The organism is Bacteroides muris (ex Fokt et al. 2023) (assembly GCF_024704895.1).
Taxonomy (GTDB): domain Bacteria; phylum Bacteroidota; class Bacteroidia; order Bacteroidales; family Bacteroidaceae; genus Bacteroides; species Bacteroides muris.
On the sequence record NZ_JAMZEE010000001.1, the window covers coordinates 173,015 to 230,685 of the forward strand.

Here is a 57,671-nt window from a genome sequence, read left to right on the forward strand (position 1 = left end):
TGGAGGAAGAAAAGGACAGACTGAAAGAGGTACAAACCGCAATGCAGCAACAAAATGCCAAACTTGAAGAAGAGCAACGGCAGAAAGAAAACAGAATCGCATATTTAGAAAGAGAGTTGGAACAACTGCATTATGATGCAGCGCAGAAAAAGCAATTGCGTAATGAGCTGGAAGCCCTGAACCACGAACGAGTTCTGCTCTTGACAAGCACACAAAAATATTCGGATGTAAAAACCAAGATGAAGCAAATCATCCAAGACTACAAAGACCATGACAGCTCGGAGCTGCACATGGAAAAGGAGGACTGGTTGCAACTGATTGCCGAAACAGACCGACGTTGGAACCAAATCACCTTAAGGCTATGTGCGGATTGCAAACTGCTGCAAGAAGAAATTCACCTCTGCTGTCTATACCTGACCGATTTGCCGGTCAGCTATTTCGGATGTCTGTTGGGCTGCAAACGAGACACCGTCTACAAAAAAGCGAATCGCATTGTTGAGAAGCGGATGGGCTTTCCTCACGGTTCAACTTCTCTGCAAAAGGTGTTGAAGGAACTGTGCGTTAAGACAAATTAACTATTTATACATATATAAGCACCGTTATACATCACTTTATACATCACTTTATACATCACTTTATACATCACTTTATACATGTTTTATACATATCCATAAGCTAAAATAGTCCTATATTTGTGACAACGAAAACAAATAAAACGTATAAATATGAGAAGACTATTATTTATCCTGCTAACAATTTTCTCTCTTGGCAATATAGCAGTACATGCGGAGAAAGTGAATGATTGTATAAAGATTGTTCTCCAACAAACAGTTCCTGGCGACTATATACCACCTATTAATAAAGAAGGAGGTCCTGTAGTCCGTAGCATATATATGCCGATAGTAGATGCTTACCTATATAATAATGTGGTAAATGTCAGCTTCAATGAAAACATTGCAGTTGTCAATGTCACTATCACCAACGAAACTACCGGTGAAACGGTCTATTCAGAGACATGTAGTAATCCTGTTACTCTTAATATAGACCTTAACGGTGAGAAGAGCGGAGAATACTCCATTGAAATAGAAACAGATGACATATTCTTGGAAGGCTACTTCAATTTATGATATTTTGTGCACTAAATATAAGCGGAATCGAAAAGCTTTAATAGAGTAGAACTAAATTAATCTTGAACACTATGAATTTTAATGACTTAAAAGCGAAAGCCCTCAATAAAAAACAAATGAGAGCTATCAAAGGTGGTTCTGGTACTTGTGGCTACAAATCTCCAAGTGGTAGAGTAGAGTGCGGTGTAACCAAAGCTCAAGCTATGCACATGGCTACCGCCGAGGGAAATTGGTGCTGTGATAGCTGCGCTTCAAGTAGCTACTGCGGATAATCCGCAGGTTACAGAATAGGAAAATTGTTATTCAAACTAATAATTTTCCTATTCATTATTTAATATCATCATAAATTAAAAGCCTATACTTATGAAGTATATATGTATCATCTTTTTTCTGGTAATAAGCATTTCATCTTGCCGGCAACAAGCCATCAATGAGAAATGTGGAAAGAATATTGTAGTATGTTTCAATCATTACCATCCTAAGCCCCACAGGACACCGGGAGGAGTGAGACACGTGCCGATGCCTAAAGTCCTCTATACCGACAGTATAGGAACTCTTATGGAATACATGCCGGACAAAGATTTCGATACCATAACCCTCTATTCCACTGAACATTTCAAGGAGCTGGGGCTCAACTATGGGGATTTTGAGTTCAACTACTACCCTTTAATGCAAGGGGATACCATTACTATTTCAATGGATAGCCTGAACTACCCCATTTTAAGCAGCAAGCATCACCCGGAACGCAACAGAATCTATAATATGAACTATGAATTGCGTAAAGGGAGGACACACTCCGGCTTAGAAGCAAAAACATGCTTGGGAAGCGATTGGGTACGGATTGCCCAAAGCATTAACATGATACGAGCCAACAATTGGACTTCATTAATAATAGATTATTGTCCTTTGGATTCATTACAATCCATGTTCGACAGTTACAAAAAGAACTACACAGATACTATCAATTCTTTTAAAGAACAGCAACTTATCTCAAGCGAGATACACGACCGTTATCAATACCTGCTCAAGCTGAAAGACTATGAATCCCGGAGAATGCTGAATGAAGACACCGCCTTCTACCGCCAAATGGAGCCCGAAATAGCCGACAAATATATCCGTTATCCCTCCTACCGTGAATTTCTGGACTACTACCTCTGGTTTTTGAATCAGCACATCCCGACGATACGCAAATCGCAGGGAGGAAGCAAAGACTGGCGTCAAACCTTCGATGAGCTATCTCCGAAAACATTTCAGCCAAAATCAAAACAAATCCTGCTTGAACGCTGCATCAAAGAAATCGGCGAAAACTTTTCGGCACAAGACGTAAACAGCTATCTTGACAAATATATCCATATCACCCAAGACACACTGCTGCCCAACAAGATAAGAGACCAATATAACTTGTCTGCCGATGCCAACCAGTTATTGCTGAAGGACATCCACGGAAAGCCTACCAACTTGAACATATTGTTGAAAAAAAACAGGGGAAAGGTCATTTATGTGGACTTTTGGGCAAGCTGGTGTGTACCCTGCCGGGAAGAAATGCCTCCATCGGCAAAGCTAAGAGAGCTGTACAAGGGAAAAGATGTGGTATTCGTCTATCTCGCCTTCAAGGACCAGGAAAGCAGCTGGAAAAAGGCAGTAGAGCAGGAAGGCTTGTCGGAAGTACCCGACAATTTCCTCATCACAAACCCAAAGAACAGTAAAATACTGGAAAAGCTAAAGCTGGAATTAATTCCCCGATACATCATTTTCGACAAACAGGGCAATATTGTTGAAGTGAATGCTCCAAGACCAAGTGACCAACAAGCGGCAACAACGATAGACAAATATTTAAAACAGTAAAGCAACAGAATGAATGCACATCAAAAAATAATAAAAGACAATGCAAGAACCATTTTGAAGATTATCACAAAATATTATGGCTGCAAATATTCTGCTGCATTATATGTAATATTGAAGGAACATCCGGATTTTCCCAGTTTCCTATCTTTCCAGTATATATTACATAGGATGGGCAAAGATAGTTTTGCCATACATACCAGTTATGAAGAACTGACAAATATACCCTCTCCTTTCATTGCTCATGTTATTACAAATGTGGATTTGTTCCTGTTTATAACAAAAGTTACTGCCGAATCTATTCAGACTATTGATGAGAAAGGAAAGATAGAAAGTATATCGAGAAAGGATTTTGAAGATATGTGGGACGGTAACATCCTTATTATGGATAACCGACCAGGTAAAATCAGTATTCCACTAAAAATGAAATTCAGCACAATCATTAAGCAAATAAAATATCCTATGCTTATATTGTGTGTAGCCATATTATTCGCATATTTACTTATTTTAAAGCACGAAGGAGGCATTCTTTTTTATCTATATCTTACAGGCGTTTTAGGAGGACTGACTGCATCCATACTTTTGTTTGTAGACCAAATAGACAAGTACAATGTACACATTAAAAAATTATGTTCAGCCACCGGAAATAAGAATAATATAGATTGTTCTTCTATCTTGGATTTCAAAGACGCATATTTCCTCGGACTTGTTTCTTGGAGCGATATAGGTTTTGTGTATTTTTTATCTCTTTTAATTGTATTACTATTCCTACCATTTGGTACAGCACAGGCACTTATAAACTTCCTGTCTGTTTGCAGTATCGGATATGTATGCTATTCTCTTTTTTATCAGAAATTCATAGCAAGAAAATGGTGTACCCTTTGCCTTTCTGTACAAGTGGTATTCGTTTTTCTGTTTATGCTAAGTATATGTACTTTAAAGATGAATTATATATACGAATTGCTACATTTGAAATCAATAATAGAAATAACGACGATCTTCGTTACTGTTACATCTATCTATATAGTCATCAAGCCGATAATTGCCACTCAAAAAGAACACACCACCTTGAAAAGAAAATACAACGAATTAATATATGACGAAAACATTTCCCAATATCTTTTTCAACAAGAACTTTGTCTTACAGATGTTGACAAAGTGAATAAAATATCAATAGGAAATCCAGATGCCGAAATATGCCTTACTCTTATTTTCAGTCCTATTTGTGTTTCATGCATAAAAGAGCTACAAAAACTAATGCCCATCCTTCAAAGAAAAGCCAATACCAAATTGGATTTAATATTTTTGTTAGACCAAAAGAAACATCCAGAATCGATAGTAATAGCTTCCCATATTCTCTCTGGCTATCAAAAGAATCCCCAATTATTTGCCATGATACTAAAAAAATATGTTGATAACTATCCTATCAGTAAAAATAAAATCCTACATAACATTAAGTTCTTGGATGAAATCCCTAAATACGAGCCTTTCATCAATGCACAAGAAAAATGGTGTATAACACATAAGTTTTACACTACACCCATTCTATTTATTAATGGGAGGAAATTTCCAAGCTATTATAACATCAAAGATATTGACTTTTTATATAGTTAATCAAATGAAATCTTTCCCCCACTACTCCCAGCACGACGTGATGGACTGCGGCCCCACCTGCCTGCGCATGGTCTCCGCTTTCTATGGCAAGCGCTATTCATTGGAAGGGTTGAGGGAGAAATCATTCATCACCCGCGAAGGGGTTTCCATGCTGGGCATCAGCGAAGCCGCAGAAAAGATTGGATTTCGGAGCATCTGTGTACAAGTGAGCTACGAGATGCTGACGGAAGCTCCTCTGCCTTGCATCGTCCACTGGAACCAGCAGCATTTTGTCGTAGTTTATAAGCTGGACAACAAGCATGTTTGGGTGGCAGACCCCGGAGCGGGAAAGCTGAAGTACACTCGTGAGGAGTTCTGCCGTTGCTGGCTCAGTGCAAAGAAGGACGGAGAAGATACGGGAGTGGCACTGTTGCTGGAACCTACACCGGAATTCTATGCACAAGAGGATGAGGGGGAAAAGACAGACTATAAAGGCTTCGGTTTCCTCTATTCTTACTTGCGCCCCTACAAGCAACTGGTGGGGCAGCTGCTGCTGGGGTTGCTATTAGGCAGCATGATACAACTGATGCTCCCCTTCCTCACGCAGAGCATCGTGGATTTCGGCATCAACAACCGGAACCCCGGATTCATCTACTTAGTGCTCATCGCCCAACTGATGCTGACCGTTAGCAGCAGCGCCGTGGAATTTATCCGCGGATGGATATTGCTGCATCTGGGCACACGCATCAACATCGCCTTGATTTCGGACTTCCTCGTCAAGCTGATGAAACTCCCCATGGGCTACTTCGACACCAAGATGACGGGCGACATCCTGCAACGCATCAACGACCACACGCGCATACAGAACTTCCTGACCGGAAGCAGCCTCAGTGTAGTGTTCTCCATGTTCAACCTGCTTATTTTCAGCACTGTGCTGTTGCTGTACAACGCCATGATATTCCTTATCTTCATGGGAGGAAGTGCCCTTTACGTGGCTTACGTCTGGCTCTTCATGAAGAAGCGGGCGGAACTGGACCACAAACGCTTTGCCCAGCAGAGTGCCAACCAAAGCTCGGTGGTGCAACTGGTGAACGGCATGCAGGAAATAAAGCTGAGTGCCTGCGAACAGCAGAAACGGTGGGAATGGGAACGTATACAGGCAAGGCTGTTCAAAGTAAACATCAAGAGCCTTGCGCTGCGGCAGTACCAGGACTCGGGAGCGGTGCTGATAAACCAGACCAAGAACATCGTAATCACGGGGCTGGTGGCATCGCTCGTGGTGAAAGGGGAAATGACGCTGGGAATGATGCTCTCCGTGCAGTACATCATCGGGCAACTGAACAGCCCCGTAAACGACCTCATCGCCTTTGCCCGCGACATGCAGGACGCACGCCTCAGCATGAACCGCCTGGGCGAAGTGCGCGACAAACCCGACGAGGAAAACCCCGCCGGAGAACTGATAAGGGAGATACCCGCAGGGAAAGACCTGCGGATAGAAAAACTGAACTTCAAATACGACCCGCTCAGCGAAACGCCTACCTTGGATGGCATCAGTCTGGAAATAGCGTCGGGCAAGCAGACTGCCATCGTAGGCATGAGCGGAAGCGGGAAAACCACGCTGGTGAAGCTGCTATTGGGATTCTATCCGCCTGCAAGCGGACAAATATTTTTAGGAGACACCCCGCTGGACAACTTCAGCATCCGCGAGTGGAGGAAGAAGTGCGGCGTGGTGATGCAGGACGGGTTCATCTTCTCGGACAGCATTGCGGGAAACATCGCTCCCGGCGTGGAACACATCGACAAGGAACGCCTGCGCCATGCGGCGGAAGTGGCGAACATACACGGATTCATCGAAGGACTGCCGCTGGGATACAACACTCGGATAGGGCAGGAGGGGCACGGGCTGAGCCAGGGGCAGAAGCAACGCATCCTCATCGCCCGCGCCGTGTACAAGAATCCGGAGTTCATCTTCTTCGACGAAGCCACCAACGCACTGGATGCCAACAACGAGCGCATCATCATGGAGAACCTGCAACGCTTCTTCGAGGGCAGGACTTCGGTGGTGGTGGCACACCGCCTGAGCACCGTGCGCAATGCCGACCGGATAGTGGTGATAGAGCAGGGACGGATTGCCGAAACGGGCACGCACGAGGAACTGACGGCACGGGAAGGAAGGTACTACAGGCTGGTGAAGAATCAACTGGAGCTTTGAGAATGGAAAATGGAAAATTGAAAGCGGAAAATTGGGAATGAAGGATTCGGAAAGGGAGATAGAGTTGCGGAGCGAGGAGGTGCAGGAGATTCTGGCACGACCGCCGCATGCACTGGTGCGGTGGGGCATCACGGTGTTCTTCGTTGTGCTGGCGTTCTTCTTCATAGGAGGGTGTTTCTTTAAATATCCCGACGTGGTAAGCGCACCCGTCACCATCACTACCGAGCACCCGCCGATATGGATGGTGGCGCGGGGAAGCGGGAAGATAAAGGAGGTGTACCGCAAAGACCGGGATTCCGTGTGGGCGGGGAACATCATCGCCGTGCTGGAGAATCCCGCCGTGACGGAAGACGTGCTGCGCCTGAAAAGGCAGCTGGCATCCTTCAACCCGGCAGACAGCGGCGCCTGCACCGGGCTGTTCCCGGAAAAGCTGTCACTGGGCAGCATACAGAACGCCTACGCCTCTTTCCTGAAAAGCCTGACGGACTGCCGCAACTTCCTCTCGCTGAACCTGTACGAACAGAAGATGGAAGCCACCCGCCGAGAGTTGCAGGAATACCGCAACTACATCGCCCACCTGAACAGACAAGCGGAACTGGATGAGGAACAGGTGCGGATAGCATCTACCGTGCACAACCGCGAGAAGAAGCTATTCGACGAGGGGCTGACCGCCCAGTCGGAATACGAGGAAGCCAAACAGGCATTCTTGAACAAGCAGCAGGGGCGGGAACAGCTGATGACCTCGCTCTCGTCGGCCCGGATACAGGAAGCGCAGTTGCAACAGAGTATCATCGAAACGCAGATGGAGCGAAGCCGGGAGTGCAACAACCTGAACATAGCCCTGAAAACCGCCTACAACGAATTGCTGGTAAGCATCAATGATTGGGAGTTGACTTGTCTCTTCGTCAGTCCGGCAAGCGGCATACTCTCGTACAACCACGTCTGGCAGAAGAACCAGGACGTGGGCAGCGGAGACAGGGTGTTCTCCGTGGTGGCCAAAGACCCGGGAAGCATCATCGGGAAAATAAGGCTCCCTGCCGGAGGTTCGGGAAAGGTGACGCCCGGACAGCGGGTAAACATCAGCGTGACCGGCTATCCGTACATGGAATTCGGTTTCCTGACAGGGGAAGTGACGTCCGTCTCGCTGCTGGCGGACGAGGAGAGCACTTATACCGTCACCGTGGGTTTACCCCAGGACTTGTGCACATCCTACGGAAAAAAACTGGAATTCAAAGGGGAACTGACAGGAACGGCGGAGGTGATGACAGACCAAAGGAGTGTGACAGGAAGGTTGATGAGCCCGCTGAGGTATTTGTGGGAGAAGTATTTGTAGGGGAATACGAAAGAGGCACGAACTACGCGAACTCACGAGAAGGAATCTGTTTATTCGTGATTGTCTGCGTGATTCGTGCCCGAAGAAAAGTCTCACTTCACAATTCCTTTGGAATTTCTGATGAAGTTGATAATGTTGTGTATCTCGTCACTCATCGGAACCTGGTCCTCAATCTTCTGCAAGGCATCCTGCACGCTGAAGTTTCCCTGGTATACCAGACGGTAGGCATTTACGATATGGCGCAACACACGTTCGGTCGCCTGGTGCTTGTGTTGAAGCACGGCGGCGTTGATGCCGTGGTACTCTGCCGGGTTGCCGTTCATGATGACGTAGGGCGGCACATCCTTGGCGATGCGGCAGCCTGCCTGAATCAGCACCCAACTTCCTATGTGGCAGCATTGGTGCAGAATAACGTTGCTGCTTAGGATTGTATTGTCGTCTATCCGGCATTCTCCGGCTACGGTAGTCTTGATGCCCAGTACGCAATGGTTGCCGATTTGTACGTCGTGGCAGAGGTGCACACCGTCCATCAGGTAGTTTTCATTACCGATGCGGGTGGCGCTTTCTGCATGGGTGGCACGGCTGATGACCACGTTCTCGCGGATATCGTTGTGCTCGCCGATAACCAGCAGGCTTTCTTCTCCCGTATAGTGGAAGTCTTGTGGTTCGGCACCCAGGATGGCATTATGATGTACCTTGTTCCCTTTTCCCATGCGGGTACCGTGCAGAATTTTTGCACCCGACATGATTATACAGTCATCACCTATTTCCACGTTCCCTTCGATAAATGCAAAGGGCTGGATAGTTACATTCTTGCCGATTTTTGCGGCTGAATCTACATAAGCTAACGGACTTATCATAGTTATCAGTAATTAGTTATGAATTTATTCTCTTCCTCCTCCAAGTGCCTGGTACAGGCTGATGATTGCCTGCATGCGGCTGAAGGTGTCGGACACTTCCGAAAGCTGTGAGCTGAGGTAGGATTGCTCGGCAGACAAGACTTCCAGATAGGTTGACGTGCCTAAGTTAAACAATTCTTTGGTATCTGCCGCAGCTTTTCGGGCTGAATTTACCTGAGTGTTGCGTGAAACAGCCTTGTCTGTCTCCGCTTGGTACTGGTAAAGCGCATTGCTTACTTCGTTACCGGCATTCAGCAGGGCGGTTTGGAACTGAATCTTAGCCTGCTCCTCTTGTGCCTTGGCTTGTTTCAGACGGGCAATGTTGGCACCGCGATAGAACAAGGGTTGCGTCAGCGAACCGATGGCGGAAGCCAGTAGTTTGCCCGGGTTGACGATTGCCGATCCTGCGCTGTTGGTCCATCCTGCCGAACCGCTCAACGTAATTTGCGGATAGAAAGCCGCACGTGCGCTATTGGTGTTGTAATAGCTGGCTGCCAGCGACATTTCAGCAGCCTTTACATCCGGACGGTTTGACAGCAGTTGCAAAGGAATGCCGGCAGAGAACTCCGAGGGAAGCTGTTGTTCTTCCAGCACGCTGCGTGCGATGTGCTGTCCCGGTTGGTTCAGTATCAGGCACAAGGCATTCTCTGTTTCGCGGATGCCCTGGCGTATGTCTGGCAGTGATGCCATGACTTGTGCATAAGCATTGCGGCTCTGTTCTACGGCGGCAGAAGTGGTTCCGTACATGCCGGCATCCTTCAAGGCCTGCACGGTTTCCAGATTCTTTTTCAGGATGTCGGCGGTACCTTCCGTTATTTGCAGTTGGCGGTCGAGCATCAACAGTGTGTAGTACATGTTGGCTACGTTGGCAATGACCTGCGTCTGTACGGCCTGCTTATAGAACTGTGTCTGTTTCAGAGACACTTGAGCCTGCCGTTTCGGGTTCAGCAGTTGCCCGAAGAGGTCTATCTGCCAGCTTGCCGTAACCGGCAATGAGTAGGTTTGCGTGGCTTTTCCTTTGTCCCAACTGCTCACGGTTCCTTGCGGAGACAAGGCGAGCATCGGAGCATAGGACAACCGCGCGGACATCAGTGCGGCTTGTGCCTGCTTTACGTTCAGGGCTGCGCTACGCAGGTCGGCATTGTTGGTGAGTGCTTGCTCGATAAGTGCTTGCAGCTGCGGGTCTGTGAACACTTCTCTCCAGGGCAGGTTACCGAAGTTGGCTGTATCTGCGGACAGCGTATCGTTGACGGATGCCGTATCGCGATACAGTCCGGCAGTTGTGATATCTTCGGGTCTGTCGTATGATTTATAGATGTGGCAACCGCTCAGTAAAGCAGTTGCGCACATCAGGCATATTATCTTTTTCATATCTTTCAAGTTTCCTATTTTGTATATTGTTCGATTTCCGGTTCTGCATCCGAGTTGTCCACGTCTTCCCATTCCATCGGCTTGAATTTCTCCTGCAGGTACTGGAATGCCACGAACAGTGCGGGCACGATGAAGATTTGCAGAATCATACCGATTAACATACCGCCGATGGCAGACGTACCCAGCGTACGGTTACCGTTGGCACCCGCGCCTGAAGCAAACATCAACGGAAGCAGGCCGACAATCATTGCCAACGATGTCATCAGGATAGGACGCAGACGGGCACCTGCACCCAGCACGGCAGCCCACGTGATGCTCATGCCCATCTTGCGGCGGTCGAGGGCGAACTCTACAATCAAGATGGCGTTTTTGGCCAACAGACCCATCAGCATAATAAGGGCAATCTGCATATAGATGTCGTTGGACATGGTGCCCAGAATCATTTTCAGTGCAGGAATGTTGCCCAATGAACCGATGCCGCTGACAAACAAGAAGCTGCCTAGCAAACCGAACGGCACGGAGAGCAATACGGAGAGCGGAAGGATGTAGCTCTCATATTGCGCGCTTAGCAACAGGTAGACGAACACGAAGCAGAGCACAAAAATCAATCCCGTGGTACTGCCGCTTGTTTCGGCTTCTTCGCGTGCCATACCGCCAAGTTCGTAGGCAAAGCCTGCAGGCAGGTTCTCCTTGGCTACTTCTGCAATGGCTGTCAGTGCCTGGCCGGATGTATAACCGTTGGCGGGAGCTACCATTACCTTCATGGATGTATAAAGGTTGAAACGGCTGATGATATCAGGACCGTATACCTTCTTGATAGATACAAACTGAGTGATGGGAGCCATTTCGTTGCCGTTGCGTACCTTGATACTGGAGAGCGACTCCAGATTCTTGGTTGCGTTCGGTTCTGCCTGAATCATTACACGATACATTTTACCGAAGCTGTTGAAGTTGGAAGCGTAAATACCTCCAAAATATCCCTGCATGGTGCTGAGGATGTCACTCGGGCTGATACCTGCTTTCTTGCAGGCGGCTGCATCGATATCCAGCATATATTGCGGGAAGTTGGGGTTGAAGCTGGTTTTTGCGGAGTTGATTTCCGGACGAGTTTCCAGGGCGGCGGTATAGTTGTTCACCACGTCGAAGAAGTGGTTCAGGTCGCCACCGGTCTTATCCTGCATGTTCAGCTCGATATCACTGGATGCCGAGTACCCCGGAATCATAGGGGGAGCAAAGAACAATACCTGGGCTTCCTTGATGATTTTCTGTGCACGCATAAAGAGTGTAGCGTAGACCACCGTTGAATTCTGCATGGTGGAACGTTCTTCCCAGTTCTTCAGTTTGATGATGAGCGAACCGTAAGAAGGTCCCTGACCTCCGATAAAACTGAAACCTGAGATTACGGTACGCGATTCTACTGCCGGATCGGCTGCAACAAGACTGTCCACACGGTTAAGCACTTCCATGGCACGTTCTTGTGAAGTTCCTGGAGGAAGAGTCACTACTCCCATAATGGTACCGGTATCTTCATTGGGCACCATACCTGTCGGTGTGATATTCATAAAGACTACCAGCAGAATGATGGAGCCTACAACGATACTGCCCGACAGCCACTTCTTTTGTATGAAACGCAATACTTGTTTTTTATATTTGCCAAGAATGTTATCGTAGGAAGCATTGAAAGAGTGCTTGAATTTGTCGGTGGTCATGCCTGCCAGTGCAAGGATGCTGATTACAATCATAACCATACAAAGTATGGGATGATTCTCGAAACTGAATAGCCCGAAAATCATGCCTAAGATAGCAATGATAGTGAAAAGCAGCGTCAGGCTGGGACGCATCATCCGACCGATGGAATCTGCATAACGGGCAATCATAATTTTGCGGGCCTCCTTGGCTGCAACACCCATCCGTTCTTGCACGGTAGTGTCGCTGTTGTGCGGTTTCAGGAAGATGGCGCACAAGGCCGGACTCAGCGTCAAGGCGTTCAGGGCCGAGAAACCGATGGAAATCGCCATGGTAAGACCGAACTGGCGGTAGAACGTACCGGCAGTACCGCCCATGAAGCTTACCGGAACAAACACGGACATCATTACCAAGGTGATGGAGATGATGGCACCGCCCAGTTCGCTCATGGCATCGATGGATGCGGTCCGTGCCGACTTGTATCCTTGATCCAGCTTGGCATGGACACCCTCGACAACGACTATGGCATCATCGACCACAATCGCAATAGCGAGCACCATGGCCGAGAGGGTCAGCAAGTTGATACTGAATCCAATCAGTTTCAATACGAAGAAAGTTGCAATCAAAGCTACCGGGATGGCTATGGAAGGAATCAGTGTAGACCGCATATCCTGCAGGAAGATGTATACTACGATGAATACGAGGATAAATGCCTCGATCAATGTCTTGACAACTTCGTGGATAGAAGCAAACAGGAAGTCGTTGGCACTTTGGGCAATATTGATTTTCAATCCGGAAGGCAGAGTCGTGGAAGCATTGTTAAGTACCTCTTCCAAGTCACTGATGGTTTGTGTGGCATTGGAACCGGCCATCTGGTAAACGATACAGGTCACAGACTTGTGTCCGTTTACCATATTGTTGAAGTTATAAGACAAACGTCCCAGCTCTATGTCCGCTATGTCTTTCAGGCGGAGTACTTCACCGTTTTCAAGTGCCTTGACAACGATATTCTCAAACTCTTCGGGCTGTTGCAGACGTCCTTTGTAGCGGATGGTGTATTGGAAGCTCTGCTTGCCGCGTTCGCCGAACTGGCCGGGAGCCGCCTCTATGTTCTGCTCCGCTAATACGCCGGAAATGTCGTTGGGCACCAATTTGTATTGAGCCATGATGTCCGGTTTCAGCCAGATACGCATGGAGTAGTCCTGACCGAGCACATTGGCATCGCCCACACCGTTTACACGCTTTATTTCCGGAATAAGGTTGATGTTGGCATAGTTCTCTAGAAATTCGATGTTGTACTGGTCGTTCTCATCATAGATGGAGAATACCATCAACATGGAGGTTTGGCGTTTCTGGGTAGTTACGCCGACTCTGGTAACTTCTGCCGGCAACAAGCCTTGTGCCATAGATACACGGTTCTGTACGTTGACCGCAGCCATGTCGGGGTCGGTGCCTTGTTTAAAGTAAATGGATATATCTGCAGAGCCGTTGTTTGCGGCATTGGAGGTCATGTACATCATGTTCTCCACACCATTGATTTGGTCCTCTAACGGTGCAATGACAGAGTTCAATACCGTTTGTGCATTGGCACCCTGATAGGTGGCACGTACCGAAACGGTAGGAGGGGCAATGTCCGGGTATTGTGTGATAGGTAGTGTGGCCAGACCAATGAGTCCCAGGATTACTATCAGGATGGAGATTACCGTTGACAGTACCGGACGGTTTATAAATCTATCTAATTTCATTTCATGAAAAATTAAAGAATTAAAAATTAAAGAATTAAAATGGGATAAGAATCAATGCTGTGCCTGTTGTGAGCAGCTTTTCATTCTCTCAATTTTCATTCTTTTATTGGAATGCCGTTTGAATATTGCCTTCTTTCTGGTCTTTCAGGGCCTTCTGATATTCTGCTTCTTTCTCGGCGGGAGTGATGGGTGTGATGCTCTGTCCGTCTTTTAGATTCTGCACGCCTTCGATAACGATTTTCTCGCCTGCTTTCAAGCCGTCTGTTACGTAATAATACTTGCCATCATTCAGTTTGAATACTTTGATTTCGGTATTCTTTAGGGTGTTGTCCGGCTGTAGGACGAATACGAACTTTTTGTCCTGAATTTCCGTTGTGGCAGATTGTGGTATCATGATGACATTCTCCATTGGATTCGGAAACACGACGTTGCCGGTACTTCCACTACGCAGTACATTGTGCTTGTTGGGGAAAAGAGCACGCATGGTTACAGAACCGGTAGCCTGGTCTATGACTCCGCTGATTGTTTCTACGCGGCCGCTGTCGGCATACATGGTTCCGTCGATGAGCTGCAATTGTACATCCGGCATCTTTTCTAAGATTTCTTTGATGCTGCCGCCTTCACGAATCTGTGACAGGAGTTGGCGTTCGGTCATGGAGAAGTAGGCGTACATTTCGGAGATGTCGGCAACGGTAGTCAGCGGACTGGCTACGGAAGGACTGACCAGGCTACCTACGCGGTAGGGGATGCTACCTACTACGCCGTCACTGGGGCTGGTTACACTGGTGTATGACAAGTTGTTCTTGGCATTGACCAACTGGGCATTGGCTTGTGCCAGTTGCGCCTTTGTTTGTGCCAGCTGGTTTTCGGCCATTTGCAAGTCGTAGTCGCTGATGATGTTCTTCTTGTTCAGTTCACGTTTGTTGTTTACGGTCAGTTCTTGTGTGTTTACGGCAGCTTTGGCTGTTTCAACAGCAGCTTTGGCCGAATTTACGGCAGCCTGATACTGTACAGGGTCGATGCTGAACAATACTTGCCCTTTGCGCACTGTAGCGCCTTCGTCCACGTGCAATTTTGTAATGAAACCGCTTACCATCGGGCGGATTTCCACATCTTGTTTGCCTTTGATAGTGGCAGGGTAGCTGTTTGTCAGGTTGGCAGTGGTGGTCTTTGCCTCAATCACTGCAAATTCGGGAGTTTTGCCCGTTCCTTTGTTGCCTTGTCCACAACTGCTGAGCAGTGTCAGGCAACATGCCAATAATACTAATCTACTCTTCATACTCTTTTGTTCTCTGTATAATTTTATATTCTTCTTTTTTCGACTTTTGAAAGGCTGTTTTGTGTGCAATTCATTATTTAGAAAGCAAGGCGGGGAAAAGAAAACTGAATGTAAGTATTCAGTTTTCGTCTACAAAATTATTCTTTTCTTAGTATATAAGGTGTGAAACTCTTCCTTTTTTAACTATGTTTTATACATGGATGAGGGCAACAAGGACATTTTTTGATTAAAATACTGTAAAGCATACCGCTAATTGGTAGATAACCTTTATTTTTGCAGTATGTTAGAACGTAAACGCCATACTAAAATGAAGCCGCTTTTCCGCAGGTTGTTGGGGGGTGTCGGCATAGCTGCCGTGCTGTATTCTTGTGCCAGTGTGGGCCGCATTGAAGGAGGACCTTATGATGAGACTCCTCCGCGTTTTATTTCCGGCACTCCTGCGCCCGGCGCACTCCATTGCAATAAAAATAAACTTTCCATTGAGTTCGACGAATTTATCAAACTTGACAAGCCGAATGAGAAGATTGTAATATCTCCTCCGCAGGTGCAACAGCCCGAAATTAAGTCTAATGGGAAGAAGGTGGTCATCACTCTGCAGGATACATTGAAAGCCAATACCACTTATACATTCGATTTTGGTGATGCCATCCAGGACAATAATGAGGGGAATCCCTTGGAGAATTTCTTCTATTCTTTCTCTACGGGCGACCGTCTCGACTCTATGGCTGTGGCCGGTACAGTACTGAATGCGGCCAATCTTGAACCGGTGAAAGGAATGCTGGTCGGTCTGCATGCCAATCTGGCCGACTCCGCTTTTACCAAACTTCCTTTTGAACGGGTGGGGCGTACGGATAGTCGCGGACGTTTCTCTATCCGTGGAGTGGCTCCCGGCAAGTATCGCATTTATGCTTTGCAGGATGCCGACCAGAATTTTGCCTATTCCCAGCCGACGGAAGTGATAGCTTTCAATGACTCCATCATCATTCCTTCCATGGAAGAGCGCATGCGCCAGGATACGGCCTGGATAGACTCGCTGACAGTAGATACGATTGTAGAACGTCAATATACCCACTACCTTCCGGATGATGTCCTGCTGCGTGCTTTCAAGGAGCTTTCCTTCTCGCAACGTTTCTTGAAGGCCGAACGGTTGACTCCGGAGAAGTTTTCGCTCTATTTCACTGCTCCGGCAGACACGTTGCCTTTATTGAAAGGATTGAACTTTAATGAGGAAGATGCGTTTGTTATAGAACAGCCCACCGGCCGGAACGATACGATTCATTATTGGATAAAGGATTCCTTGCTTTATAAGCAGGATTCCCTGAAAATGAGTATCACCTATTTGTATACGGATAGCTTGAAACAACTGGTGCCCCGTACCGATACTTTGAATGTGCTGGCGAAGTTGACATACGACAAGCAGCAGAAACAGAAACAGGAGGTGAAGGAAAAGGCACAGAAGGAGCGTGAGAAGAAAAAGAAGAAGTTGAAGGAAGGTGAGGTGGAAGAGCCCGAGCCGACGGAATTCCTGACTGTAGATGTGTATGCCCCTTCTGCAATCGATGTATACGATTATCTTACTCTGTCGTTTACGGAGCCGGTGGCAAGCATAGATACCACCGCTTTCCATCTGAAACTGAAAGTGGACTCATTGTGGCAGGATATCCCGTTCGACTTTATGCGCGACTCTTTGGATTTGAAGCGCTATAATCTGTTTGCCGAATGGGCACCCGGTGAAAGCTATACATTTGAAGTGGATTCTACTGCTATATGCGGGTTGTACGGGTTGTTCTCCGACAAGATAAAGAAGGACTTCAAGGCCAGGAAACTGGAAGAGTACGGGCAGATATTCTTTAATGTGCATGGAGCGGACTCTCTGGCTTTTGTGGAATTGCTGGACGGTCAGGACAAAGTGCTGCGTACGGTGCCGGTGGTGGATGGGAAAGCCGATTTCTATTTCCTTAATCCGGGCAAATATGGAGCGAGGCTGATAAATGATACGAATGGAAATGGCATCTGGGATACGGGAAACTATACCGAGAAGCGCCAGCCTGAAATGGTTTACTATTATCCGATGGTTCTGGAGCTTAAAGCGAACTTTGATTTGACTCAGGAATGGGATATCAAGGCTAAGCCTCTGGATAGGCAGAAACCGAACGAACTAAAAAAACAAAAACCGGATGAAGACAAGAAAAAGCAAAGCAGGAACAAAAATAACCGTAATGGCAATCGCAACAGCGGTAGGGGCCGTAGCTATTAAGTGGAAGCGGCTGTTTGTTCTGTGGATGGTGGGGATGTGCTGTTTGGGAATCTCCCAGTCTGTTCAAGCCCAGTGTGCCGCCCGAAACGAGGCATTCCAGTCGGGCGAGCACGTGATGTACGACTTATATTTCAACTGGAAATTCATCTGGAAGAAGGTGGGCTTGGCCAGTCTCACCACCAACGCCACGACCTATCATTCCGAGCCGGCCTTTCGCTTCAACTTGCTCAGCGTGGGCAGCAAGAAAACTGACTTCTTCTTCAAGATGCGCGACACGCTGACCTGCTACGTCAGCGACCGGCTGGAGCCGCTTTACTTCCGTAAGGCGGCGGAGGAGGGGAGCCGTCACACGGTAGACGAGGCTTGGTTCTCCTATAACGACGGTGTAGCCAGTGTGAAACAGCGACGCACCTGGTATAATCCTGTCCGCGAGCCGCAGGAGATGGAGTACAGCGATAGCCGTTGTATTTTCGACATGCTGAGCATCCTGGCCCAGGCTCGTTCCTACGACCCCAAGGATTACAAGGTAGGGCAGAAGATACTCTTCCCCATGGCTACGGGGCGCAGGGTGGAAGAGCAGACGTTGATTTATCGCGGTAAGGAGGACGTCAAGGCGAATAACGACACCGTTTACCGCTGCTTGGTATTTTCTTTCGTAGAGTATAAAAAAGGTAAGGAGAAGGAGGTCATCACCTTCTTTGTGTCCGACGACAGGAACCACCTTCCCATCCGTCTGGACATGTATCTGAACTTCGGTTCGGCCAAGGCGTTCTTCAAGAGTGTCCGGGGCAACCGCTATCCGATGACGTCTGTGGTAGGGAAAAAGTAATCTTGTCTCCTTTCCTAAATACACTGGATTCGAAAGTGGCAATCAGTTTTCCTTCCTGGTTGGTGACGTCAATCTGGTAATATCCGGTGGTGCGGCCGATGTAGCGTTCGCGTGCTTCGGCATACAGCACATCGCCCGGTCCGCTACTGCGCAGGAAGGTGATAGTGGATGAAAGAGAGAAAGCCAATACTCCGTGAGAGTTGGCTGCTGCTGCCAGTGCCAGGTCGGCAAGGGTGAAGAGGACGCCACCTTGTGTACGGCCTCCCGCATTGAGATGTTCTGCTGTGATAACCAGGCGTGCCTTGCTGTACCCTTCCTTTATTTCTATCAGTTCTACACCTGCATTCGTGGCGAAACGGTCGTTCTTGAAAAATTCTTGTGCGGTCATGGGGGAGTAATGGTTAATAATTAATGATTAATGGGTGGAAAACATGTAATTCCGGACACAAAAGTAACGATTTTGGCCATTAATTGAATTATTTAGGCAGGTTAAATCTGTACACTTGCTCTACTTTTGCTGCAGGAAAAATCATAAACTCTTAATAAATAAATCCCTATTATGAAAACAGTCCTCACTACGTTGGGAATCTCCCTTCTTGTATTGGCAGGTTGCGCAGGCCAAAAGCAGGCTGAAAGCAACTTTATCCAAGAAAACATTGATAATGCTGTGGCTCAGGAGACAATTCAGACAGACATTATCGAAAAATCCGGTAAAATCCTTAATCCCCGCACCATTGATAAGGATGGGAACATTGTCTATGTACCTATCGACGATTGGTGTTCCGGTTTCTTTTCCGGTAATATCTGGCATATGTATGAGCTGACCGGCGACCGGAAGTGGCTGCCGTTGGCAGAGAAGTATACCGAGGATTTGGATTCGGTACAATACCTCACTTGGCATCATGATGTAGGCTTTATGATTGGCTGCAGCTACCTGAACGGATACCGTTTTGCGGGTAAGGAAGAGTACAAGCCGGTCATCATACAGACGGCCAAATCCTTGTCTACCCGTTTCCGCCCTGCTGCAGGCGTACTTCAGTCGTGGGATGTAGACAAGGGATGGCAGGCTGAACGTGGCTGGAAATGTCCCGTTATCATTGATAATATGATGAATCTCGAACTGCTGTTCGAAGCTTCCAGACTGTCGGGCGACTCCACCTTTTACAACATAGCCCGGAAGCATGCCGATACGACTATGGCTAACCATTTCCGTGAGGACAACAGCTGCTATCATGTGGTGGATTATGACCCCGAAACCGGTGAAGTCCGTAAGAGACAGACTGCACAAGGTTATGCCGACGAGTCTGCTTGGGCACGTGGACAAGCGTGGGCCTTGTACGGCTACACTATGTGCTATCGCTATACACACGATGCCAGATACTTGGGGCAGGCTGAAAAGATTTGCAACTTTATCTTCAACAACAAGAATCTTCCGGAAGACTTGGTTCCTTACTGGGATTACAACGCCCCCAATATCCCGAATGAACCTCGTGATGCTTCGTCAGCTGCCTGCACGGCATCCGCCCTTTACGAGCTGAGCACTTATCTGCCGGATAAGGGATACAAGGAAACTGCCGACCGGATTATGGAAAGCCTCGCTTCTCCTTCCTACCGTGCCAAGGTGGGTACCAATGGTAACTTCATCCTGATGCACTCTGTGGGTAGTATTCCCCACGGGGCGGAGATTGATGTACCGCTGAACTATGCCGACTATTACTTTCTGGAAGGATTGATGCGTAAAAAAAATCTGGAAAAATGAAAACTCAATTAAATATTTTGTTAGGTGGTTTAGGCTTGTTCGCCTTGCAGGGTTGTAAAGTCCCGCAGGCGGAACAAGCCGTCCGGCCGAATGTCATTTACGTTTTTCCTGACCAATACCGTAACCAGGCGATGGAGTTCTGGGGGCAGGAAGGTTTTCGCGAGAAAGTGAACTTTCGGAATGACCCGGTGCACACCCCACGCTTGAATGACTTTGCCCGGGAGTCGGTGGTGCTGACCTCTGCCATGAGCAATTGCCCGTTGAGCAGTCCCCACCGCGGCTCTTTGCTGACGGGCATGTATCCAAACAAGAGCGGCATTCCGTTGAACTGCAATGCGAGCCGCCCCATCAGTTCACTGCGTGAGGATGCCGTGTGCGTGAGCGATGTGTTCTGCAATGCCGGATACGACTGCGCCTACTTTGGCAAGCTGCATGCCGATTTCCCTACCCCCAACGACCCCGAACACCCCGGACAGTATGTGGAAGAGCGCGTGCCTGCATGGGACGCCTATACACCGAAAGAACGCCGTCATGGATTCAACTACTGGTATTCTTACGGAACTTTCGATGAGCACAAGAACCCGCATTATTGGGATACGGAAGGCCGTCGTCACGACCCGCACGAGTGGTCGCCGTTGCATGAATCGGGCAAAGTGGTGTCATACCTGAAGAATGAGGGGAACGTACGCGACCCGAAAAAGCCTTTCTTCATCATGGTAGGCATGAATCCTCCCCATAGTCCGTACCGTTCTTTGAACGACTGTATGGAAGAAGATTTCAATCTCTATAAGGACCAGCCTCTGGACAGCTTGCTCGTCCGTCCGAATGCCGACTCCAAGATGCCCAAGGCAGAGAGTGTACGTTACTACTTTGCTTCTGTGACGGGTGTTGACCGTGCTTTCGGTCAGATACTCGATGCCTTGAAGGAACTCGGACTGGACAAGAATACCATTGTCGTGTTTGCTTCCGACCATGGAGAGACCATGTGCAGCCAGCATACGGAAGATCCGAAGAATTCCCCATACTCCGAGTCTATGAACGTTCCTTTCCTGGTTCGTTTCCCCGATAAGATTACCCCCCGCGTGGACGACCTGATGCTTTCCTCGCCGGACATCATGCCTACCTTGTTGGGCCTTGCCGGTCTTGCCGACTCCATTCCGGCCGAGGTGCAGGGACGCAATTATGCACCGCTTTTCTTCGATGAAAAGGCAGATATTGTACGTCCTACCGGTGCTCTCTATATTCAGAACCTGGATGGTGAGAAGGATGCGGAAGGTATGGTCTGTTCCTATTTCCCTTCATCGCGCGGCTTTAAATCGGCGCGCTATACGCTGGCGCTCTACATTGACCGCGAAAATCATAAACTGGTCAAAAGTTTGTTGTTTGACGATGAAAAGGACCCGTATCAGATGACTAACCTTGCTTTGGAAGAAAACCAAGAAGTCGTAAAAGACCTTTGCGCAGAGATGGGCAGAGTATTGAAAGAGATTGATGATCCTTGGTATAAGGACGGTATCTTGAAGGATATGATACCTTATTGATTGGATATGTCAAAATACACAATCACTGCAGGAACACACAGATTCTATTTTCAGACAAAAGAACAGAAGAACAAAAGAGAGAAAAATATGTTCTTTTGTTCTTCTGTTTAAAACTTACCCCAATCTGTGTAATGTTGTGGTGAGTTATGATATCTTCGTTATTTATTCAGCTTCCATTCGCTTCCGTCCTTACCGTCCTTAATCTCGAAACCGAGTGCGGTGAGTTCATTACGGATTTTATCGGATGTAGCCCAATCTTTGTTGGCTTTTGCTTTTGAACGCTCTTCCAATAGCATGTCCACTACTTTGCCGAAGGCGGCTTCACGCTCTTCGTTGGAGGCGTTGCCTTCTTGTAATCCTAAGATGTCGAAGCAGAAAAGATAGAAGGTTTCCTTCAATTCTTTCAGGTCTTCGGTTGTGATGGAATCGTTTCCTGCCAGAATATTGTTTACCATCTTGGCGCCGTCGAAGAGGTGGGCGATGACAATCGGTGAGTTCAAGTCATCATTCATGGCTTCGTAACACTTGGCACGCAGAAATTTCACGTCTATGGTAGAGATTGAAGCAGGGGTAATCTTGTCCAGTCCATGTACGGCATCCATCAGTCTTGCCAGCCCTTTTTCAGCAGCTTGTAGAGCTTCATTGCTGAAGTCTACCGTACTGCGGTAGTGGGCTTGCAGGGTGAAGAAGCGAATGGTCATTGGGCTGTAGGCTTGCTCCAGCATGGGGTGTGTGCCTTTGAAGAGCTCTTCCAATGTGATAAAGTTACCATAAGACTTACCCATTTTCTGTCCGTTCACGGTCAGCATATTATTGTGCATCCAATAATGTACCATATCTTCCCCTTGGGAAGCTACGGATTGTGCAATCTCGCATTCGTGATGCGGGAAGATAAGGTCCATGCCGCCGCCATGAATGTCGAAGTGCTCGCCCAAGTATTTCTTTCCCATGGCTGTACATTCGGCGTGCCAGCCGGGGAAGCCGTCGCTCCACGGGCTGGGCCAGCGCATGATGTGTTCCGGTTGCGCACATTTCCAGAGGGCAAAGTCTGCGGGGTTGTGCTTCTCGCTCTGTCCGTCCAGTTCGCGGGTTGTGTTGAGAACATCATCCAGGTTGCGTCCGGAGAGCTTGCCGTAGTGATGGTCTTTATTGTATTTTTCTACATCGAAATAAACGGAGCCTTCACTTTCGTAGGCATATCCGTTCTTCAAAATCTCCTTTACAAGTTCTATCTGCTCGATGATGTGGCCGCTGGCATGCGGTTCAATGCTGGGCGACAGCACATTCAATGCATCCATTGCCTTGTGGTAGCGATTGATGTAGTATTGCGCCACTTCCATTGGCTCCAGTTGCTCCAGACGTGCTTTCTTGGCAATCTTGTCCTCTCCTTCGTCGGCATCGTGCTCCAGATGGCCCACGTCGGTAATGTTGCGGACATAGCGCACCTTGTAGCCGATGTGCGTCAGGTAGCGGAATAGCAGGTCGAAAGTGATGGCAGGGCGTGCATGTCCCAAATGCGGGTCACCGTACACGGTCGGTCCGCAGACATACATGCCTACATGCGGTGCATGCAGCGGTACGAACAGCTCTTTTTTTCTATTTAAAGTGTTGTAAATGGTCAGTTGATGTTCCATAACAGTTGATTATTAGTTCTTTTAGGAGTACAAAGGTATAATAAATCTGTGAAAATCTATAATGATATTCTGTTTTATAAGAGTAAATGCAGCGGATTTCACCTTCGTTTATTACTTTTGTATCCATGAAGTCAGATAAACGTGTATTGCTTGGCATGAGTGGCGGTACGGATAGTTCCGTGGCCGCCATGAGGTTGCAGGAAGCCGGTTATGAGGTGACTGGCGTGACTTTCCGTTTCTATGAGGCAGGGGATGAAATCGGGTATCTGGAAGATGCACGGGCTCTGGCCCTGAAGCTGGGGATGAAACACATCGCCTATGATGCACGCGAGCTTTTCCGTTCGCGTATTATCCGCTATTTTGTGGAAGAGTATCTGAGGGGGCGTACTCCCGTTCCTTGCACAGTATGCAATAATGAACTGAAGTGGGCACTGTTGGCTAAAATAGCCGATGAAAAGGGGATTTATTGGATTTCTACCGGACATTATGTGCGCAAAGTCTTGTCTGGAGGAAAGTATTACATAGCTCCTGCCGCAGATAAGGATAAAGACCAGACCTTCTTTCTGTGGGGGTTGAAGCAGGATATTCTGCGGCGTATGTTGCTTCCGATGGGAGATATTACGAAAAATGAGGCGCGCTCGTATGCGGCGGAGCGTGGTTTCGGGCAGGTGGCTGCGAAGAAAGACAGTATAGGTGTGTGCTTTTGCCCTTTGGATTACCGTTCCTTTTTGAAGCGTGAAGTCCCCGAAACACTATTACCCGGTAAAGGTAGATTCGTCGATGAAAAGGGAGATTTTCTAGGATGGCATGAGGGGTATCCGTTTTATACCGTAGGGCAACGTAGGGGCCTGGGCATCCATTTGAACAAAGCTGTTTTTGTGAAAGAGACAAGAGTGGAGACCAATGAAGTCGTTCTAGCCCCGCTTTCTTCTCTCTACAAGCAGGAAATGTGGCTGGGAGAGTGGAACCTGGTGGATAACAGTCGCGTGCTGGGTGCAGACGAGGTTATTGTGAAGATACGCTATCGTAAGCAGGCAAACCACTGTAAGGTAAGTCTCACAGTGGAGGGACTGTTGCATGTCCGCCTGTTAGAGCCGCTGGAATCTATTGCACCGGGGCAGGCAGCGGCTTTCTATGATGAAAGTGGGCTGCTGCTGGGCGGTGGAATTATTTTGTGATAAAATCTACCTTCATATTTTGTTATTCGTTCAGCTTCAGCATCTCCTCTATATACTCCCTTGTATTGCTGAGCCGGGGCACCTTATGCTGCCCGCCGAGTTTACCCTTGCTGTCCAGCCAGTCGTGGAAGAGGTTGGGACGGGCGACGATGACTTCCAGCGGTTGCAGCGCCAGATTATTCTGCCTTTTAGCTTCGTAGTCGGAGTTCACCTCTTTCAGGGTGTCGTCCAATACTTTGGCGAACTTCTCCAGGCTGTCCGGCATTTGTGCAAACTCTATCAGCCACTGGTGGCGGCATTTGGCATGCTTGTCCATAAACACGGGAGCAGCAGAGTAATCCACTACCTGTGCACCGGTCTCGGCACATGCCCTGGCAAGTCCTCTTTCCGCATTATCCACAATCAGCTCCTCGCCGAACGCGTTGATAAAGTGCTTGGTGCGTCCGGTGATGACGAACTTATAGGGATTCTTCGACGTGAACTTCACCGTATCCCCAATCATATATCGCCACAACCCGGCAGAAGTGGAGATTACCATGGCGTAGTTCTTGTTCAGTTCCACCTCTTCGAGGCAGAAAGTGTTCGGATTCTCCTTGCCTACATCTTCCAAGGGAATGAATTCGTAGAAGATTCCGTAGTCGATCATCAACAGCATAGAAGGGTCTGCAGGGTCGTTCTGCGTGCCGAAGTAACCTTCGGATGCGTTGTAAGTCTCTACATAATGCATCTTGCTGCTGCGGATGACATCTTTGTATTGCTCGCGGTAGGGAGTGAAGGCAACGCCGCCGTGGAAGAATACCTCCAAGTTGGGCCATATTTCCTCGAGGCTCTGTTTTCCCGTCTTTTCCAGTATATGCTTGATGAGTACAAGCATCCAGGACGGTACTCCGGAAAGGTTGCTGACATTTGCATGGATGGTTTCGCGGGCTATAGCCTCCATTTTGGGCTCGAAGTGCTCCATCAAGGCCGTTTGTTTGCGGGGTACGCGGACAAAGTTTACCAGCGGGTTGATATTTTCTATGAGGATGGCGGAGAGGTCGCCTACAAGACTGTGGTTGGTGTTCAGGTTGGGAGCGTGGCTGCCTCCAAGGATAAGCCCTTTACCGGAAAAGAAACGACTTTCAGGATTCTGCCCCAGATAGATGGCAACGGCATCCCGGCCTCCCTTGTAATGCGTATCGTGCAAGGACTCCCGGCTGACGGGCAGGAACTTACTCTTGTCGTTGGTGGTACCCGATGATTTGGCAAACCAACGTATTTCCGAAGGCCAAAGCAGATTCTGCTCACCGGCACGCAGGCGGGTTACATAAGGTTTTACTTCTTCGTAAGTTTGTATGGGAAGGCGCTTCTTGAAATCTTCATAAGTACGGATAGAGGCATAGTCGTGCTTCTTTCCCCACTCCGTGTTTGCCGCTGTCCGGACGAGACGTTGCAGTACAAGCTGTTGCAATTCACCTGCATGGCTGGTGTATTGTTCGATTTCTTTCAGACGGGGAGCAAAATATACCTTATTCAGAAACTGTGTAATATTCATCGTTCTTTGTGAAATCTTATTTTAAACCGCAAAAATAATCTTATTTATCGGCATCTCTATCTTTTTTCTCTTTTTTTTCTATCTTTACGGACCTATAGAACAATAATTCAAACAAAAATATCATGAGAATAGGTATTTTGACTTCAGGAGGCGACTGTCCCGGCATCAACGCTACCATTCGCGGTGTATGTAAAACAGCTATCAACCATTATGGAATGGAAGTAATTGGCATTCACAGCGGTTTTCAGGGGCTGCTGACCAAGGATGTGGAGTCGTTTACCGAAAAATCCTTATCCGGTTTGCTGAACTTGGGAGGTACGATGCTCGGTACTTCGCGCGAGAAGCCCTTTAAGAAGAACGGCGTGATGTCCGGCGTGGACAAACCGGCACTGATAGCGCGGAATATCGAAGAGATGGGGCTTGATTGTGTAGTCTGTATCGGCGGGAACGGTACGCAGAAGACAGCCGCCAAACTCTCTGCTATGGGGCTGAACATTGTGTCTGTACCTAAAACCATAGACAACGATATTTGGGGAACTGATTTCTCCTTCGGATTCGATTCTGCCGTCAGCATTGCTACAGATGCCATCGACCGGCTGCACAGCACGGCCAGTTCGCACAAACGGGTGATGGTGATTGAGGTGATGGGGCACAAGGCAGGTTGGATAGCCTTATACTCCGGTATGGCAGGTGGTGGTGACGTGATTCTGATTCCGGAGATTCCCTATAATATTCACCGCATAGGAGAAACGATTCTGAATCGGCTGAAGAAGGGAAAGCCTTACTCCATCGTGGTGGTGGCCGAAGGCATACAGACGGACGGGCGGAAGCGTGCGGCCGAATACATCGCTCAGGAGATAGAGTATGAAACGGGTATTGAGACCCGTGAGACTGTGCTGGGTTATATTCAGCGTGGCGGCTCACCCACACCTTTTGACCGTAACCTTTCCACCCGCATGGGAGGACACGCCACGGAGCTCATTGCCAACGGGCAGTTCGGACGGATGATTACCCTGAAAGGCAATGAAATCTCTTCCGCGCCGTTGGAGGAAATAGCCGGCAAGCTGAAGCTGGTGACAGCAGACAATGACTTGGTGGTGCAAGGACGCAGAATGGGAATCTGCTTTGGATAAAGTATGGCTTCCCTTTATTAAAAGTACGGTCTCCCTTTTATTAAAGAAAGCTTCTTGAAAGATTGTGCCGCTCCTGCTCTATAGGAGTCGGCTTTCTTTTACCTTTATATCATCCGGCTTATGTTTTACCGAATGCATGATGTAGAATACTATGCTTAAAGCCAAAGCAATGTTGATGGCCACAATGGATATATTTCTGATAGCAATGTCGGTAATGAGAATACGACATAATATAGAGCATAGGATGGCCGGAAAAAGCCATCCTCCAAGTCTTTTCAAGGTCGGTTTAGCTACGTAAATTCGTTTGGAAACAAACAATCCGATAAGGTTTCCGCTCATCGTGAACATAGTAGCAATAGAACAAGAAAACAGCCAATTATACTCTTGGCACAAAAGGAGTGTAGTGAATCCTGCAATGACCAATAGAAAAGATAGCAGGGGGATGATTAATTTTTTATTCATGGCTCTGTACTATTTGTGGAATCTTCAGAAACAGGAACTGTTTCGTCTGTATCGGGCGTCTCGTCAGGAACAGTGGTAGATGATGTGGCAACATCACATGCCCATGTTTGAAAAACTAACCAACCAATAGCAACAACGACTCCTACTCCCATACTGGCTGTTGATGCGGCGGTTGACCATATTATACCTGATAATCCTAAAGCCAAATTGCATCCCCAGTTTTTCGTTTTTGTATTTATTAGTTCAATGCCTTCATAGATTTCGACAACCTCACAAGTTTCATTGGTGTTGTTGATTATTGCTTTGAAAATGGGAATATTATCCTGATCTTTACATATGAATGATGTTTCATTGGTAGTGCTTACTGTTTGATTATATTCTATAATCAAACAACTTTCAATAGTATCGTTCTTTTTGTAGAATGCCATTATGTTATTGGCATCTGTAACATTACGAACCACTATCATGGTTTCATCAGAATTTGGATTGGGACATACAATTTCTTGAGTTGTAATGTCATAGATGTCCGTTGGCTCAAATGGTGTTGTTGGTGATGAGTTTCTAGTCAGAGTTTTTTGCCCCAAATAATCCAATATTTGTTGCTGTAACGTTGAACTGTTTACTTTTTCATAGGTTTTGTACTCTTGAATCTCGTCATTTATGTTCAGGTTGTTTGAACATGAGAACAGGAAACTGCATAAAATGAACAAAAAGGAGGCTTTACTTTTCATAATGTTTTGTTTTTTAAGTTTATTAATAGAAAAAGAATTGTTAATTAAAAAAGCCTATTTTGAATTTTAATAGAAAATTTCCTGTTGCAGACTTATAATTTTTAAATCAATGAAACTTTCAATTTGATAGTGATAGTTTTTATTCGGATTTAAAGTTAATATTTGATGTCTTAATGATCTGCTTACAATATACGGAGAATACATGTAATATACAAACAATGATATTTTTTTTTAAAAAAATAACACTGTTTAGGCTGATCTGTCTTTTGTTTTCGCAAATCGTTTTTTATTCGTGCGTAGGTAATTCGGAAGTATCTTCTGATTCTGTAGTAGGCGATGTTGTGTTCTCCACCGTATGGTTCCGTTCCTTTGCAGTCAGAATCTCCTCCTTGAAAGCCTCGTCTTCTTTGAGTTTCTTCAATGCTATCTGTGCGGCATTCTGTTGTGACTCTTTTTTGGAATAGCCTGTACCAGTACCTGCCGAGAGCCCTTCGATGCGGACTTCGGTGTGGAACATAGGATTGTGCTCTTCGTCAATAAATTGCTCGATAAGCTCGAATGACACCTCCATTTTGTTTTTCTGGCTCCATTCGATGAGTTTTGACTTGAAGTTGACCTCTTTGCGAGACATCTTGTCGAGGTCGATGTAGTTTTGGAAAATCTTCTTTTCCATGAACTGCTTGCAACGGTCGTAGCCCTGGTCCAGATAAATGGCGCCGATGAAGGCTTCGAATGCATTGCCGTACATGTAACTGTTGTGGGATGAGGAGCGGGTAGAGTATTTCACCAGTTTGTCCAGTCCGATTTCCACGGCCAGTTTGTTGAGCGTTTCGCGCTGTACAATTTTAGAGCGGGTGTTGGTAAGGAAACCCTCGCGGCGTCCTTCAAAGTGGCAGTATACAATGTCTCCTACAATAGCGTCGAGGATGGCATCTCCCAAAAATTCAAGCCGTTCGTTATTAACAGGGCGTCCTTTTTCGGAACGCAGGGAGATGGATTTATGCAGCAAAGCCTGCTGGTAAACCTTGATGTCACGTGGGAAGAAGCCGAGAATTCTGTAGAAACAAAAATAAGACTCTCTATCCTTGCGGAACAAGAGCCTTATTTTGTCTATTTGGTTACGTAACACGACTTTATTATTCTGCGTATTTCTTAAATATGACACACGCATTATGACCACCGAATCCAAAAGTATTGGATAAGGCTACGTTCACTTCGCGCTTTTGTGCTTTGTTGAACGTAAAGTTCAGGTCATAGTCGATGTTTTCGTCATTATCACCCTCTTCGTGGTTGATAGTCGGAGGAACAATGCCATTCTTGATGGCGAGGATGCTTGCAATGGATTCTATTGCGCCGGCAGCGCCCAGCAAGTGACCGGTCATGGATTTTGTCGAACTGATGTTCAACTCATACGCATGTTGTCCGAATACCTCTTTGATTGCTTTTGCTTCCGAGATATCACCTACAGGAGTAGATGTACCATGAACATTGATATAATCTACCTCTTCGGGTTTCATTTCTGCATCTTCCAATGCATTGCGCATCACTAATTTGGCTCCCAAACCTTCGGGATGAGAGGCTGTCAGGTGATGAGCGTCGGCAGACATTCCTACGCCGGCAACTTCCGTATAGATTTTGGCACCGCGTGCCTTGGCGTGTTCCAGTTCCTCGAGAACAAGGCAACCACCACCTTCACCCATGATGAATCCGTCGCGACTTGCGCTGAACGGGCGGGATGCGGTTTCGGGAGAATCGTTGCGGGTTGACAATGCATGCATGGCGTTGAAACCGCCTACACCGCAAGCAGCGATGGCTGCTTCCGAACCACCGGTGACGATGGCATTGGCCTTACCCAGACGGATGAGGTTGAATGCATCGGCAATGGCATTTGTAGAAGTGGCGCATGCAGAACAAGTCGCGTAGTTGGGACCATGGAAACCGTACATGATGGAAATCTGTCCGGCAGCAATGTCCGAAATCATCTTGGGGATGAAGAACGGATTGAACTTGGGACCCATTTCCTTGCCGTTCAAGGCATAGTTGCCTGCTTCTTCTTCGAATGTACGGATACCACCGATACCGGCGCCGAAGATGACACCGATTCTGTTTAAATCCTCATTTTCGACGTCAAGCCCAGAGTCACCTACCGCTTCTTTGGCTACTGCAATGGCATATTGTGTATACAAGTCCATCTTGCGGGCCTCTTTGCGGTCCATATATTTGGTAGCATCGAAGCCTTTCACTTCGCATGCAAACTGAGTCTTGAAAAGTGATGCATCGAAATGAGTAATAGGTCCTGCTCCACTAACCCCATTCACAAGGTTTTCCCAGAATTCGGGAACGCTGTTGCCAATGGGAGTAATGGCGCCAAGACCTGTTACTACAACTCTTTTTAATTCCATGTTATAAACGAATGGATAAGATTACTTAGCGTGTTCTTCGATATAAGATACAGCATCACCTACAGTACCAATCTTTTCAGCCTGGTCGTCGGGGATAGAGATACCGAATTCTTTTTCGAATTCCATGATAAGTTCTACAGTGTCAAGAGAATCAGCTCCCAGATCGTTGGTGAAGCTAGCTTCGTTAGTAACTTCTGATTCTTCTACGCCCAATTTATCGACAATAATCGCTTTCACTCTTGATGCAATTTCAGACATAACTTTAAGTTTTTAATTAATAATTAGTTTTATTTCTTTAAATTTGCGGTGCAAAGGAATGAATATTTATCATTCCGCGCAAATATTTGATGAATTAAATACATCTTTTTGCACATTTTTCACGGTTTTGTGCAGCATTTGGAGGGGTTATGAGAAGAAATATCGCGGTTTTAGCGTCGGGAAGTGGTACGAATGCCGAGAATATTATCCGTTATTTCCGGGAAAAAGGTTCGGCACGTGTGGCTCTGGTTCTGACTAACCGGCAGAATGCGTTCGTTTTAGAGCGTGCAAAGCGTTTGGGAGTGCCTTGTGTCTGGTTTGCCAAGAGCGATTGGGAAAGTGGAGAGCTTGTTTTGTCGACGCTTCGCGAGTATGAAATTGATTTTGTGGTATTGGCAGGATTCCTGGCACGTGTGCCGGACAATATTCTGCATGCTTATCCCAATAAAATGATAAATATACATCCTTCGCTGTTGCCCAAGTTCGGTGGAAAGGGAATGTACGGCGACCGTGTGCACGAGGCGGTGATTGCTTCCGGCGAAAAGGAAAGCGGTATTACCATCCATTATACGAATGAGCATTATGACGAAGGTGGCATTATCTGCCAGCAGAAGTGTCCCGTCCTGCCGGGCGATACGCCGGAGGAGCTGGCGCAGCGCATCCACCGGCTGGAGTATGAATACTATCCGAAGGTGATAGAGGGGTTGGTGTAAGACCTGTCTACCAGCGCTTTATTCATTAAAGTTGGTGCAAAATCATAGTGCGTGGTACGGTAATGGTAAGAGCGGGTTGCATCTCTAAATGTATGTGCTACTTTGGGATATAAGTGTAAGCTTCTTTTTCTCTTCGTAGCGGGTAGTCTCCCCGCAATTTTTCAAATTGTTCGGGATGTGTTTTCAGTGCTTCGCTGTCCCTTCTCGGGTCATACATTTGCAGATATGCTTCTGCCGGGCTGCCGGCGGTAATAATCGGGTTCCGGGGTTGGGGGGGAGCGATGCGGTAGTCGGCTTTGATGTGAAAGAAACGGCAAAGGGCATCCAGGGACATACGGGTGGCATTGGCTTTTCCGTCGGCTGAATAACCGGCTATATGGGGAGTTCCAAGGAACACTCTATTTAATAAGGTAAGATTGATATCAGGCTCATTCTCCCATACATCAATGATGGCATCGGAAATCAGTCCGTCTTCTAAGGCATTCAGGAGCGCATTGGTTTCAATCACCTCTCCACGTGAGGTATTGATAATGACGGGACAGCGTTTTAATGACCGGAAGAAAGTATGGTCTGCCAGATGTAATGTCTTGTATGGCCCTTCCTTATATAAAGGTACGTGGAAGGTGAGGATATCACATTCTGCTGCGAGTGCTTGCAAGGAACTGAAATCGCCCTCTCCTTCCTTGTCTTGCCGGGGCAGGTCATTCTTCAGGACACGCATGCCTAGTTCTTGCCCTACTTGGGCTATTTTGCTACCCACATTGCCTACGCCGATGATGCCTAATGTCAATTCGGACAGTTGTACTCCTTTGAGCTGTTGCAGTAACAGCAGAGCTGATTGCACGTATTGGGCTACGGATGCAGAATTACATCCGGGGGCGTTGGTCCAAGCGATGCCTGCTTCACGGCAATATTCCGTATCTATATGGTCGAAGCCTATGGTAGCGGTGGCAATGAAGCGGACTTTACTGCCTTCCAGCAATTCCTTGTTGCAGCGGGTGCGGGTACGTATAATCAGTGCATCGGCATCTTTTACCAACTCCGGAGTGAAGTCTCTGCCGGGGGCGTAAACCACGCTGTCGGCTATCTGTTCGATGGCTTCTTTAATGAAAGGTATTTTGTTGTCAACAATGACTCTCATAATGCTGCTGTTCTTTTCGACGATTTTCCATCGTGCGAAGATACGACTAATCCGTCAAAGTGGCTAAGTAATGCCCGGAAAATAATTTGGCTCTTTCCGTTTTTAAGTTTGCATTTCTGCCCTCACCGCTCTCACTCTTTTCTTCAACTTCCCTATTCATCGGCATTGCAGGGGTGGGTGAGAGCAATCGAAAAGGGTGAGGGTAAATTTTGCTCTCACCCGTGTTTTCTTCTGTTCCGCATCCTTCTTTCTTCTGTTGCATCCTTTTCATTCTTTCGTTTTACTTTTGGATTCTTCAGCAGCCCACGTTAGTGAGCCGTGATGTTCACTTGAGTGAACTAAACAGCTCACTAGTGTGGTTGAATTGGTTCATAACAGTGGGCTGATGATGAATAAAGTAGTTTTCGGGAAGGAGATAAGGTGTTTGAAGGATAAAGCAATGAGCCAGTACGGATTGGGCAATGGGGATGTGTCCGACTCCGTACTTGGTTTTTGTAACAGACGGCAAGTGATTCTCATTTCAAGTTTCGTACATTGTTGAATTTGTCAGTTAATAAGATTTTAGTTAACAAGTTTACGAAAGAGAAAAGTTTGCCACCAATTCTCACAGAAAATAACTTGTGTCGGACATATTGAGGCTCTGGATAGAGGTTACTAATTCCTTGAAGATGGAATTATGTGAATGAATTTTTAGATTATTGAAATTCAGGAATAGTTGTTGATGCATTATTAAAAAATGTGGATGATATCTTTTGTTTGTTTTATAAAATTGGTTGTATTTACAAAATATTATTAATATCTTAAAATCAAATGTTATGAAAAGGAAAGAATTTATTGTGCTTGTAATGCTTCCTCTATGGTTGTTCTCTTGCAATCAAGATAATGACTTGTTAGAAAACAACTTTGCTGAGTTGGCTAATTATGATGTGATTGCTGGAAAAGTAACTTCTGAATCAGATGATTTAGGAGATGAAAATGTTATTGGTGTACTTAAGTTTACTTATAAGGGGAGAAACTTATGTTTCTGATTGCGTGTTTGGTGATGGGTTTCAAATAAAGGATGAAAGCATCAGAAGTATTTTTGATAAATTAAATAATATTCCTAATGTAGCTATAGAAATAAAGCCGGACTTTTCTGTTGAATTCTATGACTCTAAAGAAGAATTGGATTATGCCTATGAATTGAGAAGGCAGTATCCTCTTACAAGGGCGGAGTTTGCTCCCGATGGCTCATATATAAGAAATTTTGAATTGCGACTTTGGGAACATGCTAAGGGGCGTAAGAAAGGTGGAAAGTATACACATTTTTATTCAAATGGTATACAAGGAAATCAGTCTCCTGCTCCTGCAGGATTTAATGAAGCTTACATGACTAGAATAGGATTTAATAATAATATCTCTTCTTGTCAGATGTGGGGAGAAGTGCATATGACTAATTCTATGGGGTGTCAGTCGGGCCAATATAAGAGCGTAAGAGTTACATTCTATGATGGTGATTTTACCGGAAAAACTTTGACTTTTGATGATGTTACCGTGAAGAAAACATATTCAGAAAGAGATTATTTTAGTAGTTTTGGATTCAATGATTTGACAAGCTCTTTCACAATATCATATTATTAAATACAATTGAATGTATTTTTTCTCTAACCATTCAATTTTGAAAGAATTGAATGGTTAGAGAAAAATAGACTATAATGATTTGCTGCTTCCTCGTGCAACTACGCTACGCAATTGATGGCGAAAAAAACCGAATTGTTCTGTGAATTTGCAACCGTATTCTCTTAAAATATTGGGGACAACGATGTTGTCATTTCCATGATAAGTGCAAATGGCAAACTGTAAATTACAATTTTCGAACAAATTCTTGCTTCCTTGCAGGGCGTACCGTTCAGCTCCTTCAATATCCATTTTAATAAAAAGCTGTTTTTTATCTTTATCTTGAAAAAAAGTATCAAGGGTTATTTCTTGTTCTGAATTATTATTACTTACATATTTGGGTATGATACTTACTTTGTCTTTCCAAGGTTCAAAGGTTGCATTTAATGCTTCTATCCATAATGTATCTTGCTCAAAAAGGTATATATGGGAAGCTTTTTCAATGACTTCGAGTGAAGTAAATCCTTCTGCACTTCCGACATCGACAAATGTTTTCCCTTTTACTTCCTCTATACTGTCAAGGTAGTGGTGTGGAGAACGTAAATCTTGCTCCATGGTCAATACACGATAGCATTTTTCAATCTTTTCCACTGGGATATTCTTTTTGAAGTATAAACGGTGTCCTTGCTTGTTTAGGACGTAATGCATTTTTTTTCTTTATCTTCTTGTACGGGAAATCTCATTTGTTCATATTCCTCTTTGAATTCAAACAAATGTCGTGCGTAGCCGTTTGACTTTATATATTGGTAGTATTTAAGGTTGGGAGAGTCTGCATGGAAGAGTTTGCAAAAACAATAAGGTATTGTTCCATAAATAAATTTCTTAAAAGTGCTTTTTAATGTATTCATAATGAAGGGATAAATTGGATTATAAGTGGTAAAGTTCGCCTTTTTTCGGGAGATGGGCAGATATTTCCCATCTTATTATTTATTCCGGAGCAAATTTGTCATTTTAATTAAAAAGAATAGGCTGATAAGTTGCTATATGAGGATTATCTTGTACATTTGCAGCTGAAACTTTTTAGAGATGAGAATAGGATACGACGGAAAACGGGCTGTGCAGAATTTTACGGGATTGGGCAATTACAGTCGGTATGTGGTGCAGTCATTGTCAGCCTTTGCTCCGGAAAACGAGTATTGGCTGTATGCTCCGGTGCATCGTGAAAATCAGCAACTTTCGTCGATGGTGGCCGAAAGCCGGGGAACGGTATCGGTACATTATCCGTCTCATTGGCTCTGGAGAGGAATGACTTCGTTGTGGCGTGTGGGAGGCATACGCAGGACTTTGAAACGGGACAACATACAGCTGTTCCACGGACTGAGTAATGAACTTCCCTTGACCATCCACAAAGTGCGTGAGGTGAAGAGCGTGGTAACCGTTCACGACCTTATTTTCCTGAGGCTTTCGCATTGTTTTTCATTGATTGACCGCTTGATATATAACTATAAATGCCGCTATGCGTGCAAGCATGCAGACCATATTATCGCTGTGAGCGAGTGTACTAAGCGTGATATCGTGCATTATTACGGGATTCCGGCCGACCGGATTTCCGTCATCTATCAGGGATGCAACCCGTTGTATGCCTGCCGTGCCGATGAAGAGAAACGCAGGGAAGTGAAGCGGAACTACCGGTTGCCCGAACGCTATGTCTTGTCGGTGGGCACCATCGAAGAACGTAAGAATACACTGGCCATCGTGCAAGCCTTGGAACATCTGCCCGATGAACTGCATTTGGTTCTGGTAGGGAGACCCACGGCCTATATCCATCAGCTGAAAGAGTTTATGGCAAAAGCCGGATTGCAGGACCGGGTACACTTTCTGCACGGCATCCCTTCAGACGATTTGCCTGCCATCTATCAGTCGGCCGAGACTTTTGTATACCCATCTGTTTACGAAGGCTTCGGCATTCCTATTCTTGAGGCTTTGTATTCCGGCATTCCGGTGGTTGCGGCAACCGGCTCTTGTCTTGAAGAGGCGGGGGGAAAGCATTCATTGTATGTGAGTCCTCACGATACAGAGGGATTGGCGGCGGCGATTACCCGTACACAGAAGCCTTCGGAACGTGCCATCATGATTGAAGAAGGGCTGAAGTGGGCACAGAGGTTCACGCAGGAGCAGATGGCGCGGGAGACGATGGAGTGTTATCGGAGGGTGCTGGGCGAGAGTTGAGTGTTGATCATTATATAGAACCATCGTATGAAGAAAGTTTTGACAGTAGGGGTTTTCGACCTTTTGCACATTGGCCACATAGAGCTGTTCCGAAAGGCAAAGGCGCTTGGCGACTATTTGATAGTGGCCGTGCAGGACTCCGACTGTGTCTTTCAATTTAAACCGGATGCCAGTCTGGTATATTCAACAGAAGAACGATGCTATATGGTTAGTGCTATCCGCTATGTAGATGAAGTGGTGGTCTATCGAAACGTGGGTGATATTGTGGATGAAGTGGATTTCGACCTGTTTGCCAAAGGCCCCGACCAGTCTCATGCGGGATTTCAGCGCGTAGTAGATTATTGTGGCGAGAATGACAAAGAAGTGGTTGTCATGGCCCGTACGGAAGGAATCTCCTCTTCAGAATTGAAGGACCTGATTAAATGTATGAAGTGATGAATATCAAAGACATAAAGATAGAAAGATGGCGAATTACGATATAAGACCTCTGCAACTTAGGCTGCTGGATATCCTGATGGCCATTGATGCGATGTGCCGTAAATACAATCTTAAGTATTATCTGGTAGACGGCTCTCTTATCGGTGCCGTACGCGAGAAAGGCTTTATTCCCTGGGATGATGATATGGACATCTGCATGCCCCGCGAAGATTACGAGAAGCTGATTGCGCATAGCCGGGAATGGCTCCCTGCTCCGTACGAGTTTGTCTGTTTTGAGAATGACCCTGAATATCCGCTTCATTTTGGCAAGGTGCAGGATGCAAGTACCACGTTGATAGAACGTCCCCATTTGTATTATTTGGGCGGGGTGTATGTGGATGTGTTTCCCATTGACGGGGCACCGGAAGGAAAACTCGCGCAGCGGTTTTACGACATTAAGTACAAATACCTGAAGAAGGCGCTCTATTTCCTTTTTCGCAACCCTTATCGTCACGGACACGGACCTTCGTGCTGGCTGCCCTTGCTGGTGCGCAAATGCTATACGTTGCCGAGGTTGCAGATGAAGATAAAGCAACACATGATGCTTTATGATTTGCGTACAAGTCGCATAGCTGCTGTTAACCATAATGATGGACTGGGCAGTATGGTTGATAAAGAGAAAGTATTGGGGGAACCTACACCTATAGAATTTGAAGGAAAAACAGTTATGGGCATGAGGGATAACGATGCTTATCTGACGCAGTTGTTCGGTGATTATATGACTCCCCCTCCTGAGGGCAAGCGTCATCAGCACAACTTTCATTTTATGGACTTGAATCTGCCTTACCGGGAGTACAGGAAATGACTTACCTCCGTGTCTGGCCAACGGTCAGAACAGTTTCTTATAAAAGCGTTTGGCTTTTTTCCTTTTTTCAAATTTACCAAGTGCATCCATTACCTGCTTCGTGCTTTGTGCAACATCCCAGCCACGCAAGGAGGCATATTCCTCTGTGATATATTGCAGCAAGTCTCTCCTGTGGGTGATTCTCTTCAGGTTCTCCAGACATTCTTTGGGTGAAGCGGAAGCCTTGAAGGTGGAACGGTTGGTATCGATGACGGTGAAGTGATACTTCCCCGCCTCATCAATGTGATAAAGAATGTTGCTCAGATTGGGGTCTCCGTGGAAGAATCCTTTTTGATGCATGGATACGAAAAAAGCCGCCAGAACAGAAGCCGCCCGCTTGTCGAATGCTTCTTCTTTTACCAGTAGCGGATAGAGCGGCGGGTAATGGCATACGCCGGAGATGAAGTAGCCGGTATGGAACAGCCGATACTTTTTGCATTCAATGCATGCGATGCCTTCGGGAGTGTCTATCCCGATTGACTCTAACTTCTGGGCATATAAGAATGCTCTTTTTGCTTTGCTCTTCCGCCAGAAAGTATAGGCCAGCCGTTGGATGAGGTTCGGTGTCTTGTATCGTTTTACAATCCATTCTTTATCATCGTTCTTGAATCTTTTGACCACATTGCGGCTGGCGTATATGGTTTCTCCTTCTGTTCCGAATTTCTCCGGCAGATTGGAGACAAATTCGAATGCCGATTGGTATTTGGGCTGGATGAGAATCTGCATACAGTTATTATTGGTTGGTGGTTTGCAGAAAAGCTATGGCCTTTTCCGCTGCTTGTTTGAAATAGAATCCTTTGGATATCCTGTCACTCATTCTCAATACATTGTTTCTCATCTCGCGGTATTCTTCGACAGTAATTGAAAGGAGTAATCGGTTCAGGTCTTCCAGTTTGCCGATACATAATCCCAAGCGGTTGCTTTGCACGAAAGGTGCCAAGGCAGCTCGCTCCCAGATAATGACGGGCAGTCCGCAACGAATGTATAGTGAGGTCTTGTGCGGAGTGTTGAACTGGAGGTACTCTCCGAAGTCTCCACAGCAGGTTTCTACGGAATCTCCGTCCCATACAAGGCCGAAATCCCCTTCTACGGATTCGATTAGCGTGTCGGACTGTACGAACCCTTTTATGCGAAAATGCTCCCTGCCTTTTGCCTCTTCCAGAAAGAATCCGCTGCCATACAAGTTTACGGAATATCCTTCTATCTTTTCTCCCCATGAGTAAAGGAAGGCATTTTTTCGTCGGCTGAGTGCTCCGGCATATACAATCTGGTAGGGGGGGGATGGCAACTCCTTGTGTGCGTCCGGCCGCGCTACCGATAAATAATCCCATACTCCCAGATGGCCGACAGGTATCTGGCAATGTCGGTCCTTTATCCATTGCTGCATGGCGGGATTGGTCGCGATGATATAGTCGGCATGTTCCAGTCTCTTTATTTCTTGGGAAACTGAGAGCTTTTTGCGACGGAAAGAACCCAAGTCGTGTATGAGTATCACTATCTTGCAGCCTTTGAAATGGGCGACGTTGCAGATGAAGCTGAAATACTTCTTTAGGGGATATTGCAGGAAGAGTATGTCTCCTTTTCTTAAACAAACTAATGCTTTCAATACTCCAGAAAGTGTCAGTACAAATGATACGATGACGTGGGGAGAGAAAGTACGTTTGAGTCCGATGTTTCTGAATCCCCATCCCGCCATTAAATCTTCCATATCCGTTTTGGCTTTGTAGCCGGAACTGGAGACTCCTTTGTAGTTACGAGACAAATAACATATCATGGTTTTTTGCTGATTACTGATTCTACTTTTTGTATGATACTTTGGACTTTTATCTGCGTTAAGCAGGCATAGTCGTCTCTGAGGCAAGGCTTGTTGCCGAAAATGGAACAAGGGCGGCAGGGTAAGTCTTCTGTTTGTATCGCATTTCCGGCGGTTTGTCCCCATCCCATAAATCCGGCAAAAGGATGCGTCGCTCCCCAGATGGAAATCACGGGAGTGGCAGTCAGCGAAGCCAAGTGCATGTTGGCCGAGTCCATAGATACCATTACTTTCAAATGGCTCATCAAGGCTAGCTCTTCGTCCAGTTTCAGTTTTCCTGCCAATGACAGCACATTGTTGTATGCTTTACTCCATAGCTCTAATTTTTCCGTTTCGGTTTTTCCTCCTCCGAACAGGAATATTCTCCAGTCTTTGTGAGATGAAGCTTCCTCTATCAGTCGGGCAATGGTGGTGTCGGGCAAAGTCTTTCCCCGATGTGCTGCGAAAGGGGCAATCCCTATCCAATGTTTGTCGTCGGGCATTCCGGTGACGGATTGGAACAGGGAAATGGCACCTTTTCCTTCGCTGTAGATGGAACAGAAAGTCGGTTCTATGGGATAGCCCAATTTGTCGAGTACTTCTTCATAACGGATAAAGGAGGAAGGAAGTTGTCTCAGCTCCTTGTGCTTTGGTTTCACCAGTTTTCTTTTTTCCTTACGGCCTTTGTCGATGTGTGCTATTTTTGCTCCCGAAAAAATGAAAAGCATCCGTAATATTTGGGTGCGCAGCACGTCATGAAGGTCGGCCACGGCATCATAATGCCTCTCTTTTTTCAGTTCGCGGAACAGTCGAAACAACCCTCCCAGTCCTTTATATCGGTTTACGTCAACTCCCCGAAAGTGCACGTTAGACGGTGCTTCGGCAAACAAAGGTTGCATGAACGGTCTGCTTAGGACTGTGATATCCAGTTCCGGATATTGTCGGGCCAAGGAGTCAATGACCGGTACTGTCATCGCCACATCGCCTAATGCCGAAAATCTGATAACCAAGAGTTTCATTTCCTGCCGTAAAGAACCGGATTCAAACTTGGGTCATTGTACATCTTCATCTGTTTGTAGACCTTCATGTATTTGCTTCCGGCTTCAATGTCTGCAATCAGTTGGTCGATGGCGGTAGATAAATCATGCCGTTGCTCCAGCAGAATGTTCAGTTTGGCTTCGCACTGCGCATGATGTTCGGCGGTAGTCTCCGTACGCTCCACTTCCTGGCGCATGTGATGTATTTTCAATGCCAGGATGGAAAGTCGGTCGATGGCCCATGCCGGGCTTTCGGTATTGATGGTAGCGTCCGGTTTTACTTGGATACTCTTGTATTTGTCCAGAAAATAGCTGTCTATCAGTTCCACCAGATCCGTGCGGTCTTGGTTGGACTTGTCTATTCTTCTTTTAATCTTCAAAGCTTCTGAAGGCTCGATATTCGGGTCGCGGATGATGTCTTCCAGATGCCACTGTACGGTATCTATCCAGTTCTTCAGATACAGATAGTACTCAATGCTTCTCAGCTCGTAAGGATTTTGAATAGGAGTGTCCACATGGTCTTCCTTGTGATAGTCAAGAATAGACTCTGTAAATATACGATTGCTAAGTGTTGTAAAGCTCATAACTTCAAAGATTAAATGATAAACTATGATTTATTGAATGACAAAGCTAAGCAAACTTTCCTATATATCCAATTATTGTTGGGCTTTTTGTGTTGTCCCCGCACGGCTCTTTCATTTGTAGTAGTTATCGGGAACTTTAGCTATTCCCGTTTCAATCATTAATGAAAAACATCCGAAGTGTAAAGGATAAAGTTGGAAGATATAAAGAGGAAGAGGTTTTTCCAGCTTTGGTCTTTCTATCCCAAACCTTGGGATAGAAAGACCAAGGCTTGGGATACATGTCCGTAAGCTGAGGATAAACCTTGCGCAACATAACTCCTTTAAATGAAAGAGCCGTGCTGCCCCGTCTTCTTGACAGCGCGTTGCCGGAGTTTTTCTACTTTGGCTGGGAGAGGTAATCGAAGCGAATCATCCGGTCGGAAATATCGTATGCTTTTTGGGCGAACTCGGCTTCCGCCGGGGTGGGCTCTTCACCTACCACCTCCATTTGGGGGCTGATGGCGAATCCTTTCTTGCATGGGTCGAGGATGCTTTGTCCCAATCCGCTCCAGTAGTAATCATCCAGTTGGAGCAGGTTCAGTAAGGTGGGGTACATATCGATTTGTCCCATCACTTTATCATAACGCATGCCTATCGGAGAGTTTACTATGATGAAAGGGGTGAATGTCTTGTCGGATACGATGCCCTTGCCACCGGGTGCGTTGCACAGTTCTTCGCGGTAGGCAGCCAGTCCTTCGTGGTCGCCGGTGATGACGATAAGGGTCTCGTCGTATTGCGGGAGTGTTTTCAGGTACTCCACGAATTTTCCTATCGCCTTGTCCGTATAGCGTGCAGTGGTCATGTAGTCGTTCATTTTCTGTGGAATGGCCGGAGAGAAATGAATCTCTTTCAATTCTTCGGGCAATTTGAAGGGAGCATGGCCGGAGTAGGTCACCAGCTGCATGTAAACATTCTCCCCCTTCTTCCAGATTTCCCCCTTCTCTATTTTTTGGCGGCATTGCGCCAGGAAGGAGCCGTCTCCGGTACGTTTGTGCGTGCCGAAGGCTTCTGCCAGTTCAAAGTCATGATAAGCAATGATGGTGTCAGTCCCGAAGCTGTAGGCTATCACGCCCTGGTTCCAGGTCGATACTTTATCAATGGTCAGGAGGTAGTTGCGCGAGTTCTTCTGCTGATGCATGGCTTTTTGCAGGGTTCCGTAGGTGTGGTCCGGATATTGGCTGCTGTATGTGCCGCTGTTGATAGGCAGCATGCCGGCGCAAAGCAACAGCTGTGCATCAATGGAACGCCCTCCTTTCACTTGCGTCAGCACGCGGGGAGCGTATAAGGTGGTGGAGTCTTGCAGCAGTTTGTTGAGATATGGAGTAATCTCTTGCCTTTCCACTTCCCTTTCGAGTACCCAGCTTTCCAAAGATTCTGCCAGAATGACGATGCAGTTGTTGCGGATTCCGATACGTCCGGCCAAAGGGTGATGTCCGGGTTTCTGGCTCAGCCACTCCTTTATCTCTTGCTGTATCTGTGGGGTGGCCTCCTGCTTCTGGTTGATGAGGTCATAGCATAGGCTTCCGAAGACGGTATACATGGAAGTGGTGCTTGCACACAGATAGGCTTTCTGGCGGACGGTGTTGTATGCTTCCTTGAATCCTCCTTTGGCCAGGGTGGTGATGGCAAACAGCAGAATACCGATTCCCAAAGCTCCTCCGTAATACTTGTATGATGTTCTTCCGGCGGTATTTCTTTTGTAATGCCAATAAAGGGGGATACCGGCAATGGTAGATAGAGGGAAGAAGATGTCGTACCAGCGGAAGGAGTCGTAAACGCTTCCGGTGAAATCGGCGAGGTTTCCGGAAAGTCCATAGCTGTTAAGTGGGATGGCAGTATAGTAGGTGCGGAAATACATCAGGTTGACAATCAGAAGTATATCCAGCAAAAGCATGATGACTATCTCTGTTTTCCAGAGCCGGAAGAACTTATAGGGGACGAGAAGTACGAGGGTGGCTATTATTTTGGTTGCATAAAATTCGATGGTAGAGAATGAAGCGAATGTGGTGGGTATGCTCCAGATGAAATCGAATAGCAGGAATTTGAAAAAAATGGTGATTCCGAACAAAAGAGTCACTTTATCTGTTGCCCCTTGTTGACTGTCGGAGCAATGAAAAAGATTTCTTTTCATAAAATAGTATTTTTAAAATATTGGGGTGCAAAGATAGATATTTTAGAGAAGAAAAAGCTTCATAAACAGCAACTTTTGGAGAAAAGTTGATAAAAGTCATTTTTTTTCCCGGATTGATGCAGTATATGCAGAATTCTTGTATTTACTTTGCAGACGTTTAAAGCAAAGAAAACAGAATTGTAACAAACTAAGGGCTGGACTTTATTGTTCTATTGGTAATTTGAGGTGACGATTGTGTTGTTGCCGTGATATTTTGAGTGTATGAAGAAGCATTATTTATTTTTCGTTTCGGTAGCCTATTCCTATCCTATACTTCGCCCGCTTCAAGACGAAATCAGGCGTAGAGGGGATGATGTTGCATGGTTTATCGAGCCAGACTGCCCAGTGCTGTTGGCCAAGGATGAGAGGTGGCTTCAAACTGTTCAGGAAGTGATGGATTATCAGCCTATTGCCGTGTTTGCGCCGGGCAACTATATTTATGATTTCTTTCCGGGAGTGAAAGTTTCCCTTTTCCATGGCTACCCCATCAATAAGCGTGGCGATGAAAAGGATGACCATTTTTCTGTTCGCGGATGGTTTGATGTCTATTGCACGCAAGGAGAAACGAGCACTCTTCCTTTCAAGGAACTTGAGAGGAAATACGGCTTCTTCAAGGTATACGAGACGGGCTGGTGCAAGGCGGATACTTTCGTGAAGGAACGTGCGCATATTCCTCATAATGCACGTCCGGTAGTCTTCTACTCCTCCACGTTTACAAAAAATATTACTTCCGCCCCTCATCTGTTTGATACCATCAAGAGACTGGTACGCGAGAAGAACTGGGATTGGATTATTTCGTTCCATCCGAAATTCTCGGATATGGAAGTCCTCAAGAAATACAAGGAACTGGCCGCTTCCTGCCCCAATATTACTTTCCACGAGAGTGGACTTGTTGATGCCAAGCTGCTGAACAGTGCGGATGTGTTGTTATCCGATGCTTCGTCTGTGATTGTTGAGGCAATGATGTTGGACAAACCGGTTGTGACCTATTGCAACACCATGCCGGGAGCTCATTTGCTGAATGTCACTGACACGGATGCTGTAGAGGGAGCGATAGAAAAGGCCATTTCCCGTCCGGCGGAACTGATGGAACGGATGCGTGCTTATGTGCACAAGCATGAAGCCCATCTGGACGGTGAGTCCTCTTCACGGGTACTGGATGCCGTAAACAACTACATCTGGTATTTTCAAGGTAAGACCAGAACCAAGCCCTGGAATCTGGTGCGTAAGTTTAAATTGCGATGGCGGGTGGGCTATCCGTTGATGGCCACTTTGCGGTTGTGGTAATTGTCATAGCTTATGGAGAACACTGAGACACTACCTCTGATAAGTATTATTGTACCGGTCTATAATGTAAAGAATTACTTGGAGAAATGCCTGCAATCTATTTGCGGGCAGACTTATAAGAATCTGGAAATAATATTGATTGACGACGGCTCTTCCGATGGTTCGGGAGAGCTTTGTGATTTATTTGCCCAAAGGGATGGGCGGATAAAGGTTATTCACCAGACGAATGCAGGTCAGAGTGCAGCCAGGAATAGAGGTTTGGCTGTAGCTCAAGGTGAATTCCTTGGTTTCGTGGATAGCGACGACTGGATTGAACCGGATATGTACGAATTCTTGTATCACTTACTGAAAGCGAATGGGGCGGATATATCCATTTGCTCGCATTATATAGAAACTGCCGTAAAGACCAGAGTGAAGCACTCTTCTGGGCAATTCTCCAGCTTTTCTCGTGAAGAAGCTATCCGAACATTGGTAGAAGATAAGCGTATAAGAAATTATATGTGGGATAAGTTGTATAAGCGTCAATTATTTGCTGGAATATATTTTCCGGTAAATAGAGTTTTTGAAGATATTGCAGTTTCTTATCAGATATTTTATAAAACGCAGAAAGTCGTTATGCAAGACTGTCCTAAATATCATTATTTGAAACGTGAAGGAAGTACTACTCAAGGTAAATTGTACAATTACGAAAAGGAATATCTGCTCTTTCAAACTGTCTATGAACAAGTGAAATTTGTGCGAGAAAAAGAAATATGGGATAAAGCTCCTTATTGTGTACATGAACGGGGAATTCATTTGATTGACCATTTGATGATGCTTCCTCAATCTTCTTTGATAGATGATGTTATCAATGATGTATTAGCCAGAATGCAGGAGTTTGATAATGTGTCGTGGCCGCAATTGGGTGTTATGCATATATTTAAGCGCCGTATGATGTATTGTCATCTAAAGGTTTATAGATGTATTTACCGTTTAGTGAGGACATTCTTCAAATCTAAACGGTATAAATTCCAAACATTATAACTTTAATTGAATCTCAATAATGAATAAAGCAAGGGTTATAGCTTTTTATCTACCTCAATTTCATCCAATACCAGAAAACGACAGATGGTGGATGAAAGGTTTTACGGAATGGACTAATGTAGGAAAGGCACGTCCATTGTTTCCAGGACATTATCAGCCTAAGGTACCGGCAGATTTGGGATATTATGATTTGCGAGTGCCGGAAACACGTAAGGCGCAAGCTGACATGGCAAAAGAATATGGTATCGAAGGCTTTTGTTACTGGCATTATTGGTTTGGAAATGGAAAGAGACTCTTAGAGCGCCCGTTTAATGAAGTATTGTCTTCTGATGAACCGGATTTTCCTTTTTGTCTGGCTTGGGCTAATGAGTCATGGAGGGGCTTTTATCACGGCATAAAGAGCAAAGATACTTTGATAAATCAGCTTTATCCGGGAGAGCAAGATTATATAGCTCATTTCCACGAGGTATTACCTGCTTTTAAAGACCATCGTTATATTACAGTGGATGGGAAACCGTTGTTTATGGTTTATCATCCTTTGGATCATCCGGAGATGAAAGAGTTCATTGAACTCTGGCGTACTTTAGCTGTGCAGAATGGCTTGAAGGGGGTTTATTTCATAGGACAAACCTATCATTTGAAAGAAGAAAAAGAGAGACTTATGAAAATGGGGTTTGATGCTATTAATGTTGTACGCTTGTTTGACTTTGAGAAGAAAGCTGCTCTGACTTATAAATATGCGAAATGGAAACATAAAATATTTCGTATTCCTAAGGTTGTGGAGTATAAGAAGGCCAGTTCTTTCTTTGTGGGTGATGAAGAATATGAAGAGAATATTATACCTACCATTATTCCTAACTGGGATCATTCTCCACGTTCCCGTGGTAAATCGTTGGTCTTGAATCACGCTGAACCTTCTTATTTTGCCCGACATCTGAAAGAAGCGATAAAGCGCATTGAGAATAAGCCTTTAGACCATCGGCTTGCATTTGTAAAATCATGGAATGAGTGGGCTGAAGGGAACTATCTGGAACCGGATTTACATTATGGAAAACGTTATCTGGAAGTGATAAAAAAGAATGTTGTAGAGGGATGATTTCTATGGAAGAAAAGATAGCAATTGTTATACCGGCATATAAGTGCCGCTTCCTCCGGCAAACATTGGATTCTATTGTCGTACAGACTTGTCGGAGTTTTACTGTTTACATAGGTGATGATGCAAGTCCTCAGAATCTGAAGGAAATTGTTTCTGATTATGCGGATAAAATGAATATTGTCTATCGACGTTTTGATACTAATCTGGGTGGAGTGGATTTGCCGGGGCATTGGGACCGTTGTATAGCACTTGCAAAAGAACCGGTTATTTGGTTCTTTTCAGATGATGATTTGATGCCGCAGGACGGGGTGGAGCGTATTATAAAAGCATTAGAATGCTATGGTACGAGGCATGGGATGTTCCGTTTTCCCCTTGCTGTGATAGATGAAAATGGCAAGATAATACATAAAAATCCTTCATTGCAGGAATATCCGGTTTCGGGCTATCAGTTTTTGTTGGATAAATTGGAAGGAAGAATTTATTCGGCTGCTTGTGAATATGTTTTTACTCGTGATATATATGAACGGATAGGCGGTTTTGTGAAGTTTCCATTGGCGTGGTGTTCAGACGATGCAACGTGGACAAGCATAGGTGAAAATGCAGGTGGAATGATTCCTTTGCCTGGTAAACCGGTTTGTTGGCGAAATGTGATGGGCGAGAATATAAGTTGTTCCTTCAATTATGATGAAGAGAAGATAGCAGCTACAAGGCAATTTATAAAATGGGTTTCAGTTTTTTACTCGGACAGACTTCAAGATAGAAAACTACAGCATGCGATAAAGAAATATGCCCATACAATATTGCATTATAGTTTGCAAGATCGTTATAAATTACATGATCTTATGGGTATTTGTCGTAGTTTATGGTATATTTGCCCTTCTGTATCATTAAGTGTGGCATTCCGCATGTGTAAGTTGAAACTTAGAAATCGAAAGAAATAATGAAGAAAATTCTTTTTATACTTCCTTGTGTGCCTTATCCGTTGACTGCTGGAGGTAATCAGGCCTTTTTCAATATGGTGGAATATATCCGGCACAAAATGTCTGTGTCTTTGTTGCTTTCTCCGGAAAATAAGGAGATGAATGATGTCGAAAGTTTAAGGGCTTTGTGGACAAATGTTGATTTCTATCTTTTTAGGGAAGAAGATGCAGAACCTAAGACTCGTTGCCCCCGATATTACCGTTGGTTAAAAAAGATGTCTGAATCCATTTCCCGTAAGATGCAACGGCAACTGTATTCTTTTCAGCAAGAGCGTCCGTATAAGAATATGACGTTGAAGAATTCTTGTTTTAAACCTTTTCCCAAGGCATACGTAGAGTTTGTGTCTGACATCTCACGTCGTGGATTTGATATTATTCAGGTTGAGTTCTATCCATTGATAACATTGGGGTATCTATTGCCTAAAGATGTACAAACAGTGTTTGTGCATCATGAACTGAGGTATATACGTAATGAAAATGAAATGGAATGCCTTACTCATGTAACAGATGAAGACAAGATGCTCTATGGCATTGCTAAGGATATGGAGAAAGCCGCTTTACGTCAATATAAGCATGTAATTGCATTGACGGATATTGACCGTTTATTGTTGGCAGACTTGGTTGGACAAGAATGCAATATTCATGTTTCTCCGGCAGTGGTACAGATAGAGTCTGCTTATGACAGAATTGTGAAGCCAGCCTCTGTTCGTCTGACATTTGTTGGAAGTGAAAATCATTACCCGAACCAGGATGCAGTAGATTGGTTTTGTCATGAAGTAGCCCCTTGCTTACGTGTTCAGGGTTTTAAATTTGTTTTTCAAGTGATTGGGACATGGAAGAGCCGTTACGTGAAAAGTCTTCAGGCAGTATGTCCGGAAATGGAGTTAGTGGGTTATGTGGAGGATTTGCGGGAATACTTGAATGGGAGCATCGTTCTGGTGCCAATTCGTATTGGTAGTGGTATGAGGATGAAAATATTGGATGCGGTTTCCTCTATGGCTTCTTTTGTAACTACGACAAAAGGAGTTGAGGGAATTGACCTACGTCACAATGAAGAGTGTTTGATTGCTGATAGCGCAACTGATTTTGCAGCAGCAGTCATTCGTTTGGAAGCGGATAAAAAATTGCAAATCAGGCTGGCGACGCAAGCATTGAAGCGTTTGCGTGAACTTTATAATCCTCAGGAAATGTTGGAGAGAAGATTGGCTGTTTATGATGAGATATTGCAAAATAATACAAACTAATAGCATCAGATTATGCTTTCAATCATAATTTGTTCGGTATCTCCCGAACGTTTGGAGCAAGTAACCCGGAATATTCATGATACTATTGGTGTTGATTATGAAATCATTGCTATTGATAATCGTGAGAAACAATGGCCGATAGCGCGTGCGTATAATGAGGGAGCTTCTCGGGCACATTATCCCTTTCTGTTTTTTGTCCATGAGGATGTAAAGTTTCATTCGGTAGGCTGGGGAAAGTGCATTGAGAAGAAACTTAAGGAACCGGATTGTGGGGTGATAGGTTTTGCCGGTAGTAAGGTGAAATTGAAATGCTATTCGGGATGGGGAGATGTGTATAAGTGGGATGTTATATTCTATTATCAGAGCGTTGGAACTGAAACCCAATTTCGTGTAGCATCGGTTACTATGGAGCATCCTTTTAAGGAAGTGCTGGTATTGGATGGCTTTGCCATGTTTGTGCGTAAGGATGTATGGGCTAAATATCCTTTTGATGAGGAATTGTTGACGGGTTTCCATTGTTATGACTTGGATTTTACATTGCAAATAGCTGCGGATCGTTGTTATAAAAATTATGTATGTTGTTCTTCTGAGGTTTTGATAGAGCATTCTTCACAAGGGAATTTTAATCAAAGTTGGTATCAAGATACGATTAAAATGCACAAATTGAAGTGGAATAAGATGCTTCCAATGAAAATAGAGGGATTTGAATTGGGAGAAAAAGAAATGAGGAAGCAGGAAGAATACACCTTCAGTGTCTTTTTGCGTAAGTTATTGAAAGTGGGATATCCTGAGGCGAAGGTGGTGCTGAAGGACTTTTTAGCTTACCCTTATTCATGGAAACATTTACAGCACTGTATTAAATATGTGTACAAATATCTTGTAAGCTAATTGTGGTTGCTATGAAATTGTTTTTTTTATCACATGTTAGTGATTGTGCCGGAGGAGCACAAAGATGTTTATTAGATTTATTGCGGGGGCTTAAGCGTATTCACCCTGATTGGCAACTCTATATGGTTCTTCCTGGTCCGGGAGATTTGCTTGATGCCTGCTCCCCTTATCTTGATGGCTATAGGTTCCTACAAATGGAATGGTGGCTTGTAGGTAAGGACATGGATATCGGCACGAGAGAGAAGCTTTCTTATATTCGTAAACTATTGAAGTATTCCATTAAATTAACCCGTTACTTGAGAAGAATAAAGCCGGACTATGGAATGACAAATACTGTGGTTTTTCCTCATTTGGCAATATCATGTAAGATGTTAGGGATAAAGCACTGTTGGTTTATCCATGAGATACCTGATGTGACTTGGCTGAATCTTAATCCTATTTTTGAGTTTCGTTTTATCTTTAGAGCGATTGATAAATTATCAAATAAGATATTGGTAACTTCCAGATATGCAGAGTTTCATTATCAAAAGGTGATGACAAGCGCAAAAATAAGCAGCATCACCCAAGCTGTAGAATTGCCGATAACGGTTGGAGTGGATGTGAAATGTGATAGACATACGCGGTATACTATCTTGTTAGTCGGCGCTTTTGACTCTAATAAGGGACAGATGGAACTTTTGCAGGCGGTAAAGAGAATAGTGGCTGAAGGGAAGGATATTCTTTGTTATCTGGTTGGACTGGATGTTGGCTTTATGCCCAAATGCCAAAAATATATTCAAGATAATGGTCTGGATAACAATGTAAAAATTGTCTCTTACACGCAACAGGTGGTTTCTTATTATGCTTTGGCTGACGTTGTGTTGGTTTGTTCCACTTTTGAAACTTTTGGTAGGGTTGCTGTAGAAGCTCAGAAATGCGGGTTGCCATTAATCCTTTCTGATGTGGGGGCAAATCCGGAACGCATTGAGGATGGAGTGAATGGGCTCCTTTACCAGAAAGGAAATATTGCGGAATTAGCAGAAAAGATAGAAATGTTGCGGGATGAAAACGTTAGAAAAATGCTCTCCAAAAACATCGATTCCATTGCAATAGAGGAAAAGTATGGTATTGATAACTTTGCATCAAGTTTCTGTACTTTGTTGGGCTTGTAGAATGTAATTGTAAATATGATGAACGATACCCTTTCTCCCTTAGTCTCTATTATAATTTGTGTCTATAATGGTGAGAAATATTTAGAGAGATGCCTTCAAAGTGCTATGTCCCAATCCTACAAGAATATAGAAATCATCGTGGTCAATGATGGAAGTATGGATAATACTCCAGTCATTATAGAAAATTATGTAAAGTTGGATTGTCGTATTATTGTTATAAACAAACAGAATGGAGGAATATCCGAAGCGAGAAGAATAGGTGTGAATCGGGCACGGGGGAAATATATACAGTATTTGGATTGTGATGATGTTTTGATGAGCAATGCGATAGGATGTTTGGTGAACCGTGCTGAGGAGACTCAAGCCGATGTTGTTGTTGCTCCTTTCTTTTTTTGTGAAGATGGAGGAAGAAAGGAATCGGAAAGCATGGAGTTTGAACAAATGCCCGGGATTGAATATTTAAAATGTATCCTCTGTTCAAGGGCATATTGGGCTATGTGGACCAAGTTTCATTTACGTTCTTTATATGATGAGGGGATTGAAAGGCTCGGCATCTCGTTCGGAGAAGATGTTGCTTTGTCTACGCAGATTTTAGTTCGTTCGGGAAAAGTTGTTTCTATAAATACTCCGATTCTTGATTATTATGTTTATTCCTCTTCGGTATCTCACGATTTGGGAGAGAGAGCATATCTTGATTTCAATGTTTATGTGCGCTGGTTTGATGACTATATAGAACGGAACGGATTGCATGAGGAATTTGCAAGAGAATTAGCTTTGTTCCATATAAAGAATACTCAAGCGCGACTCCATTGGAAAAAGGTAAAGGATGTTAATAAGGAAATGAATCGGTTGATGATAGAGCTTGGGGATTATCCGGAATTTTGGAAATTACTGTCACGCCGTGAGAAGAAGATAGTTACTACTTATAGGTTATCATCGTTGTTGGGATATTGGAGACTGTATTATTATAATTGGAAAAATAAATTATAGAGAAATGAAAATCATAGAAAGGTGGAAGAAAAGCCTGTATAGAAAGGCTATAAAACATAGACTGATAGCCCCTCAAGTGATAGTACTTATGGATGGCGGAGTTTGTTCTCAGATGCACCAATATCTGCTGGGTAGAATTTTTGAAAATGGAGGACATAAAGTGCTCTATGATTTGTCTTTCTATGAAGAGTGGGGAACAGATATGAATTACCAGTTTGTACGTAACTTCGATTTGTTGAAGGCTTTTCCTTACTTAAAAGTGAAGTCCGCTTCTAAACTGGCTTTGTCTGTCTATAAGAAGAAATATTTCAATTTGGGTAATAATACTTATGGCAGGCAGGATGACTTCTCTTTTCTACAAAAGAAGCCTCCGGTCTATTTAGGTGGTTATTATCATGTTCCGGCTGATATTTGGCTTTCGGTATTCCGGTCGCTTTTTAGAGTAATGCCCGAGGTGCTGGATGCACAGAATAAATTGCTGTATTCAGAGATTGATTCACGTCCTTGTTCCGTAGCTGTTCACGTAAGGCGTGGGGACTTGAAAGTAGAAATTCCGGCTTACGGCAAACCTGCTTCATTGGAGTATTTCAAGTCGGCAGTGACTTATATGCAGGATAGGGATATGTCTTCTTTCTTCTATTTCTTTTCAGATGAGCCGGATTGGGTGAGGGATGAACTTATTCCGCAACTTTATCTTACGGAAGGTAATTGTAAGATTGTTGATATAAACGGTTCTGATAAGGGGTATATGGACTTGTTTCTGATAGCTCGTTGCAAGCATCAGATTACCAGTAAAGGGACTTTAGGTAAATATGGTGCTCTTTTAGGAGATAATTCAGAGAAAATGGTGGTGCTTTGTGATGATGAAGTGGAATATCCATGGAAAGAATTACTTCAAAATGCCATATTTTTATAGATTCGGCTTAGTGGTTGTCTCTGTTTTCGTAAGTAGTGATTTTATTTCTATGTTGAACAGTTTGTTTCTTGTATATCGGTAATAAAAAGTGTGGAGAGGTTTTTCGTGCCCTTTTCCACACTATTAAATCTTAGAAGAAATACCCCACGGAGAGCATCAAGTTGCGGTTTTTGTTTCCGCTATCTTCTATATTGTCCAGTAATCCCCAGTCATATCCGATAGAGACTTGATATTTTTGAAAGAATTCGACTCCTGCTTTGAGTCCGAGACCAAAGTCGAAACGTTTCATGGCATTGCTTCCGAATACTTTGGCAGAATCATGAATGCTTGTCAATCCTTCCACTTCATCAATCAAATATCCCGTTGCCTTCATTTTACCGAAGAGACCTACTGCAAAGTAAGGACCGAAATTGCCAAAGATGGCAAAGTTGTCATTGATGGCGTATTTGTAGCCCATGTGTATAGGTATTTCTAAATAGTAGGGATTGAATTTCAGAGATGCATCATTCCCATTTATTTGCGCACCTTTTAAAGAGAGCAATGCAGCCATGTCAAGATAAACACCTTGGGCTATCTGAGGTAATTCTTTTTCAGCCTTGATGCCGACATGGAAACCCACCTTGCTGTCAAGACCGTCAGTAGAAAATTTACTGGAATTCATACCTGCCATCGCTCCCCATTTGAGTCCTTCTTGCGCATGAGTCCCCATAATGCAAGCTATGGACAAAACAAATAATACTAAAATCTTTTTCATTATAATATGTTTTTAGGTTATTGATGTCGCAAAAGTATGACTTCATTTAAAGAAGAGGTGTATAAAAAGTGTATAATTCAGGTTGTATAATGTTTTATATGTGTATAAATGTAGTGAATTTACCTTTGGCAGAGTCTGTTTAGAGTTTCTTTCAATGAGGTTTCTTTGCGTGATAATCCCATCTTTTGTTCTAGAATTCGGTTTGCCTTTTTGTAGATGGTGTCCCGCGTGCAATTCAGTAAGTAGGCTAAATGCATAATAGGGAAATTGGTCAGGTATAAGCAGCAGAGATGTATTTCTTCTGGTGTCAGGTGGTATTCAGATTGTAAGTATAGGGTGATGTTGCTTTGGCAACGGTCGGTCTCTGCAATCAGTTGTAGCCAATCTTCGTCCTCCATTGTTTCTTCGGACTTATCGTGCTCCTTGCAGGAAAGAATGATGCGTCTCATCTTGTTGTGGATATCCGAATGGTTGAAGCTTTCTTTTAATAAGCAGTTTCTTTCGATATTCAACTTGTGCAATTCGCCGCATAGTTTCTGCTGCTGTTCTTTGTTGTTATGGTATTTCTCTATTTTATTTTGCAGAAATGTTATTTTTTCCTCTTTGCTTTGGAGTTCTAGCCTGAGTATTCTGTATTGTTCTTGTATGGCAACTTGCTCAGTGGCTAATTTATTCTTATCCTTTTGAAGTTGTTTAGCACGGTTGCGGTATCTTTCTAAAGAGAAGAAGGTGACGATGATGATAATTCCAACCGAAACAAGGAAAATGTAGGTGTGCTTGTTGATGGAAGAATCATATTTTTCTTTTTGTTGTATAATTTGCTGTTTGTTTTCTGCATCAATAATTTCGTAAGGGTAGCGGCTGTTCTGCATGCTGTCCAAATAGGCAGAGTAGTTGCGTTCCATCTCTAAGGAAGTAGCTAAGTCTCCTTGCTCTTTGGCTATGTCTGCCAGATACATGTAAGCCCCGGCTTTGGTGGCATAGTCTGTTGTGAAAAGGGATTTTTGTAGGTAGTAGCGGGCAGAATCATATTGCAATATTAGGTAATATGCGCTTCCAAGTAGTTCGAAAGCTTTGTAGCATGTTGTGCGGTCTTTCTGTACGCCAAGATTCTGTTTGGCGAATTCTATAGCTTTCTCTCCGTTTTCCATCCAGTTGTATAGTTGGCATAGTGAGGAGAACACATTTTCTTTTAATTGTATGTTGGACTGTTTTTGGACGATAGCGAGTGCCTTCAACATCATTTTTTCGGCTTCGGGATAGAATTCCTCTCCTTTTTCCATTCGGATGAGTCCTCGTCGTGACAGAACTTCTGCTTGAAGAACAGAGTCCTTTAGCTGAATACCTATTTGTTGTGCCAATTGATAGCTGGAATCGGCTTGTGTATTTAGGTTTTGTGAATAGTATAGATAACCTATATTCAGGTAGATAAGACTTAACAGACGTTTCTCTCCTGCTTCTTCAGCCAAAGGTTGAGCTATAAGGTACTGGGTCATGGCTTCTTTTTTCTTTCGTGAATCCCGGTAGACGCAGCCGGAATAGTAATGGGCCCTTGCCCGCTTTTCTATGTCGTTTGTGCCGTTGTAGTAGGTCAGGGCCGATTGTATCAGGGAATCATTGGTTTGGATAATGTAGTTCTTATCTCTTGTTTCTGTCATTAATAGGCCATAATAAGCACTGTCAGCTTGGGTCTGCAGGCTGTTTGTCGGGAATGCTTCGAGCATAGATAGGGCAGTGTCCGGTTGCTGAACGATGAGCGAGTCAATTGCAATCAGGTACTTATTATAGTTCACTCGGGTATTGCAAGCAATGGACAGAAGTACGATTAGGACAGATAGGGTTGTGATAATAGCTTTTCTCATGTGGTGAACAAAGTTCTCAGTTAAGTCGGGTGCAAAGGTACATCTTTTTCATTATTTACTCATATAATTGCTTGGGCATATTGAAGTTTGAAGAAAATTGTGTGGAAGTTAGGAGTAAAGATGGAAAATAAATGAGCCGGCTATTATTAAAGAAAGTAGAGAATGTGGGCATTTAGGCAGAAATAACCTGAAACCCTTTTCCATTCCCTCGTTTTCTTGTATCTTTGCGACCTCATAATTCACTTAACTACAAGCAATGAAGGAATTTCTGCAGCTGATGCGACGCTTTGTGTCGCCTTACAAGAGATATATCGGTTGGGCAATCGTGCTCAATGTACTGTCTGCCATATTCAACGTATTTTCATTCACACTGCTCATTCCTATTCTCAATATCCTCTTCAAAACGGGGGAGAATACCAAAGTGTACGAGTACATGGAGTGGGGGAGCGAAGGCATCAAGGAAGTGGCGGTGAACAATTTCTATTACTACGTCACTCAGATGATTGAGACACACGGGCCACAGATGACATTGCTGTTCATGGGGCTCTTCCTTGCTTTCATGACCATGCTGAAGACTTCCTGCTATTTCGGTTCTTCCGCCATTATGATTCCCCTTCGTACGGGAGTGGTACGCGATATCCGCGTGATGGTCTATTCCAAGGTGATGCACTTGCCGCTCGGCTTCTTCTCCGAAGAAAGAAAGGGAGACATCATTGCGCGTATGAGTGGTGACGTGGGCGAAATTGAAAACTCCATTACCAGCTCACTGGATATGCTGCTCAAGAATCCTATCCTGATTCTGCTCTACTTCTCTACCTTGATTGTGACCAGTTGGCAACTGACTTTGTTCACCGTTCTGGTGCTGCCCGGTATGGGCTGGTTGATGGGGAAGGTCGGTAAAAAATTGAAGCGCAAGTCGTTGGAAGCCCAAGGGAAATGGAGTGACACCATGTCGCAACTGGAAGAGACGCTTGGTGGACTGCGTATAATCAAGGCTTTCATAGCCGAAGACAAGATGGTGGACCGTTTTAAGCAATGCAGCGACGAGCTGCGTGATGCTACCAACAAGGTGGCTATCCGTCAGTCGTTGGCACATCCGATGAGTGAATTCCTCGGTACGTTGCTCATTGTATTGGTACTGTGGTTCGGTGGCTTGCTCATTCTGGGTGAGGGTACATCTATAGATGCCTCCACGTTTATCTTTTATATGGTGATTCTGTACAGTATCATCAATCCGTTGAAAGACTTTGCAAAGGCAGGATACAACATCCCGAAGGGGCTGGCATCCATGGAACGTGTGGACAAAATTCTGAAAGCCGAGAACCCCATTAAGGAACCGGTAAACCCGTTGCCGCTGCACGGGATGAATGACCGGATTGAATTTAAGGACCTCTCCTTCAGTTACGACGGCAAGCGCGAAGTGTTGAAGCACGTCAATCTGATGGTGCCCAAAGGACAGACCATTGCACTTGTCGGCCAGTCCGGTTCCGGCAAGTCTACATTGGTGGATTTGCTGCCGCGCTATCACGATGTGCAGCAAGGTGAAATAATGGTTGACGGCATAAACATCAAGGACTTCCGCATTCACGACCTGCGTGCATTGATAGGAAATGTCAATCAGGAGGCTATCTTGTTCAATGATACCTTCTTCAACAACATAGCTTTCGGCGTGGAGAATGCCACTATGGAACAGGTTATCGAGGCGGCAAAGATAGCCAATGCCCACGACTTCATCATGGAGACCGAATTGGGCTACCAGACCAATATAGGCGACCGTGGCGGCAAGCTCTCCGGCGGACAGCGCCAGCGCATCAGTATTGCCCGTGCCATCCTGAAGAATCCGCCCATCCTGATACTTGATGAGGCTACCTCTGCCCTCGATACTGAAAGCGAACGCTTGGTGCAGGAGGCTCTGGAACGGCTGATGAAGACCCGCACCACGATTGCCATTGCCCACCGCCTTTCCACCATCAAGAATGCCGATGAGATTTGCGTGCTTTATGAAGGTGAAATCGTGGAGCGCGGCAAGCACGAGGAACTCTTGGCGAAGAAC

The 57,671-nt window shown here is 45.1% G+C and carries 51 protein-coding genes (2 of these 51 running past the window's edge); 29 read left to right on the forward strand and 22 right to left on the reverse strand.

Annotated elements, in window-relative coordinates:
• The 7 genes from M1B78_RS00530 to M1B78_RS00560 all read left to right on the forward strand — a co-directional run.
• Nucleotides 1-575: the 3' portion of a hypothetical protein gene (locus M1B78_RS00530; protein WP_257930529.1), read on the forward strand. It extends 1,174 nt beyond the left edge of the window; the window shows 575 of its 1,749 coding nt (coding positions 1,175-1,749); its start codon lies off the left edge, out of view; it ends in the stop codon at nucleotides 573-575.
• Nucleotides 576-725: 150 nt separating this feature from the next.
• A complete protein-coding gene (locus tag M1B78_RS00535) occupies nucleotides 726-1,127 on the forward strand; it encodes a DUF3244 domain-containing protein (RefSeq protein WP_257930530.1) in 402 nt (133 codons plus the stop codon).
• Between the two features lie 71 nt (nucleotides 1,128-1,198).
• Nucleotides 1,199-1,399: a TIGR04149 family rSAM-modified RiPP gene (locus M1B78_RS00540; RefSeq protein WP_257930531.1), complete on the forward strand. Its 201-nt coding sequence runs from the start codon at nucleotides 1,199-1,201 to the stop codon at nucleotides 1,397-1,399.
• A gap of 91 nt (nucleotides 1,400-1,490) precedes the next feature.
• Nucleotides 1,491-2,972: a TlpA family protein disulfide reductase gene (locus M1B78_RS00545; protein WP_257930532.1), complete on the forward strand. Its 1,482-nt coding sequence runs from the start codon at nucleotides 1,491-1,493 to the stop codon at nucleotides 2,970-2,972.
• Nucleotides 2,973-2,981: 9 nt separating this feature from the next.
• Complete coding sequence (locus M1B78_RS00550) at nucleotides 2,982-4,583, forward strand: vitamin K epoxide reductase family protein (protein ID WP_016272094.1); 1,602 nt, start codon at nucleotides 2,982-2,984, stop codon at nucleotides 4,581-4,583.
• Nucleotides 4,584-4,587: 4 nt separating this feature from the next.
• Nucleotides 4,588-6,774 (forward strand): peptidase domain-containing ABC transporter, encoded by a 2,187-nt coding sequence (locus M1B78_RS00555; protein WP_257930533.1) that lies wholly within the window; start codon nucleotides 4,588-4,590, stop codon nucleotides 6,772-6,774.
• Between the two features lie 37 nt (nucleotides 6,775-6,811).
• Nucleotides 6,812-8,107 carry an HlyD family secretion protein gene (locus tag M1B78_RS00560; protein WP_257930534.1) on the forward strand — a complete coding sequence of 432 codons (1,296 nt, stop codon included), beginning with the start codon at nucleotides 6,812-6,814 and terminating at the stop codon, nucleotides 8,105-8,107.
• Between the two features lie 92 nt (nucleotides 8,108-8,199).
• On the opposite strand, the gene lpxA is transcribed toward M1B78_RS00560, so the two are convergent.
• From lpxA to M1B78_RS00580, 4 genes are all read right to left on the reverse strand, one after another.
• Nucleotides 8,200-8,967, reverse strand: a complete 768-nt coding sequence (gene lpxA / locus M1B78_RS00565; protein ID WP_257930535.1) for an acyl-ACP--UDP-N-acetylglucosamine O-acyltransferase — start codon at nucleotides 8,965-8,967, stop codon at nucleotides 8,200-8,202.
• A gap of 24 nt (nucleotides 8,968-8,991) precedes the next feature.
• A complete protein-coding gene (locus M1B78_RS00570; RefSeq protein WP_257939599.1) occupies nucleotides 8,992-10,377 on the reverse strand; it encodes a TolC family protein in 1,386 nt (461 codons plus the stop codon).
• Nucleotides 10,378-10,391: 14 nt separating this feature from the next.
• Entirely contained in the window at nucleotides 10,392-13,808 is a 3,417-nt protein-coding gene (locus M1B78_RS00575) for an efflux RND transporter permease subunit (protein WP_136008697.1), read from the reverse strand.
• A 103-nt stretch (nucleotides 13,809-13,911) separates the two neighbouring features.
• Nucleotides 13,912-15,087, reverse strand: coding sequence for an efflux RND transporter periplasmic adaptor subunit (locus M1B78_RS00580; protein WP_257939600.1), 1,176 nt, complete (start codon nucleotides 15,085-15,087; stop codon nucleotides 13,912-13,914).
• Nucleotides 15,088-15,394: 307 nt separating this feature from the next.
• Between M1B78_RS00580 and M1B78_RS00585 the strand changes: the two genes are divergently transcribed.
• Together M1B78_RS00585 and M1B78_RS00590 are read left to right on the forward strand one after the other, a co-directional pair.
• Nucleotides 15,395-17,344 (forward strand): Ig-like domain-containing domain, encoded by a 1,950-nt coding sequence (locus M1B78_RS00585; RefSeq protein WP_257939601.1) that lies wholly within the window; start codon nucleotides 15,395-15,397, stop codon nucleotides 17,342-17,344.
• Nucleotides 17,265-18,173: a DUF3108 domain-containing protein gene (locus M1B78_RS00590; protein WP_257930538.1), complete on the forward strand. Its 909-nt coding sequence runs from the start codon at nucleotides 17,265-17,267 to the stop codon at nucleotides 18,171-18,173. Before M1B78_RS00585 ends, M1B78_RS00590 begins: the two co-directional genes overlap by 80 nt.
• On the opposite strand, the gene M1B78_RS00595 is transcribed toward M1B78_RS00590, so the two are convergent.
• Complete coding sequence (locus tag M1B78_RS00595) at nucleotides 18,118-18,561, reverse strand: PaaI family thioesterase (RefSeq protein ID WP_257930539.1); 444 nt, start codon at nucleotides 18,559-18,561, stop codon at nucleotides 18,118-18,120. The genes M1B78_RS00590 and M1B78_RS00595 overlap by 56 nt on opposite strands.
• A 171-nt stretch (nucleotides 18,562-18,732) precedes the next feature.
• On the opposite strand from M1B78_RS00595, the gene M1B78_RS00600 reads away from it, so the two are divergent.
• Nucleotides 18,733-19,932: a glycoside hydrolase family 88 protein gene (locus M1B78_RS00600; RefSeq protein WP_257939602.1), complete on the forward strand. Its 1,200-nt coding sequence runs from the start codon at nucleotides 18,733-18,735 to the stop codon at nucleotides 19,930-19,932.
• Nucleotides 19,929-21,473, forward strand: a complete 1,545-nt coding sequence (locus M1B78_RS00605; RefSeq protein ID WP_257939603.1) for a sulfatase family protein — start codon at nucleotides 19,929-19,931, stop codon at nucleotides 21,471-21,473. Before M1B78_RS00600 ends, M1B78_RS00605 begins: the two co-directional genes overlap by 4 nt.
• Before the next feature lie 158 nt (nucleotides 21,474-21,631).
• Here the strand turns inward: M1B78_RS00605 and cysS are convergent, their stop codons facing one another.
• Nucleotides 21,632-23,107, reverse strand: coding sequence for a cysteine--tRNA ligase (gene cysS / locus M1B78_RS00610; RefSeq protein ID WP_257939604.1), 1,476 nt, complete (start codon nucleotides 23,105-23,107; stop codon nucleotides 21,632-21,634).
• Between the two features lie 125 nt (nucleotides 23,108-23,232).
• Between cysS and mnmA the strand changes: the two genes are divergently transcribed.
• Complete coding sequence (gene mnmA, locus M1B78_RS00615) at nucleotides 23,233-24,285, forward strand: tRNA 2-thiouridine(34) synthase MnmA (protein ID WP_257939605.1); 1,053 nt, start codon at nucleotides 23,233-23,235, stop codon at nucleotides 24,283-24,285.
• A 22-nt stretch (nucleotides 24,286-24,307) separates the two neighbouring features.
• On the opposite strand, the gene M1B78_RS00620 is transcribed toward mnmA, so the two are convergent.
• Nucleotides 24,308-25,819 (reverse strand): GH3 auxin-responsive promoter family protein, encoded by a 1,512-nt coding sequence (locus M1B78_RS00620; protein ID WP_257939606.1) that lies wholly within the window; start codon nucleotides 25,817-25,819, stop codon nucleotides 24,308-24,310.
• Nucleotides 25,820-25,941: 122 nt separating this feature from the next.
• On the opposite strand from M1B78_RS00620, the gene M1B78_RS00625 reads away from it, so the two are divergent.
• Nucleotides 25,942-26,952: an ATP-dependent 6-phosphofructokinase gene (locus M1B78_RS00625; protein WP_136008688.1), complete on the forward strand. Its 1,011-nt coding sequence runs from the start codon at nucleotides 25,942-25,944 to the stop codon at nucleotides 26,950-26,952.
• A 78-nt stretch (nucleotides 26,953-27,030) separates the two neighbouring features.
• Here the strand turns inward: M1B78_RS00625 and M1B78_RS00630 are convergent, their stop codons facing one another.
• The 5 genes from M1B78_RS00630 to M1B78_RS00650 all read right to left on the reverse strand — a co-directional run bounded on the left by M1B78_RS00630 (nucleotide 27,031) and on the right by M1B78_RS00650 (nucleotide 30,805).
• Nucleotides 27,031-27,414: a hypothetical protein gene (locus M1B78_RS00630; RefSeq protein ID WP_257939607.1), complete on the reverse strand. Its 384-nt coding sequence runs from the start codon at nucleotides 27,412-27,414 to the stop codon at nucleotides 27,031-27,033.
• Nucleotides 27,411-28,145 (reverse strand): hypothetical protein, encoded by a 735-nt coding sequence (locus M1B78_RS00635; RefSeq protein ID WP_136008686.1) that lies wholly within the window; start codon nucleotides 28,143-28,145, stop codon nucleotides 27,411-27,413. Before M1B78_RS00635 ends, M1B78_RS00630 begins: the two co-directional genes overlap by 4 nt.
• A 286-nt stretch (nucleotides 28,146-28,431) precedes the next feature.
• Nucleotides 28,432-29,274, reverse strand: coding sequence for a ribonuclease III (gene rnc / locus M1B78_RS00640; protein WP_246866850.1), 843 nt, complete (start codon nucleotides 29,272-29,274; stop codon nucleotides 28,432-28,434).
• Nucleotides 29,275-29,281: 7 nt separating this feature from the next.
• Nucleotides 29,282-30,547, reverse strand: a complete 1,266-nt coding sequence (gene fabF / locus M1B78_RS00645) for a beta-ketoacyl-ACP synthase II (protein WP_257939608.1) — start codon at nucleotides 30,545-30,547, stop codon at nucleotides 29,282-29,284.
• A 21-nt stretch (nucleotides 30,548-30,568) separates the two neighbouring features.
• Nucleotides 30,569-30,805, reverse strand: coding sequence for an acyl carrier protein (locus tag M1B78_RS00650; RefSeq protein ID WP_004291965.1), 237 nt, complete (start codon nucleotides 30,803-30,805; stop codon nucleotides 30,569-30,571).
• Nucleotides 30,806-30,954: 149 nt separating this feature from the next.
• On the opposite strand from M1B78_RS00650, the gene purN reads away from it, so the two are divergent.
• Nucleotides 30,955-31,518: a phosphoribosylglycinamide formyltransferase gene (gene purN / locus M1B78_RS00655; protein ID WP_257939609.1), complete on the forward strand. Its 564-nt coding sequence runs from the start codon at nucleotides 30,955-30,957 to the stop codon at nucleotides 31,516-31,518.
• Between the two features lie 97 nt (nucleotides 31,519-31,615).
• Here purN and pdxB read toward each other — a convergent pair whose 3' ends face one another.
• Nucleotides 31,616-32,659, reverse strand: a complete 1,044-nt coding sequence (pdxB, locus tag M1B78_RS00660; protein ID WP_257939610.1) for a 4-phosphoerythronate dehydrogenase PdxB — start codon at nucleotides 32,657-32,659, stop codon at nucleotides 31,616-31,618.
• A 46-nt stretch (nucleotides 32,660-32,705) separates the two neighbouring features.
• Nucleotides 32,706-32,921, reverse strand: coding sequence for a hypothetical protein (locus M1B78_RS00665; protein WP_117866436.1), 216 nt, complete (start codon nucleotides 32,919-32,921; stop codon nucleotides 32,706-32,708).
• 553 nt (nucleotides 32,922-33,474) lie between these two features.
• Between M1B78_RS00665 and M1B78_RS00670 the strand changes: the two genes are divergently transcribed.
• Both M1B78_RS00670 and M1B78_RS00675 read left to right on the forward strand, forming a co-directional pair.
• Nucleotides 33,475-33,687 (forward strand): hypothetical protein, encoded by a 213-nt coding sequence (locus M1B78_RS00670; protein WP_257939611.1) that lies wholly within the window; start codon nucleotides 33,475-33,477, stop codon nucleotides 33,685-33,687.
• Complete coding sequence (locus M1B78_RS00675; RefSeq protein ID WP_257939612.1) at nucleotides 33,629-34,279, forward strand: hypothetical protein; 651 nt, start codon at nucleotides 33,629-33,631, stop codon at nucleotides 34,277-34,279. The genes M1B78_RS00670 and M1B78_RS00675 overlap by 59 nt, the downstream gene beginning before the upstream one ends.
• A gap of 69 nt (nucleotides 34,280-34,348) precedes the next feature.
• On the opposite strand, the gene M1B78_RS00680 is transcribed toward M1B78_RS00675, so the two are convergent.
• Nucleotides 34,349-34,906, reverse strand: coding sequence for an FkbM family methyltransferase (locus tag M1B78_RS00680; protein WP_257939613.1), 558 nt, complete (start codon nucleotides 34,904-34,906; stop codon nucleotides 34,349-34,351).
• A gap of 435 nt (nucleotides 34,907-35,341) precedes the next feature.
• On the opposite strand from M1B78_RS00680, the gene M1B78_RS00685 reads away from it, so the two are divergent.
• The 3 genes from M1B78_RS00685 to M1B78_RS00695 are packed head-to-tail and all read left to right on the forward strand — an operon-like array spanning nucleotide 35,342 to nucleotide 37,766.
• Complete coding sequence (locus tag M1B78_RS00685; RefSeq protein WP_257939614.1) at nucleotides 35,342-36,484, forward strand: glycosyltransferase family 4 protein; 1,143 nt, start codon at nucleotides 35,342-35,344, stop codon at nucleotides 36,482-36,484.
• Nucleotides 36,485-36,511: 27 nt separating this feature from the next.
• The gene (locus M1B78_RS00690; protein WP_257932275.1) at nucleotides 36,512-36,919 is read left to right on the forward strand and encodes an adenylyltransferase/cytidyltransferase family protein; all 408 of its coding nucleotides are present in this window, start codon (nucleotides 36,512-36,514) and stop codon (nucleotides 36,917-36,919) included.
• Between the two features lie 28 nt (nucleotides 36,920-36,947).
• The gene (locus M1B78_RS00695) at nucleotides 36,948-37,766 is read left to right on the forward strand and encodes a LicD family protein (RefSeq protein WP_257939615.1); all 819 of its coding nucleotides are present in this window, start codon (nucleotides 36,948-36,950) and stop codon (nucleotides 37,764-37,766) included.
• A 24-nt stretch (nucleotides 37,767-37,790) separates the two neighbouring features.
• Here M1B78_RS00695 and M1B78_RS00700 read toward each other — a convergent pair whose 3' ends face one another.
• The 5 genes from M1B78_RS00700 to M1B78_RS00720 all read right to left on the reverse strand — a co-directional run bounded on the left by M1B78_RS00700 (nucleotide 37,791) and on the right by M1B78_RS00720 (nucleotide 43,388).
• Nucleotides 37,791-38,531 (reverse strand): lipopolysaccharide kinase InaA family protein, encoded by a 741-nt coding sequence (locus M1B78_RS00700; protein ID WP_257932277.1) that lies wholly within the window; start codon nucleotides 38,529-38,531, stop codon nucleotides 37,791-37,793.
• A gap of 7 nt (nucleotides 38,532-38,538) precedes the next feature.
• On the reverse strand, nucleotides 38,539-39,579 hold the full coding sequence (locus M1B78_RS00705; RefSeq protein ID WP_257939616.1) for a galactofuranosyltransferase: 1,041 nt from the start codon (nucleotides 39,577-39,579) through the stop codon (nucleotides 38,539-38,541).
• Entirely contained in the window at nucleotides 39,576-40,616 is a 1,041-nt protein-coding gene (locus tag M1B78_RS00710) for a glycosyltransferase family 9 protein (RefSeq protein WP_136008669.1), read from the reverse strand. The genes M1B78_RS00705 and M1B78_RS00710 overlap by 4 nt, the downstream gene beginning before the upstream one ends.
• Nucleotides 40,613-41,218, reverse strand: a complete 606-nt coding sequence (locus M1B78_RS00715; RefSeq protein WP_136008668.1) for a DUF4254 domain-containing protein — start codon at nucleotides 41,216-41,218, stop codon at nucleotides 40,613-40,615. Before M1B78_RS00715 ends, M1B78_RS00710 begins: the two co-directional genes overlap by 4 nt.
• A 376-nt stretch (nucleotides 41,219-41,594) precedes the next feature.
• A complete protein-coding gene (locus tag M1B78_RS00720) occupies nucleotides 41,595-43,388 on the reverse strand; it encodes an LTA synthase family protein (protein ID WP_257939617.1) in 1,794 nt (597 codons plus the stop codon).
• Nucleotides 43,389-43,649: 261 nt separating this feature from the next.
• Here M1B78_RS00720 and M1B78_RS00725 point away from each other — a divergent pair, with 261 nt between their 5' ends.
• The 9 genes from M1B78_RS00725 to M1B78_RS00765 are packed head-to-tail and all read left to right on the forward strand — an operon-like array spanning nucleotide 43,650 to nucleotide 53,002.
• Nucleotides 43,650-44,714, forward strand: coding sequence for a CDP-glycerol glycerophosphotransferase family protein (locus M1B78_RS00725; RefSeq protein WP_257939618.1), 1,065 nt, complete (start codon nucleotides 43,650-43,652; stop codon nucleotides 44,712-44,714).
• A gap of 12 nt (nucleotides 44,715-44,726) precedes the next feature.
• A complete protein-coding gene (locus M1B78_RS00730) occupies nucleotides 44,727-45,737 on the forward strand; it encodes a glycosyltransferase family 2 protein (protein WP_117713659.1) in 1,011 nt (336 codons plus the stop codon).
• A gap of 19 nt (nucleotides 45,738-45,756) precedes the next feature.
• The gene (locus M1B78_RS00735; protein ID WP_009037394.1) at nucleotides 45,757-46,833 is read left to right on the forward strand and encodes a glycosyltransferase WbsX family protein; all 1,077 of its coding nucleotides are present in this window, start codon (nucleotides 45,757-45,759) and stop codon (nucleotides 46,831-46,833) included.
• Nucleotides 46,830-47,774 carry a glycosyltransferase family 2 protein gene (locus M1B78_RS00740; RefSeq protein WP_257939619.1) on the forward strand — a complete coding sequence of 315 codons (945 nt, stop codon included), beginning with the start codon at nucleotides 46,830-46,832 and terminating at the stop codon, nucleotides 47,772-47,774. The genes M1B78_RS00735 and M1B78_RS00740 overlap by 4 nt, the downstream gene beginning before the upstream one ends.
• Nucleotides 47,774-49,057 carry a glycosyltransferase gene (locus M1B78_RS00745; protein WP_257931079.1) on the forward strand — a complete coding sequence of 428 codons (1,284 nt, stop codon included), beginning with the start codon at nucleotides 47,774-47,776 and terminating at the stop codon, nucleotides 49,055-49,057. Before M1B78_RS00740 ends, M1B78_RS00745 begins: the two co-directional genes overlap by 1 nt.
• A 12-nt stretch (nucleotides 49,058-49,069) precedes the next feature.
• Entirely contained in the window at nucleotides 49,070-49,945 is an 876-nt protein-coding gene (locus M1B78_RS00750) for a glycosyltransferase (protein ID WP_035447682.1), read from the forward strand.
• An 11-nt stretch (nucleotides 49,946-49,956) separates the two neighbouring features.
• Nucleotides 49,957-51,096 (forward strand): glycosyltransferase, encoded by a 1,140-nt coding sequence (locus M1B78_RS00755; RefSeq protein ID WP_257939620.1) that lies wholly within the window; start codon nucleotides 49,957-49,959, stop codon nucleotides 51,094-51,096.
• 15 nt (nucleotides 51,097-51,111) lie between these two features.
• Nucleotides 51,112-52,086, forward strand: coding sequence for a glycosyltransferase family 2 protein (locus tag M1B78_RS00760; RefSeq protein WP_257931081.1), 975 nt, complete (start codon nucleotides 51,112-51,114; stop codon nucleotides 52,084-52,086).
• Between the two features lie 4 nt (nucleotides 52,087-52,090).
• Nucleotides 52,091-53,002: an alpha-1,2-fucosyltransferase gene (locus tag M1B78_RS00765; protein WP_257939621.1), complete on the forward strand. Its 912-nt coding sequence runs from the start codon at nucleotides 52,091-52,093 to the stop codon at nucleotides 53,000-53,002.
• A 130-nt stretch (nucleotides 53,003-53,132) separates the two neighbouring features.
• On the opposite strand, the gene M1B78_RS00770 is transcribed toward M1B78_RS00765, so the two are convergent.
• Entirely contained in the window at nucleotides 53,133-53,756 is a 624-nt protein-coding gene (locus M1B78_RS00770) for a porin family protein (protein ID WP_044469256.1), read from the reverse strand.
• Nucleotides 53,757-53,875: 119 nt separating this feature from the next.
• On the reverse strand, nucleotides 53,876-55,618 hold the full coding sequence (locus tag M1B78_RS00775) for a tetratricopeptide repeat protein (protein WP_257939622.1): 1,743 nt from the start codon (nucleotides 55,616-55,618) through the stop codon (nucleotides 53,876-53,878).
• A 256-nt stretch (nucleotides 55,619-55,874) separates the two neighbouring features.
• Between M1B78_RS00775 and M1B78_RS00780 the strand changes: the two genes are divergently transcribed.
• Nucleotides 55,875-57,671: the 5' portion of an ABC transporter ATP-binding protein gene (locus tag M1B78_RS00780; protein ID WP_257939623.1), read on the forward strand. Its footprint extends 42 nt past the window's final position; the window shows 1,797 of its 1,839 coding nt (coding positions 1-1,797); its start codon is at nucleotides 55,875-55,877; its stop codon lies beyond the right edge, outside the window.

Excerpts from the sequence above, each read along its gene's own strand:
- M1B78_RS00670 (WP_257939611.1), top strand. The coding sequence starts at position 33,475 with ATGAAAAGGAAAGAATTTATTGTGCTTGTAATGCTTCCTCTATGGTTG.
- M1B78_RS00535 (WP_257930530.1), top strand. The coding sequence starts at position 726 with ATGAGAAGACTATTATTTATCCTGCTAACAATTTTCTCTCTTGGCAAT.
- M1B78_RS00685 (WP_257939614.1), top strand. The coding sequence starts at position 35,342 with ATGAGAATAGGATACGACGGAAAACGGGCTGTGCAGAATTTTACGGGA.
- lpxA (WP_257930535.1), bottom strand. The coding sequence starts at position 8,967 with ATGATAAGTCCGTTAGCTTATGTAGATTCAGCCGCAAAAATCGGCAAG.
- M1B78_RS00625 (WP_136008688.1), top strand. The coding sequence starts at position 25,942 with ATGAGAATAGGTATTTTGACTTCAGGAGGCGACTGTCCCGGCATCAAC.
- M1B78_RS00755 (WP_257939620.1), top strand. The coding sequence starts at position 49,957 with ATGAAATTGTTTTTTTTATCACATGTTAGTGATTGTGCCGGAGGAGCA.
- M1B78_RS00555 (WP_257930533.1), top strand. The coding sequence starts at position 4,588 with ATGAAATCTTTCCCCCACTACTCCCAGCACGACGTGATGGACTGCGGC.
- M1B78_RS00690 (WP_257932275.1), top strand. The coding sequence starts at position 36,512 with ATGAAGAAAGTTTTGACAGTAGGGGTTTTCGACCTTTTGCACATTGGC.
- M1B78_RS00735 (WP_009037394.1), top strand. The coding sequence starts at position 45,757 with ATGAATAAAGCAAGGGTTATAGCTTTTTATCTACCTCAATTTCATCCA.
- M1B78_RS00775 (WP_257939622.1), bottom strand. The coding sequence starts at position 55,618 with ATGAGAAAAGCTATTATCACAACCCTATCTGTCCTAATCGTACTTCTG.
- M1B78_RS00595 (WP_257930539.1), bottom strand. The coding sequence starts at position 18,561 with ATGACCGCACAAGAATTTTTCAAGAACGACCGTTTCGCCACGAATGCA.
- M1B78_RS00740 (WP_257939619.1), top strand. The coding sequence starts at position 46,830 with ATGATTTCTATGGAAGAAAAGATAGCAATTGTTATACCGGCATATAAG.
- M1B78_RS00605 (WP_257939603.1), top strand. The coding sequence starts at position 19,929 with ATGAAAACTCAATTAAATATTTTGTTAGGTGGTTTAGGCTTGTTCGCC.
- M1B78_RS00550 (WP_016272094.1), top strand. The coding sequence starts at position 2,982 with ATGAATGCACATCAAAAAATAATAAAAGACAATGCAAGAACCATTTTG.
- M1B78_RS00620 (WP_257939606.1), bottom strand. The coding sequence starts at position 25,819 with ATGAATATTACACAGTTTCTGAATAAGGTATATTTTGCTCCCCGTCTG.
- M1B78_RS00695 (WP_257939615.1), top strand. The coding sequence starts at position 36,948 with ATGGCGAATTACGATATAAGACCTCTGCAACTTAGGCTGCTGGATATC.
- M1B78_RS00745 (WP_257931079.1), top strand. The coding sequence starts at position 47,774 with ATGAAGAAAATTCTTTTTATACTTCCTTGTGTGCCTTATCCGTTGACT.
- M1B78_RS00650 (WP_004291965.1), bottom strand. The coding sequence starts at position 30,805 with ATGTCTGAAATTGCATCAAGAGTGAAAGCGATTATTGTCGATAAATTG.
- M1B78_RS00560 (WP_257930534.1), top strand. The coding sequence starts at position 6,812 with ATGAAGGATTCGGAAAGGGAGATAGAGTTGCGGAGCGAGGAGGTGCAG.
- M1B78_RS00705 (WP_257939616.1), bottom strand. The coding sequence starts at position 39,579 with ATGATATGTTATTTGTCTCGTAACTACAAAGGAGTCTCCAGTTCCGGC.
- purN (WP_257939609.1), top strand. The coding sequence starts at position 30,955 with ATGAGAAGAAATATCGCGGTTTTAGCGTCGGGAAGTGGTACGAATGCC.
- pdxB (WP_257939610.1), bottom strand. The coding sequence starts at position 32,659 with ATGAGAGTCATTGTTGACAACAAAATACCTTTCATTAAAGAAGCCATC.
- M1B78_RS00585 (WP_257939601.1), top strand. The coding sequence starts at position 15,395 with ATGAAGCCGCTTTTCCGCAGGTTGTTGGGGGGTGTCGGCATAGCTGCC.
- M1B78_RS00710 (WP_136008669.1), bottom strand. The coding sequence starts at position 40,616 with ATGAAACTCTTGGTTATCAGATTTTCGGCATTAGGCGATGTGGCGATG.
- M1B78_RS00715 (WP_136008668.1), bottom strand. The coding sequence starts at position 41,218 with ATGAGCTTTACAACACTTAGCAATCGTATATTTACAGAGTCTATTCTT.
- M1B78_RS00590 (WP_257930538.1), top strand. The coding sequence starts at position 17,265 with ATGAAGACAAGAAAAAGCAAAGCAGGAACAAAAATAACCGTAATGGCA.
- M1B78_RS00540 (WP_257930531.1), top strand. The coding sequence starts at position 1,199 with ATGAATTTTAATGACTTAAAAGCGAAAGCCCTCAATAAAAAACAAATG.
- M1B78_RS00600 (WP_257939602.1), top strand. The coding sequence starts at position 18,733 with ATGAAAACAGTCCTCACTACGTTGGGAATCTCCCTTCTTGTATTGGCA.
- mnmA (WP_257939605.1), top strand. The coding sequence starts at position 23,233 with ATGAAGTCAGATAAACGTGTATTGCTTGGCATGAGTGGCGGTACGGAT.
- M1B78_RS00730 (WP_117713659.1), top strand. The coding sequence starts at position 44,727 with ATGGAGAACACTGAGACACTACCTCTGATAAGTATTATTGTACCGGTC.
- M1B78_RS00545 (WP_257930532.1), top strand. The coding sequence starts at position 1,491 with ATGAAGTATATATGTATCATCTTTTTTCTGGTAATAAGCATTTCATCT.
- M1B78_RS00725 (WP_257939618.1), top strand. The coding sequence starts at position 43,650 with ATGAAGAAGCATTATTTATTTTTCGTTTCGGTAGCCTATTCCTATCCT.
- M1B78_RS00575 (WP_136008697.1), bottom strand. The coding sequence starts at position 13,808 with ATGAAATTAGATAGATTTATAAACCGTCCGGTACTGTCAACGGTAATC.
- M1B78_RS00635 (WP_136008686.1), bottom strand. The coding sequence starts at position 28,145 with ATGAAAAGTAAAGCCTCCTTTTTGTTCATTTTATGCAGTTTCCTGTTC.
- M1B78_RS00700 (WP_257932277.1), bottom strand. The coding sequence starts at position 38,531 with ATGCAGATTCTCATCCAGCCCAAATACCAATCGGCATTCGAATTTGTC.
- M1B78_RS00630 (WP_257939607.1), bottom strand. The coding sequence starts at position 27,414 with ATGAATAAAAAATTAATCATCCCCCTGCTATCTTTTCTATTGGTCATT.
- M1B78_RS00750 (WP_035447682.1), top strand. The coding sequence starts at position 49,070 with ATGCTTTCAATCATAATTTGTTCGGTATCTCCCGAACGTTTGGAGCAA.
- cysS (WP_257939604.1), bottom strand. The coding sequence starts at position 23,107 with ATGGAACATCAACTGACCATTTACAACACTTTAAATAGAAAAAAAGAG.
- M1B78_RS00665 (WP_117866436.1), bottom strand. The coding sequence starts at position 32,921 with ATGCAACAGAAGAAAGAAGGATGCGGAACAGAAGAAAACACGGGTGAG.
- fabF (WP_257939608.1), bottom strand. The coding sequence starts at position 30,547 with ATGGAATTAAAAAGAGTTGTAGTAACAGGTCTTGGCGCCATTACTCCC.
- M1B78_RS00760 (WP_257931081.1), top strand. The coding sequence starts at position 51,112 with ATGATGAACGATACCCTTTCTCCCTTAGTCTCTATTATAATTTGTGTC.
- M1B78_RS00675 (WP_257939612.1), top strand. The coding sequence starts at position 33,629 with ATGAAAATGTTATTGGTGTACTTAAGTTTACTTATAAGGGGAGAAACT.
- M1B78_RS00570 (WP_257939599.1), bottom strand. The coding sequence starts at position 10,377 with ATGAAAAAGATAATATGCCTGATGTGCGCAACTGCTTTACTGAGCGGT.
- M1B78_RS00720 (WP_257939617.1), bottom strand. The coding sequence starts at position 43,388 with ATGAAAAGAAATCTTTTTCATTGCTCCGACAGTCAACAAGGGGCAACA.
- M1B78_RS00580 (WP_257939600.1), bottom strand. The coding sequence starts at position 15,087 with ATGAAGAGTAGATTAGTATTATTGGCATGTTGCCTGACACTGCTCAGC.
- M1B78_RS00765 (WP_257939621.1), top strand. The coding sequence starts at position 52,091 with ATGAAAATCATAGAAAGGTGGAAGAAAAGCCTGTATAGAAAGGCTATA.
- M1B78_RS00770 (WP_044469256.1), bottom strand. The coding sequence starts at position 53,756 with ATGAAAAAGATTTTAGTATTATTTGTTTTGTCCATAGCTTGCATTATG.